At 64.4% G+C, this 54,785-nt stretch carries 60 protein-coding genes and 1 pseudogene (2 of these 61 running past the window's edge); 26 read left to right on the forward strand and 35 right to left on the reverse strand.

The annotated features are described in order from the left end of the window. Together A9D15_RS01405 and A9D15_RS01410 are read right to left on the reverse strand one after the other, a co-directional pair. Positions 1-262, reverse strand: the 5' end (the start) of a protein-coding gene (locus A9D15_RS01405; RefSeq protein ID WP_066761058.1) for a Tle-like phospholipase domain-containing protein. Its footprint begins 635 nt before the window's first position; 262 of the gene's 897 nt are visible here — the first part of the coding sequence; the start codon lies at positions 260-262; the stop codon falls past the left edge of the window. A gap of 20 nt (positions 263-282) precedes the next feature. Beyond that, complete coding sequence (locus tag A9D15_RS01410; RefSeq protein WP_066761059.1) at positions 283-747, reverse strand: peptidylprolyl isomerase; 465 nt, start codon at positions 745-747, stop codon at positions 283-285. A 297-nt stretch (positions 748-1,044) separates the two neighbouring features. Between A9D15_RS01410 and mgtE the strand changes: the two genes are divergently transcribed. Both mgtE and A9D15_RS01420 read left to right on the forward strand, forming a co-directional pair. Then, positions 1,045-2,499, forward strand: coding sequence for a magnesium transporter (gene mgtE, locus A9D15_RS01415; protein WP_066761060.1), 1,455 nt, complete (start codon positions 1,045-1,047; stop codon positions 2,497-2,499). A 24-nt stretch (positions 2,500-2,523) separates the two neighbouring features. After that, positions 2,524-2,925 carry a DUF1489 family protein gene (locus A9D15_RS01420; RefSeq protein WP_066761061.1) on the forward strand — a complete coding sequence of 134 codons (402 nt, stop codon included), beginning with the start codon at positions 2,524-2,526 and terminating at the stop codon, positions 2,923-2,925. Here A9D15_RS01420 and nudC read toward each other — a convergent pair. Together nudC and A9D15_RS01430 are read right to left on the reverse strand one after the other, a co-directional pair. Then, entirely contained in the window at positions 2,922-3,818 is an 897-nt protein-coding gene (nudC, locus tag A9D15_RS01425) for an NAD(+) diphosphatase (RefSeq protein WP_244881962.1), read from the reverse strand. The two genes, A9D15_RS01420 and nudC, sit on opposite strands and share 4 nt — an antisense overlap. 56 nt (positions 3,819-3,874) lie before the next feature. After that, positions 3,875-4,918, reverse strand: coding sequence for an A/G-specific adenine glycosylase (locus A9D15_RS01430; protein WP_066761063.1), 1,044 nt, complete (start codon positions 4,916-4,918; stop codon positions 3,875-3,877). Positions 4,919-4,948: 30 nt separating this feature from the next. On the opposite strand from A9D15_RS01430, the gene A9D15_RS01435 reads away from it, so the two are divergent. The 6 genes from A9D15_RS01435 to A9D15_RS01460 all read left to right on the forward strand — a co-directional run bounded on the left by A9D15_RS01435 (position 4,949) and on the right by A9D15_RS01460 (position 12,492). Continuing rightward, positions 4,949-5,491 (forward strand): DUF721 domain-containing protein, encoded by a 543-nt coding sequence (locus A9D15_RS01435; RefSeq protein WP_066761064.1) that lies wholly within the window; start codon positions 4,949-4,951, stop codon positions 5,489-5,491. A gap of 22 nt (positions 5,492-5,513) precedes the next feature. After that, the gene (locus A9D15_RS01440; RefSeq protein WP_066761065.1) at positions 5,514-6,176 is read left to right on the forward strand and encodes a DsbA family protein; all 663 of its coding nucleotides are present in this window, start codon (positions 5,514-5,516) and stop codon (positions 6,174-6,176) included. Positions 6,177-6,289: 113 nt separating this feature from the next. Next, positions 6,290-7,057 (forward strand): thioredoxin domain-containing protein, encoded by a 768-nt coding sequence (locus tag A9D15_RS01445; RefSeq protein WP_066761068.1) that lies wholly within the window; start codon positions 6,290-6,292, stop codon positions 7,055-7,057. A 40-nt stretch (positions 7,058-7,097) separates the two neighbouring features. Beyond that, positions 7,098-10,523 carry a chromosome segregation protein SMC gene (gene smc, locus A9D15_RS01450; RefSeq protein ID WP_066761069.1) on the forward strand — a complete coding sequence of 1,142 codons (3,426 nt, stop codon included), beginning with the start codon at positions 7,098-7,100 and terminating at the stop codon, positions 10,521-10,523. Continuing rightward, on the forward strand, positions 10,523-10,993 hold the full coding sequence (locus tag A9D15_RS01455) for a PH domain-containing protein (RefSeq protein ID WP_066761070.1): 471 nt from the start codon (positions 10,523-10,525) through the stop codon (positions 10,991-10,993). Before smc ends, A9D15_RS01455 begins: the two co-directional genes overlap by 1 nt. Further along, complete coding sequence (locus tag A9D15_RS01460) at positions 10,990-12,492, forward strand: PH domain-containing protein (protein WP_066761071.1); 1,503 nt, start codon at positions 10,990-10,992, stop codon at positions 12,490-12,492. Before A9D15_RS01455 ends, A9D15_RS01460 begins: the two co-directional genes overlap by 4 nt. Here the strand turns inward: A9D15_RS01460 and soxR are convergent. Then, positions 12,481-12,933 (reverse strand): redox-sensitive transcriptional activator SoxR, encoded by a 453-nt coding sequence (gene soxR, locus A9D15_RS01465; RefSeq protein WP_066761072.1) that lies wholly within the window; start codon positions 12,931-12,933, stop codon positions 12,481-12,483. The two genes, A9D15_RS01460 and soxR, sit on opposite strands and share 12 nt — an antisense overlap. Before the next feature lie 121 nt (positions 12,934-13,054). Here soxR and A9D15_RS01470 point away from each other — a divergent pair, with 121 nt between their 5' ends. Next, positions 13,055-13,432, forward strand: a complete 378-nt coding sequence (locus tag A9D15_RS01470) for a VOC family protein (protein ID WP_066761258.1) — start codon at positions 13,055-13,057, stop codon at positions 13,430-13,432. A gap of 53 nt (positions 13,433-13,485) precedes the next feature. Here A9D15_RS01470 and A9D15_RS01475 read toward each other — a convergent pair whose 3' ends face one another. Together A9D15_RS01475 and ubiA are read right to left on the reverse strand one after the other, a co-directional pair. Then, positions 13,486-14,103: an SOS response-associated peptidase gene (locus tag A9D15_RS01475; RefSeq protein WP_066761073.1), complete on the reverse strand. Its 618-nt coding sequence runs from the start codon at positions 14,101-14,103 to the stop codon at positions 13,486-13,488. 3 nt (positions 14,104-14,106) lie between these two features. Continuing rightward, entirely contained in the window at positions 14,107-15,015 is a 909-nt protein-coding gene (ubiA, locus tag A9D15_RS01480; protein ID WP_066761077.1) for a 4-hydroxybenzoate octaprenyltransferase, read from the reverse strand. Between the two features lie 94 nt (positions 15,016-15,109). On the opposite strand from ubiA, the gene A9D15_RS01485 reads away from it, so the two are divergent. The 3 genes from A9D15_RS01485 to A9D15_RS01495 are packed head-to-tail and all read left to right on the forward strand — an operon-like array spanning position 15,110 to position 18,058. After that, on the forward strand, positions 15,110-15,877 hold the full coding sequence (locus tag A9D15_RS01485) for a class I SAM-dependent methyltransferase (protein ID WP_066761078.1): 768 nt from the start codon (positions 15,110-15,112) through the stop codon (positions 15,875-15,877). Further along, positions 15,877-16,635 (forward strand): 16S rRNA (uracil(1498)-N(3))-methyltransferase, encoded by a 759-nt coding sequence (locus A9D15_RS01490; RefSeq protein WP_066761079.1) that lies wholly within the window; start codon positions 15,877-15,879, stop codon positions 16,633-16,635. Before A9D15_RS01485 ends, A9D15_RS01490 begins: the two co-directional genes overlap by 1 nt. A 49-nt stretch (positions 16,636-16,684) precedes the next feature. After that, complete coding sequence (locus A9D15_RS01495; protein WP_066761080.1) at positions 16,685-18,058, forward strand: glutamate--cysteine ligase; 1,374 nt, start codon at positions 16,685-16,687, stop codon at positions 18,056-18,058. A 43-nt stretch (positions 18,059-18,101) separates the two neighbouring features. Here the strand turns inward: A9D15_RS01495 and A9D15_RS01500 are convergent, their stop codons facing one another. The 4 genes from A9D15_RS01500 to A9D15_RS01515 form a co-directional block, all read right to left on the reverse strand. Continuing rightward, positions 18,102-19,463, reverse strand: coding sequence for an outer membrane protein assembly factor BamB family protein (locus tag A9D15_RS01500; protein ID WP_066761082.1), 1,362 nt, complete (start codon positions 19,461-19,463; stop codon positions 18,102-18,104). Positions 19,464-19,468: 5 nt separating this feature from the next. Then, positions 19,469-20,266: a tetratricopeptide repeat protein gene (locus A9D15_RS01505; RefSeq protein ID WP_066761084.1), complete on the reverse strand. Its 798-nt coding sequence runs from the start codon at positions 20,264-20,266 to the stop codon at positions 19,469-19,471. Positions 20,267-20,413: 147 nt separating this feature from the next. Further along, a complete protein-coding gene (locus A9D15_RS01510; protein ID WP_066761087.1) occupies positions 20,414-21,514 on the reverse strand; it encodes a glycosyltransferase in 1,101 nt (366 codons plus the stop codon). 13 nt (positions 21,515-21,527) lie between these two features. Continuing rightward, positions 21,528-22,451, reverse strand: a complete 924-nt coding sequence (locus A9D15_RS01515; RefSeq protein ID WP_066761089.1) for an alpha/beta fold hydrolase — start codon at positions 22,449-22,451, stop codon at positions 21,528-21,530. 85 nt (positions 22,452-22,536) lie between these two features. Between A9D15_RS01515 and A9D15_RS01520 the strand changes: the two genes are divergently transcribed. Beyond that, entirely contained in the window at positions 22,537-23,946 is a 1,410-nt protein-coding gene (locus A9D15_RS01520) for a protein adenylyltransferase SelO family protein (protein ID WP_066761091.1), read from the forward strand. Between the two features lie 85 nt (positions 23,947-24,031). Further along, complete coding sequence (gene astD, locus A9D15_RS01525; RefSeq protein ID WP_066761094.1) at positions 24,032-25,438, forward strand: succinylglutamate-semialdehyde dehydrogenase; 1,407 nt, start codon at positions 24,032-24,034, stop codon at positions 25,436-25,438. Positions 25,439-25,507: 69 nt separating this feature from the next. Here astD and A9D15_RS01530 read toward each other — a convergent pair whose 3' ends face one another. Further along, positions 25,508-25,963 (reverse strand): glycine zipper 2TM domain-containing protein, encoded by a 456-nt coding sequence (locus tag A9D15_RS01530; RefSeq protein WP_066761262.1) that lies wholly within the window; start codon positions 25,961-25,963, stop codon positions 25,508-25,510. A gap of 150 nt (positions 25,964-26,113) precedes the next feature. Between A9D15_RS01530 and rarD the strand changes: the two genes are divergently transcribed. After that, positions 26,114-27,022 carry an EamA family transporter RarD gene (rarD, locus tag A9D15_RS01535; RefSeq protein WP_066761096.1) on the forward strand — a complete coding sequence of 303 codons (909 nt, stop codon included), beginning with the start codon at positions 26,114-26,116 and terminating at the stop codon, positions 27,020-27,022. 15 nt (positions 27,023-27,037) lie between these two features. Here rarD and A9D15_RS01540 read toward each other — a convergent pair whose 3' ends face one another. Continuing rightward, on the reverse strand, positions 27,038-28,366 hold the full coding sequence (locus A9D15_RS01540) for a dihydroorotase (RefSeq protein ID WP_066761098.1): 1,329 nt from the start codon (positions 28,364-28,366) through the stop codon (positions 27,038-27,040). A gap of 46 nt (positions 28,367-28,412) precedes the next feature. Here A9D15_RS01540 and ygfZ point away from each other — a divergent pair, with 46 nt between their 5' ends. Next, a complete protein-coding gene (gene ygfZ / locus A9D15_RS01545) occupies positions 28,413-29,180 on the forward strand; it encodes a CAF17-like 4Fe-4S cluster assembly/insertion protein YgfZ (protein WP_066761100.1) in 768 nt (255 codons plus the stop codon). On the opposite strand, the gene A9D15_RS01550 is transcribed toward ygfZ, so the two are convergent. The 4 genes and pseudogenes from A9D15_RS01550 to rplU all read right to left on the reverse strand — a co-directional run. Next, positions 29,177-29,791 (reverse strand): TetR family transcriptional regulator, encoded by a 615-nt coding sequence (locus A9D15_RS01550; RefSeq protein ID WP_229660351.1) that lies wholly within the window; start codon positions 29,789-29,791, stop codon positions 29,177-29,179. The two genes, ygfZ and A9D15_RS01550, sit on opposite strands and share 4 nt — an antisense overlap. Before the next feature lie 128 nt (positions 29,792-29,919). Then, on the reverse strand, positions 29,920-30,282 hold the full coding sequence (locus A9D15_RS01555) for a hypothetical protein (RefSeq protein WP_066761104.1): 363 nt from the start codon (positions 30,280-30,282) through the stop codon (positions 29,920-29,922). Positions 30,283-30,489: 207 nt separating this feature from the next. Then, positions 30,490-30,759, reverse strand: coding sequence for a 50S ribosomal protein L27 (gene rpmA, locus A9D15_RS01560; protein ID WP_066761106.1), 270 nt, complete (start codon positions 30,757-30,759; stop codon positions 30,490-30,492). 35 nt (positions 30,760-30,794) lie between these two features. Beyond that, a pseudogene (gene rplU, locus A9D15_RS01565) lies at positions 30,795-31,139 on the reverse strand (50S ribosomal protein L21); the annotation flags it as partial. Positions 31,140-31,399: 260 nt separating this feature from the next. Between rplU and A9D15_RS01570 the strand changes: the two are divergent. Continuing rightward, the gene (locus A9D15_RS01570) at positions 31,400-31,939 is read left to right on the forward strand and encodes a hypothetical protein (protein WP_066761265.1); all 540 of its coding nucleotides are present in this window, start codon (positions 31,400-31,402) and stop codon (positions 31,937-31,939) included. Here A9D15_RS01570 and A9D15_RS01575 read toward each other — a convergent pair whose 3' ends face one another. From A9D15_RS01575 to coxB, 12 genes are all read right to left on the reverse strand, one after another. Further along, entirely contained in the window at positions 31,940-32,254 is a 315-nt protein-coding gene (locus tag A9D15_RS01575; RefSeq protein ID WP_156521601.1) for a Rossmann fold domain-containing protein, read from the reverse strand. A gap of 20 nt (positions 32,255-32,274) precedes the next feature. Continuing rightward, positions 32,275-32,646, reverse strand: a complete 372-nt coding sequence (locus A9D15_RS01580) for a dihydroneopterin aldolase (protein ID WP_066761267.1) — start codon at positions 32,644-32,646, stop codon at positions 32,275-32,277. A gap of 2 nt (positions 32,647-32,648) precedes the next feature. Further along, entirely contained in the window at positions 32,649-33,542 is an 894-nt protein-coding gene (locus A9D15_RS01585) for a class I SAM-dependent methyltransferase (RefSeq protein WP_066761110.1), read from the reverse strand. Further along, positions 33,542-34,945, reverse strand: a complete 1,404-nt coding sequence (gene thrC / locus A9D15_RS01590) for a threonine synthase (RefSeq protein WP_066761113.1) — start codon at positions 34,943-34,945, stop codon at positions 33,542-33,544. The genes A9D15_RS01585 and thrC overlap by 1 nt, the downstream gene beginning before the upstream one ends. Positions 34,946-34,956: 11 nt before the next feature. After that, positions 34,957-35,544: an SURF1 family cytochrome oxidase biogenesis protein gene (locus tag A9D15_RS01595; protein WP_308419915.1), complete on the reverse strand. Its 588-nt coding sequence runs from the start codon at positions 35,542-35,544 to the stop codon at positions 34,957-34,959. After that, a complete protein-coding gene (locus tag A9D15_RS01600; RefSeq protein WP_229660352.1) occupies positions 35,541-35,981 on the reverse strand; it encodes a DUF983 domain-containing protein in 441 nt (146 codons plus the stop codon). Before A9D15_RS01600 ends, A9D15_RS01595 begins: the two co-directional genes overlap by 4 nt. Beyond that, positions 35,981-36,802: a cytochrome c oxidase subunit 3 gene (locus A9D15_RS01605; RefSeq protein WP_066761115.1), complete on the reverse strand. Its 822-nt coding sequence runs from the start codon at positions 36,800-36,802 to the stop codon at positions 35,981-35,983. Before A9D15_RS01605 ends, A9D15_RS01600 begins: the two co-directional genes overlap by 1 nt. A 136-nt stretch (positions 36,803-36,938) precedes the next feature. Continuing rightward, a complete protein-coding gene (locus A9D15_RS01610) occupies positions 36,939-37,517 on the reverse strand; it encodes a cytochrome c oxidase assembly protein (RefSeq protein ID WP_066761117.1) in 579 nt (192 codons plus the stop codon). Then, the gene (locus A9D15_RS16690) at positions 37,514-37,684 is read right to left on the reverse strand and encodes a hypothetical protein (protein ID WP_172807434.1); all 171 of its coding nucleotides are present in this window, start codon (positions 37,682-37,684) and stop codon (positions 37,514-37,516) included. The genes A9D15_RS01610 and A9D15_RS16690 overlap by 4 nt, the downstream gene beginning before the upstream one ends. Next, positions 37,681-38,601, reverse strand: coding sequence for a heme o synthase (locus tag A9D15_RS01615; protein ID WP_066761119.1), 921 nt, complete (start codon positions 38,599-38,601; stop codon positions 37,681-37,683). Before A9D15_RS01615 ends, A9D15_RS16690 begins: the two co-directional genes overlap by 4 nt. A gap of 123 nt (positions 38,602-38,724) precedes the next feature. After that, complete coding sequence (gene ctaD, locus A9D15_RS01620) at positions 38,725-40,422, reverse strand: cytochrome c oxidase subunit I (protein ID WP_066761125.1); 1,698 nt, start codon at positions 40,420-40,422, stop codon at positions 38,725-38,727. Between the two features lie 25 nt (positions 40,423-40,447). Further along, positions 40,448-41,461, reverse strand: a complete 1,014-nt coding sequence (gene coxB / locus A9D15_RS01625; RefSeq protein ID WP_066761127.1) for a cytochrome c oxidase subunit II — start codon at positions 41,459-41,461, stop codon at positions 40,448-40,450. Between the two features lie 269 nt (positions 41,462-41,730). On the opposite strand from coxB, the gene pyrE reads away from it, so the two are divergent. The 7 genes from pyrE to ruvX are packed head-to-tail and all read left to right on the forward strand — an operon-like array spanning position 41,731 to position 47,142. Then, complete coding sequence (pyrE, locus tag A9D15_RS01630; protein WP_066761129.1) at positions 41,731-42,315, forward strand: orotate phosphoribosyltransferase; 585 nt, start codon at positions 41,731-41,733, stop codon at positions 42,313-42,315. A 15-nt stretch (positions 42,316-42,330) separates the two neighbouring features. Then, positions 42,331-43,086 (forward strand): pyridoxine 5'-phosphate synthase, encoded by a 756-nt coding sequence (locus A9D15_RS01635; RefSeq protein WP_066761271.1) that lies wholly within the window; start codon positions 42,331-42,333, stop codon positions 43,084-43,086. Further along, entirely contained in the window at positions 43,083-43,517 is a 435-nt protein-coding gene (acpS, locus tag A9D15_RS01640; protein ID WP_066761131.1) for a holo-ACP synthase, read from the forward strand. The genes A9D15_RS01635 and acpS overlap by 4 nt, the downstream gene beginning before the upstream one ends. Then, complete coding sequence (lepB, locus tag A9D15_RS01645) at positions 43,501-44,430, forward strand: signal peptidase I (RefSeq protein WP_066761133.1); 930 nt, start codon at positions 43,501-43,503, stop codon at positions 44,428-44,430. Before acpS ends, lepB begins: the two co-directional genes overlap by 17 nt. Next, positions 44,430-45,515: an AI-2E family transporter gene (locus A9D15_RS01650; RefSeq protein WP_066761134.1), complete on the forward strand. Its 1,086-nt coding sequence runs from the start codon at positions 44,430-44,432 to the stop codon at positions 45,513-45,515. Before lepB ends, A9D15_RS01650 begins: the two co-directional genes overlap by 1 nt. Continuing rightward, a complete protein-coding gene (locus A9D15_RS01655) occupies positions 45,515-46,672 on the forward strand; it encodes a DUF3089 domain-containing protein (RefSeq protein WP_066761135.1) in 1,158 nt (385 codons plus the stop codon). The genes A9D15_RS01650 and A9D15_RS01655 overlap by 1 nt, the downstream gene beginning before the upstream one ends. Continuing rightward, positions 46,669-47,142 carry a Holliday junction resolvase RuvX gene (gene ruvX / locus A9D15_RS01660; RefSeq protein ID WP_066761136.1) on the forward strand — a complete coding sequence of 158 codons (474 nt, stop codon included), beginning with the start codon at positions 46,669-46,671 and terminating at the stop codon, positions 47,140-47,142. Before A9D15_RS01655 ends, ruvX begins: the two co-directional genes overlap by 4 nt. Positions 47,143-47,402: 260 nt before the next feature. Here ruvX and A9D15_RS01665 read toward each other — a convergent pair whose 3' ends face one another. Genes A9D15_RS01665 through argH form a run of 4 tightly spaced genes read right to left on the reverse strand, consistent with a single transcriptional unit; the run spans position 47,403 to position 51,078 of the window. Next, positions 47,403-48,167, reverse strand: coding sequence for a precorrin-2 dehydrogenase/sirohydrochlorin ferrochelatase family protein (locus A9D15_RS01665; RefSeq protein ID WP_066761137.1), 765 nt, complete (start codon positions 48,165-48,167; stop codon positions 47,403-47,405). A 7-nt stretch (positions 48,168-48,174) separates the two neighbouring features. Next, on the reverse strand, positions 48,175-49,434 hold the full coding sequence (lysA, locus tag A9D15_RS01670; RefSeq protein WP_066761139.1) for a diaminopimelate decarboxylase: 1,260 nt from the start codon (positions 49,432-49,434) through the stop codon (positions 48,175-48,177). Position 49,435: 1 nt separating this feature from the next. Further along, the gene (locus A9D15_RS01675; protein ID WP_066761140.1) at positions 49,436-49,687 is read right to left on the reverse strand and encodes a hypothetical protein; all 252 of its coding nucleotides are present in this window, start codon (positions 49,685-49,687) and stop codon (positions 49,436-49,438) included. Further along, a complete protein-coding gene (gene argH, locus A9D15_RS01680) occupies positions 49,684-51,078 on the reverse strand; it encodes an argininosuccinate lyase (protein ID WP_066761141.1) in 1,395 nt (464 codons plus the stop codon). Before argH ends, A9D15_RS01675 begins: the two co-directional genes overlap by 4 nt. Before the next feature lie 37 nt (positions 51,079-51,115). Between argH and A9D15_RS01685 the strand changes: the two genes are divergently transcribed. Beyond that, the gene (locus tag A9D15_RS01685) at positions 51,116-51,730 is read left to right on the forward strand and encodes a TlpA family protein disulfide reductase (protein WP_229660353.1); all 615 of its coding nucleotides are present in this window, start codon (positions 51,116-51,118) and stop codon (positions 51,728-51,730) included. Between the two features lie 60 nt (positions 51,731-51,790). On the opposite strand, the gene A9D15_RS01690 is transcribed toward A9D15_RS01685, so the two are convergent. Together A9D15_RS01690 and acs are read right to left on the reverse strand one after the other, a co-directional pair. Then, positions 51,791-52,429: a LuxR C-terminal-related transcriptional regulator gene (locus A9D15_RS01690; protein ID WP_082924179.1), complete on the reverse strand. Its 639-nt coding sequence runs from the start codon at positions 52,427-52,429 to the stop codon at positions 51,791-51,793. Between the two features lie 44 nt (positions 52,430-52,473). After that, complete coding sequence (gene acs, locus A9D15_RS01695; RefSeq protein WP_066761143.1) at positions 52,474-54,426, reverse strand: acetate--CoA ligase; 1,953 nt, start codon at positions 54,424-54,426, stop codon at positions 52,474-52,476. A 188-nt stretch (positions 54,427-54,614) separates the two neighbouring features. On the opposite strand from acs, the gene A9D15_RS01700 reads away from it, so the two are divergent. Continuing rightward, positions 54,615-54,785 carry the beginning of a DcaP family trimeric outer membrane transporter gene (locus tag A9D15_RS01700; RefSeq protein WP_066761145.1) on the forward strand. It continues 1,236 nt past the right edge of the window, so only the first 171 of its 1,407 coding nucleotides appear in the window; its start codon is at positions 54,615-54,617; its stop codon lies beyond the right edge, outside the window.

A 54,785-nucleotide genomic window follows, 5' to 3' on the forward strand; every position in this document is an offset into this window, starting at 1 on the left:
TCAGATCTTCGGGAAGGACGTAGAGTTCGTCATCGGGCTTTGTGCTGGTCAGCCCGTTTTCCCAATAGACGTTCTGGGCCAGCTGGGCATAGCGCCAGGTCTTGCCCGCGACTTCGCGCGTCTGCGGGCAGTAACCGCCCGGTCCGGAGCAATCCTGCCCCAGCCGGGTGACGGTATAACTGCACCCGCCCAGCGCAGGCAGGCACAGCAATAGAAACAGAAATGCGAGGCGGCCGCGCAGCCTTTGCGGCAACGCGGCCATGCCCCTTGTCGGCAGTTCGATCAGGCGACGGTCGCCTTGACGATCTTGCCCGGGTTTGCCGGCGGCTCGCCCTTGGGCAGTGCATCGATCACGTCCATGCCGCTCTCGACCTCGCCCCAGACCGTGTACTGACGGTCGAGGAAACGCGCATCGTCAAAGCAGATGAAGAACTGCGAGTTCGCACTGTGCGGTGCGCTGGTGCGCGCCATCGAACACACGCCGCGGGTGTGCGGATGGTCGTTGAATTCGGCCTGAAGGTCGGGCTTGTCCGAACCGCCCATGCCGGTGCCGTTGGGGCAGCCGCCCTGAGCCATGAAGCCGGGGATCACGCGGTGGAACTTCACACCGTCGTAGAAACCTTCGCCGGCCAGTTCCTTGATGCGGGCGACGTGGCCGGGCGCGATGTCGGGAAGCAGCTTGATCACAACGTCCTTGGCAGCGCCGTCGCCGGTGTCGATGGAGAGGGTGAGTTTTTCGTCGGACATGGGTGCTCCCTAAGTCATAAATGTGCGACGGGTATGGCCCGGCGCTTCCTGGCAGTGGCCGGGATATAGGCATTGCCCGCGCAAAGTCATCCCCGCCCTTTGCCGGATCGCTCCCCAGACCTACCCACAGGGTTGTCCACAAACTGTCCCCAGACGCGCCCGATCCGGCCCCGGACCGGCCCCGAACCGGCAGGCGGGGAACAATCGGCCTTCGCAGTTGCTTTTGCAGCGCAGCAACGTAGTTACATCTGCAAGGGGCCGCGCCCCTTCTCCGCATCGCCAACCATAAGGGGCAACATGGACGGCAAGGATCCGACCCTGCTGGAAAAGGACCGCGAGGAGGACATCGTCTCCGCCGCCGGCCCCGACACGGCAGAGACGGAACCCGAGATCGAACACCTCGACGAAGACGACCGCCTGACGCACGAGTTCGTCGAGGCGGTCCGCGATGCGGTCGAAGAAGGCGACGACGGGCGCGTCTATGACCTTGTCGAACCGCTACACCCCGCCGACATCGCCGACTTGTTCGAGCTTGTCCCGGCAGAGGAACGTCCCGACCTCGGCAAGGCGATAGCCGAACTGATGACCGGCGAGGTCATCACCGAGCTTAACGAACACGTCCGCGACGAACTGTTCGAGGCGCTTTCGCCCGATGCCGTCGCGCAGATCGCCGAGCAGCTCGAAACAGACGACGCCGTCGCGCTGATCGAGGATCTGGACGACGAAGAACAGCGCGCCGTCCTTGCCGAGCTCGGCCCCGAAGACCGCGCCGCGATCGAGGATGCGCTCTCCTTCCCGGAAGAATCCGCAGGCCGTCTCATGCAACGCGACCTGGTCGCGGTGCCCGAACACATCACGGTCGGTGACCTGATCGACTACTTGCGCGACAACGGGGACCTGACGACCGAGTTCTGGGAAGTCTTCGTCGTCGACCCCGCACATCGTCCCGTCGGCACCTGCCAGCTTTCGTGGATCCTGCGCACACCGCGCAACATTCCGATTTCGGACGTGATGAAGCGCGACCAGACCCTGATCCCGGCGACGCTGGACCAGGAAGAAGTCGCCCTCCGCTTCCAGAAATACGCGCTTATCTCCGCTGCCGTCGTGGATGCCTCGGGCCGGCTGATCGGTCAAATCACGGCCGACGACATCGTCCACATCATTCAGGAAGAGGCCAGCGAGGACGCCCTGTTGATGAGCGGTGCGGGCGAAGGCGACATCAACCAGCCGATCCGCGAATCCTATCACGAGCGTGTGCGCTGGCTGATCGCAAACCTTGGTACGGCGCTGATCGCCTCGCTGATCATCGCGGCCTTCGGTGCGGCGATCGAAAAACTGGTTGCGCTCGCGGTGCTGATGCCGGTCGTCGCCTCCATCGGCGGCAATGCGGGCACGCAGACGATGGCCGTTTCGGTCCGCGCGCTGGCGATGAACCAGTTGACCCAATCGAACACCGTGCGCGTCCTGTGGCGCGAGATGCGCGTGGCGATGCTCAACGGTGTTACCGTTGCGGCCCTTATCGGCGGGGCGACGGCGCTAATCTTTCAGCCGATGCTGGGCATCGTCATCGCGCTCGCGGTCGTCATCAACATCATCACCGCAGGGCTTGCAGGTGTTGCCGTGCCGGTGCTGTTCGACCGGCTGGACCAGGATCCGGCGGTCGCGTCCTCGGTCTTCGTCACGATGATCACCGATTCGATGGGCTTCTTCGCCTTCCTCGGCCTTGCCGTGGCATCCGGACTGGTCAGCTAGCGATCAGTCCCCATATGGCCTGTCATGACCGATGGGCCGCTTCACCTTACCAAGATCGCTTTCGGCGCGAAAAGCTATGCCGATATCGAAAAGTGGTTCGAGAACCGGCCGCGCCTTGCCGTCAACACGCGCTACTGCCCCAAGCGGGTGGACGAGATGGAAGGCGGATCGCTGTTCTGGATCCACGAACACGCCATCGTCGCGCGCAGCCCGATAATGGGGTTTGAGCAGCAGGACAACGGCCGCTGGTTCATCAACCTCGAACCGCGCCTGATCCGCGTGCAAAGCCGCCCGAAACGCGCGCACCAGGGCTGGCGCTATCTGAAAGATGCGGACGCCCCGCCCGACCTGCCAGAGGGCGAGGACAGCGGCGATGTCCTGCCCAGCCGGCTTTTGGGAAAGCTGTCGAAACTGGGGCTGGTCTAGACCTTTTCCAGCCACATGCGGAGCAGCTTGTGGGCAATGGCATAGCGCGGCGGCGCTTCGAACAGCCCCGGACGGCCCGACATGACCTCGCGCACCTGTTCTTCGCTGAACCAGCGCGCGTCTTCCAGTTCGGTGCGGTCGACAACGATGTGTTCATGGAACGTCACGCCGGTACAGCCGAGCATAAGCTGCGAGGGCATCGGCCAGGCCTGACTGGCAAGGTAACGCACTTGCGCGACCGGAATGCCCGCCTCTTCCATGACTTCGCGCCGCACCGCTTCCTCGATCGTTTCGCCCGGTTCGACGAAGCCCGCCAGCGCGGAGTAGAGATTTCCCGGCCAGCCCAGCCCGCGCCCGAGCAGGAGGCGGCGGCTGCCGTCCTCCTCGCGCCGTTCGATGGTCATGATCGTCACCGGATCGGTACGCGGAAAGTGGCTCGCTCCGCAGTCGGGATTGACGCAGTTGCGTTGCCATCCGCCCTTGCCGATTGTCGTATGCGCGCCGCACTGCGCGCAGAACCGGTGGCGTGCGTGCCAGTCAACCAAGCTGCGTGCGCCGGCATAGATGCCGAACTGCCGGTCATGCAGGCGCGTGATCGTGGCCATGAATTCGCCGCGTTGGACCTGCACCGGACGTTTCGGAACGGCGGCGAAACAGCCGCGGTCGCCGTCGAGCCCGAGGAACACCAGCTCCGCATCGGGATCTGCCTCGGTGAGCGAGCCCCACTTGATACAGCCGTTGTCGTCCAGTTCAGGCGTCAGCCCATGCAGCTTCATCAGCCGTGCCCGCATGCCCATCAATTCGGACAGGGCATCGGGATCGGCGCGCACATGATCGGCGCGATCGAGTTCGAAAAGTGCAGTCGGCTGGCCGGTTTGTGACAAGTTCATCATCTCCCTGATGCGACGGGCTTACGGGTGCAACGGGCGCTACGCAACGCGCGTAACGATCAGGTCCCCAAAACCAGCTTCGCCGCCTTGGCGAACAGCGTCGGCATCCCCGCCTCGCCGATGCGATCGATGGGCCACCACTCTCCTTCCGCCTCGCGCCCGGTCAGTTCGCAGCGCTGGACCGACAGTTCAAGCAGGAAGTGCGTGAAGCCGTGGCCCACCATGCCCTCGACTTCGGTCCAGTCGGCAAACAATGGTGGCGTGCCGTCTCCGCTGGTCTTTGCACTCCACCCGTCGTCGGGCAAAGCGCGCATTCCTGCGAGCATGCCCTTGCCGTCGCGCTTCACCAGCAGGACATGACCGTCGCTCTCTATCCAGAATGCGGTTCCGGTCCGCAGGGGCCGGGCCTTTTTCGGCGTCTTGTGCGGCAACTGCGCCGCGATGCCCGCCTTCCTTGCCGTACACATGTCCGAAAGCGGGCAAAGCAGACACTTTGGATCGCGCGACGTGCAGATCGTTGCGCCAAGGTCCATCATGGCCTGCGCGAAATCGCCTGCGCGCTCGTCGGGCGTGATCGAATCGGCGGCTGCGCGGATCACTTCCTTCGATCCCGGTAGCGGATCGGTGATCGTGAACAGCCGCGCGATAACCCGTTCGACATTGGCATCGACCACCACGGCCCGCCTGCCGAACGCAATCGCGGCGATGGCCGCCGACGTATAGGCGCCCACCCCCGGCAGCTCGCGCAAGCCTTCTTCGCTATCGGGAAAGACCCCGCCCCGCCCCGCGACTTCGCGGGCGCAGGCGATCAGGTTGCGAGCCCGCGCATAATAACCCAGCCCCGCCCATGCCGACAGGACGTCGGCGTCGTCTGCCGCAGCAAGATCGTGCACGGTCGGCCAGATCGCCGTGAACTTCGCGAAATAGTCCTTTACCGCCGCGACGGTCGTCTGCTGCAACATCACTTCGGACAGCCAGACGCGGTAGGGATCGGGCACCTCCCCGCTTCCCGGCGGCACGCGCCACGGCAGGGTCCGGGCGTGTCCGTCATACCACGCGAGCAAGCGCGCACACGCATCGTCGATCTTGTCGCTGGCTTTCACGAGGCAGCCTATGGCATGGCACCGCACAGGATGAAAAGCGACGACGACAAGAAGCCGGCGAAGAAGGGCAAAACGCCCAGGCCGAAGCCTTACGAAAGGCCGCGCGGAGGAGAGGCGAAAGCGATTTCGGACCTCATGCCGCAGGTCGGCCGCACGGCTTTCCGCCGTTTCGGCTTCGTGCAGTCAAGCGTTGTCACCCGCTGGCCCGAAATCGTCGGCCCGCACCACGCCAAGGTCTCCGCCCCCGAATCGATCCGCTTTCCCGCGGGCGAGAAATCGGAAGGCACCTTGAACCTCGTCGTCATGCCCGCCCATGCCCCTCTGATCCAGCACGTGATCCCCGAGATTATCGAACGGGTGAACCGCTTTTTCGGCTATCGCGCGGTGGCCAAAGTGCGGATGCGGCAAGGGCAGGTTAAGCCAGCCCATGCTGAAGAGAAGCCGAAGGCACCCCCTTCGCTGAAACCGATCCCGATGGAGCTTGGCAATTCGCTGCGCGACATTGGCGATCCGGAACTTCGGACGGTGCTGGAATCGCTGGCGCGTTCGATGGGCAACCAGAACGGCAAGTAATCAACGGGGAATTATTCAGGTAATGTCGGCCATAACCCGCCTTGCAGGCGCAATTGCGCTGGTGATTGCGATGATCGCCTCGCCCGTGATGGCGCAGTCCGTTGCCAACCCCGAACCGGGCGTTCACGTCATTGGCAAGGGCGCGACCAAGCTGACCGAATATGTCAGCTATACCTGCCCCCACTGCGCCCATTTCGAGCAGGAGGGCGGCGAAGTCCTGCGCAGCGTCTATGCCTCCACCGACAAGCTGAAGATCGAGGTGCGCCATCTCGTTCGCGATCCGTTCGATCTAACCGCCGCGATGCTGACAAACTGCGGATCGCCCACGAAGTTCAACCGCAACCACTCGTTCTTCATGCGCGAACAGCGCACATGGCTGGGCAAGCTGGTAAAGGCGACGCAGGCCCAGCAGAACCGCTACAACAGCGGCACTTACGTTTCGCGCCGCCGCGCCATCGCGCAGGATGCAGGCTTCTACGACATGATGCGCACGCTCGGATATCAGCGCGCCGAGGTCGACAAGTGCCTTGCGAACGACGCGCTTGCCACGACGCTGGCCGAAAAGACCAAGGGTTATTCGGAACTCGGCGTTCGCGGCACGCCCAGCTTTGCGATCGACGATGTCCTTTTGGCGGGCACAAGTGACTGGCAGAGCCTGAAATTCCAGCTCGACCTCAAGCTGTAACCTGTCTTTGACAGGCGACGAACCGTCATGACTGTGCAAAACACTGTCGCAACTCTCCCGATTTGCCCGTTCGCTGGGCTAGCCTCCCTCTTTACAGGAGCCAATACGTCGTCATGAACCGCCTTTTGCACCGCCTCGCCCTTGCCCTGATGACCGCGCCACTGGCGCTTGCGCTCTCCGCCTGCGGGGCCGAGGATGACACGGCAGCAACCGCGGGCAGCGGCCCGGCGGGCGAGCCGGTGGAAGCCGTCGCCGCTCCCGAAGGGCAGCAGTGGTCCGAAGTCATCACCAAGACCGAACAGGGCGGCTACCTGATGGGCAATCCCGATGCGGCGATCAAACTGGTCGAGTTCGCCTCTCTCACCTGCCCGCACTGCGCCGAATTCTACGAAAGCGCAGAACGTGAGCTGATCGCCGACTACGTCAACACCGGGCGCGTCAGCTTTGAATTCCGCAATTTCGTGCGCGATCCGATCGACATCACTGGCGCCATGCTGTCGCGCTGCTCGGCGCCCGAAAGCTACTTCGCCCTTACGGGACAGGTCTTCGAGAACCAGCAGCAGTTCTTCGACGCGATGCGCGACGCGGGCGAAGGCGCCTATCAGCAGGCCGTCAGCGCACCGTCGGACCAGCGTTTCGTAAACCTTGGGCAAATCACCGGCCTCACCGAATTCTTCGCCGCCCGCGGCGTCAGCATCGACCAGGGCAAAGACTGCCTGTCGAAGGGCGCAGAGGCAGAGGCGCTTGCCAACGCCACTAACGAGGCCAGCACCCAGTACAACATCACGGGTACGCCGACCTTTCTCATCAACAATACCAAGATCGACGGCCTGACCTGGCCGGAGGTCGAAGCCGCCCTGCAGCGGGCCGGCGCGCGGTAATGGCGCGTCTCCGGCTCGGTCAGGGTCCGGGGAGGGCCTGATGCGGTTTCGCAGGCTTCGACTCTCGGGCTTCAAGAGCTTCGTCGAACCTGCCGACCTGCTGATCGAGCCGGGACTCACCGGCGTTGTCGGGCCCAACGGCTGCGGCAAGTCCAATCTTCTCGAAGCAATCCGCTGGGTCATGGGCGAATCAAGCCCGAAATCCATGCGCGGCAGCGGCATGGAAGACGTGATCTTCGCCGGCACCGAAAGCCGTAAGGCCCGCTCTTTCGCCGAAGTCGTCCTGCTGGCCGAAACCGATGCCGGACAGGAAATGGAAGTCACCCGCCGCATAGAACGCGGCGCAGGTTCGGCCTATCGCCTGAACGGACGCGACGTTCGCGCCAAGGACGTCGCGCTGGTTTTCGCCGATGCCGCAACGGGCGCGCACAGCCCTGCCCTCGTCAGCCAGGGCCGCATCGCCGCCGTTATCGCCGCAAAGCCTGCCGAACGCCGCCAAATGCTGGAAGAAGCCGCCGGCATCGCGGGCCTTCACGTGCGCCGCAAGGACGCCGAACAGAAGTTGCGCGCGACCGAGACCAACCTTGCGCGCCTCGACGACATTCTCTCGCAGCTCGACACGCGTATCGGCGCACTGAAGCGGCAGGCCCGCGCGGCGGAAAAATACAAGGAACTTTCCGCACAGATCCGGACTGCCGAAGCGCGGGTTCTCTACGCCAGGTGGCGCGAAGCTGCTGCCGCCGCCGATGCCGCGAAGGGGCAGGCCAAGGCCGCCGAAGAAGCGGTTTTGGCAAATCAGGCCGCGACGAACGAGGCACAGGGCCGCCAACGCGCTGCCGCCGAGGCTTTGGCCAAGGCGCGCGAGGAAATGGCCGACCGGCGCGACGATCTGAACGCACAGGCCAACATGCTCGCGGTACTGACCGGCAAACTGGAAGCGGCCGAGGAAAAGCTCGCCGATCTCGATCGACAGCGCGCCCGGCTCAATACCGACGAGGGCGACGCAAACCGCACGACGAGGGACGCAGCCGAAGCGCTGTCGCGGCTGGAACGCGAAGTCCGCGAGGCGGAAAAGCGCCTTGCCGAAGACGAGCAGCGCCGCCCCTCCCTCGTGAACGAACAGGACAAGGCCGAACGCGCGCAGCGGACCGGCGAACTGGCGCTGGCACAAGCGACGGCGGAACTGGCGCGGGTCGAGGCCGACTGGCGCGTGGCCGAGGCCGCCGTCGGCCAGGCACGCGGGGCGCTTGCCCGGCTCGAACAGGAACTGACCGCGCGCGAAGCGCAGGACGCGGCGCTTGGCGATGCGCGAGAACTCGATCTGGCGCTGCAAGGCGCGCAGGCGCGGTGCGGCAAGGCGGAGAGCGCAGTCGTTACGGCGCGCGAGGCTCTGGACAAGATCCGCGCTGATCGTGAGGCCGTGTCGAACCGCCGCGACGAGGCTGCCAGCGCGCTCGCCGCTGCCAAGGCTGAACTCGCCGGGGTGGAGCGGGAGCACGACGCTCTGGAACGCGACCGCCGCGCCCGCGAAAAGGCCGACAAGGGCAGCAAGGGTCGCAGGCGCGCCATCGACGCGGTGAAGGCCGCGCCGGGCTACGAACGCGCTCTGGCTGCGGCTCTGGGCCGCGATGCGGCCGCGCCACTGGGCAAGCCCGAACAGGGACAGGAGGGGCGTTTCTGGACCGGCGCCGATGCTCCGAAGCCGATTGCCGACAGCCTTGCCGCCCATGTGCGCGATGCACCCGAAGAGCTGACCGCCCGGCTAGCGATGGTGCGCGTCGTCGAGAGCGACGAGGGACAGCCGCTTGCCCCCGGCGAATGGCTGGTGACCAAGGCCGGAGCCCTACGCCGCTGGGACGGTTTCGTCGCGCGCGGCGAAGGCGCTGCAGAAGCGGCGCGGCTGGAGGCGGCGAACAGGCTAGAAGCTCTGGCAGAGCAGCTTCCCGCTCTGCGCGAGGCGGTCGATGCCGCTGCGGCGCAAGTCGAAGCCGCGAACGAAGACCTGTCCACCGCGACCGATGCCCGCATCGCGGCAGAGCGGGCCATGAACACCGCGTCGGAAGAAGAACGCGCCGCCTTGCGCGCCCGCGATCAGGCCGAAAATGCCGTCGAACGCCATGCCCGCGCCCGGGAGGAACTGGCCGAGCGGATGGAGGATCTTCACGCCCGCCTCGCCGCCGCGCAACAGGACGTGATGCAGGCAGAAGAACGCCGCCGCGCCCTGCCCGATCCTTCGGCGCAGCAGGCCGCGCTGGAATCCGCGCGCAGCCGCAACGATGCCGCTCGCGCCGCGCTCCAGTCAGCGATGGCGCAGCTCGCCTCGCTCGACCAGGCGCTTGCCGTCGGGCGGGAGCGGACAAAGGCGTTGCAGGGCGACATGAAGGGCTGGGAAGCACGCGCGGGCGATGCCGCCAAGCGGCTTGCCGATATGACCCGCCGCCGCGAGGAAATCGAGGAAGAGCGCGCCGTCACCGCCGCCCGCCCTGAAGCGCTGATGCGCGAGATCGATTTGGCCGACAAGGCGCGCGACAGGCTGGCCGGCGAACTGACAGAGGCCGAGGCCGCCCATGCCGCCGCCGAAGCCGGGGGGAAAGAAGCCGACGCCGCGTTCACCGCCGCGAACGAAGCGCTGGCCAGTGCCCGCGAAATCCGCGCCGGTGCCGCCGCCCGCGCGGAGAACGAGGAAGCCCGCCGCGCCGAAATGGCACGTCAGTCGGGTGACCGTTTCCAGTGCCCGCCCCCGTTGCTGCCCGAACGCCTGCAGTTCGAATCCGCCAGCGTGCGCGGCGCGGAGGCCGAGGGTGAGGACGCCGAACGCCTCAACGCGCAGCGCGAGCGGCTTGGCCCCGTCAACCTCGTCGCCGCCGACGAACTGGCCGAGGCAGAGGCAGAACACGGGGCAAGCCTCACCGAACAGCAGGAACTGGCCGAGGCCGTCCACCGCCTGCGCGGTTCGATCGGCAGCCTGAACCGCGAAGGCCGCGAACGCCTGCGCGCCGCATTCGAGGCGGTCGACACCCATTTCCAGAGCCTGTTCACCACGCTTTTCGGAGGCGGTCAGGCGCACCTTGCGCTGATCGACAGCGACGATCCGCTCGAAGCGGGGCTCGAAATCTATGCCCAGCCGCCGGGCAAGAAGCTGCAGTCGCTGACCCTGCTTTCGGGCGGCGAGCAGGCGCTGACCGCGGTCGCGCTGATCTTCGCTCTGTTCCTGACGAACCCGGCCCCGATCTGCGTGCTGGACGAAGTCGACGCGCCGCTGGACGATGCCAATATCGAACGTTTTTGCGACCTGCTCGACGCGATGAGCAAGCAGACCGACACCCGCTACCTGATCGTCACGCACAATGCGGTGACGATGAGCCGGATGCACCGTCTTTTCGGTGTCACGATGGTCGAACAGGGTGTCAGCCGCCTCGTCAGCGTCGATCTCGGCGGGGCAGAGGAACTTCTCGCGGCAGAGTGATGAACGATACACCCGAAGACCTGACGCCGCTGGACCCGCGCCACGTGACCGTGCTGCGCATCGAAGCACTGCTTGCCATGGTGCCGATCCTGATCGGGGCGGTGATTGCCGAACTGGCGGCGAACCTGCCGACGGGCGTGGTGATCGTGCCGGCCTTATTGCTCACCGCATTGTTCACATTCCCGCTGCCCAAGCGCCGCTATCGGCGGAAGGGCTATTCGACCGCGATGGACCGGTTGCGCTTCGTAAAGGGCTGGTTGCAGCGATCCGATACTGTCGTCCCGTTCGGCCGCGTCCAGCACATCGACGTGAAGCAGGGTCTGGTCGAACGCTGGTTCGGGCTCGCCACGCTGGTCGTGCATACGGCAGGGACACACAACGCCTCGGTCTCGGTACCGGGCCTGTCGCGGGAAACGGCGGTCGAAGTGCGCGAGGCGATTGCCGCGCGCATCCGCCGCGACACGATGTGAGCGATCCGCTTCCCACGGACGATTTCCGCCGCACCGATTCCATCGGCGTGGTTGTCGGTGCGCTAAGCGACCTTCGCAAGGCGATCATCCCGGGCATCGCGGTACTGGTCGGCCTTGCCACGCGTGACAACGTGCCGATGGTGGCGATACCGCTGCTGATCGTTGCGTTGTTCGTTTTGCCACCGGTCACGGCCTTCGCGAAGTGGTGGTTCCGCCGCTATCGTACCGGGCCAGAGGACATTCGCGTCGAAAGCGGCGTCTTGGCGCGAGAGGCGCGATCCGTCCCTTACGAACGGATCCAGGACGTCAGCCTGTCCGAAACGCTGCTTTCCCGCCTGTTCGGCCTGGTCGAAGTGCGGTTCGAAACCGGCGCAGGCGGAAAGGACGATCTGACGCTGGCCTATCTCACCAAAGAGGAAGGCGCACGCCTGCGCGATCTCGTGCGCGCGCAGCGCGACGATGACGTTGAATTCGCGCCAGTCGCGCAAGGCGAGGTCGAAGTTGAAGGCACCCCGGTCTTCGCGATGGATCTGAAACGCGTTCTGCTGTCGGGCATTTTCAGCTTCAGCCTCGTGATTTTCGCGGTGCTGTTCGCTGTGATCGACCAGATCGACTTTCTCCTGCCGATCAGCATCTGGGACGGCGATTTCTGGAAATCGCTGTTTTCCGAACAGGGCGAGCGTATCCGCACCTTGGGCCGGATCGGCCAGGTCGGCGGTGCGATCGTCGCGGTGATGAGCGTGATCGTCATCGGCATGGTCAGCGGCGTCGCGAAGACGCTTTTGCGTGATTACGGCTTCCGGCTCGACCGGACCGAAAAGGGATTTCGCCGCCGACGCGGGCTGTTCACGCGAACCGACGTCGTCATGCCGCGCCATCGCGTGCAGGCCGTCGCTACCGAGACCGGCGTAATCCGCCGGTTGCTGGGCTGGCATTCGCTGTCATTCATCTCGCTCGCGAGCGATGGCGGCAAGGCGAGCCACGACGTCGCCCCCTTCGCACGCTGGGACGAGATCGCAGGCATCGCGCGGGAAGCGGGCATTCCGCTTCCCGAACAAGTCCAATGGCGCCGGACCAGCCGCGCCTACTGGATCGACCGCGCGATCATCTTGCTGCCCATTGCACTCGCCGCGCTGGCCGTCACGATCTGGATGGAACGGTGGTTGCCCGCACTGATCCCATCGGCGCTAGTCCTGCTGATCGTATTCTCGTCATCGACCGGATATTTGCGCCATCGCCACGCGCTGGAGCCTGACCGCATCCATGCCCGTGCAGGTCTGCTTTCGCCGCGCACGATGACCGCACCGCGTGTTCGGCTTCAGTCTGCCCAGATCGTGCAGGGACCGATCGCGCGCCTGCGCGGCTATGCAACGTTGCACTTCGGGTTGGCGGGAGGTGTCCTGCTGTTCCGCGGCTTGCCGGTCGAGGAAGCGCGCATCCTTCGCGACGCAGTGCTGCAGAGCATCGACGTGGTCGACTACTCCGCCCTACCTCGCTGATCCCAGCACGAAACGCGGGCCCGGGCCTGCCACCCCTGCCCTGTCCTCAGGGTTGTAGAGTTTGCACCGCGTCAACGAGAGGCAGCCGCAGCCGATGCAGCCGTCGAGCTTGTTGCGTGTTTTCGTCAGCAGCTCGATCTTCGCGTCCAGTTGGCTGCGGATCGAGCGGCTGAGCTTCTGCCAGTCCTTCACCGTCGGGGTGCGGCCTTGGGGCAGCGCGGCGAGTTCCTGCTCGATCTCCGTCAGGCCCAGGCCCAGCTTCTGCGCGATCAGGATGAAGCTGATCCGGCGAATGTCGGAGCGTAGAAACCGCCTCTGATTGCCGTTGGTGCGCAGAGACATGAGCAAACCCTTGGTCTCATAGTATCGGATGGCCGATACCGCCACGCCCGTTCGTTTGGCAAGAGTTCCTATCGAAATCAGTTGGTTGCCGTCTGTCATTCCGCACCTTTCTAGGCCCGAACTTGAAAGCTTGACCTAAAGTTAGCTTGAGGTTGCAGGATAAGGCAAGCAGTGATTCGCGATGGATCATGCACGACAGCGCAAACAAGGAGAAAAGCGCATGAATGCAATCGCCCGTATCGAACACGTGAACATCACCACGTCCGACGGACCGCGCATGGCGGGGCTGCTGGAAAAGCTTTGCGGATGGCATCGCCGGTGGGAGGGGCCTGCGCTGAATGGCGGGCACTCGATCCACTTCGGGTCAGACCGGACTTATGTCGCGCTCTACACGCCCAAGGGCGGCATTGCCGGCCACTTTGCCAAGGGAGAACCGCTGAACCACATCGGGCTGGAGGTCGACGACATCGATGCCGCCGAACGCGTTGTCGTCGAGGCAGGGCTGGAGCCGTTCAACCACGGCGACTACGAGCCGGGTCGCCGGTTCTACTTTTTCGACTGGGACGGGATCGAGTGGGAGGTCATCAGCTATGCCTGAGTTCCGCGACCGCCAACCTTTTGCCGCCCCGCCCTACCTGACCGCGGCGCAAGTCACCTGTTGGATGCGGCGGATCTGGTCCAGGCTTCGTCCGTATGCTCCACGCACAGACCGTGCGGCCACGGGCGGCAAAGCGAGAGCGCCTCTTCCCGGCTGGACGTTTCCACCCAGCGCGCCGCTTCCTCTTGCGTAAGGATTACCGGCATCCTGTCATGCAGGTCGCCGATATCGACGCAGGCCTCTGTCATCACCATCGTGTAGCAGGGGCCAAATTCTGCCGAATTGCGCCAGAGCCCGGCCGCCGCGAAAACCGGCTGGTCGGGCACGGAGAACCAGGTACGGGTCTTGGCGCCCTTCACTCCGGCCGCTTCGGCAAAAGCCTCGACCGGGATCAGGCACCGGCCATGTTCGAAGGCATGGCGCCAGAACGGGGAGGCCAGTTTGTCTGTCCGCGCATTGTTGACCGCCTTGGGTTTCAGCGGCTGACCCTGCTTGCCTTTCAGGACCAGCGGGAAACCCCATGTCATGCTGCTCATCCGCCCGTCGGCGACGACCCAGCCGGGGAAGCCGGGATAGACCTCTCCGCCCGCGTTGCCGGGTGCGGGGGCGTCAACGCCGAACATCTTGGCCACCTCGTCCGCAGCCTTCGTCATGCGGTAGAGGTTGCACATCGCTTAGAGCCCTGCGTTACCGACGACGAGGCAGGCCAGCGCGACAAGGAACCCCGCCGTCCGGTTGGACCGGAAACGGGCCAGCGCATTGTCGCCGTCGTCAGGATGCAGCGTCGCGACCTGCCAGAAAAGGTGCGCTGCCGCGGGAAGAAGCGCGAGGAGCGCCAACCAGTCTTCGCGCAGCAGCCAGAATGACAGCATCCAAAACACCACCGCACCGATGTAGAACCCCGCGACGCCCGGCTTTACCTTGCTGCCCAGCGCCCGTGCACTCGACCGTACGCCGACCAGCGCGTCGTCCTCGCGGTCCTGCAGCGCGTAGATCGTGTCGTAACCGATCACCCAGCAGATGGCCCCTGCATAGAGCGCTGCCAGAACCGCAAGGTTCGCGCCCGAAATCTCGACCCAGCCGACCAGTGCGCCCCAGCTGAACACCATGCCAAGCCACGCCTGCGGCCACCACGTGATCCGCTTCATCATCGGATAGGCGGCAACCGGCAGGATACTGGCAAGCGCCACGACTTGCGCCTCCCAGCGCAGTTGCAAAAGCACGACCAGCCCGACGAAGCAGAGCAGCAGCAGCCACGCCCATGCTTTCTTCAACGACACGGCCCCGCTCGCCAGAGGGCGCGCCGCCGTGCGCGCCACCTGCCTGTCGAGATCGCGGTCGAGAATATCGTTATAGACGCAGCCCGCCGCCCGCATCGCGATCGAGCCGAGCAGGAGCCAGAGCACCAGCCCCCAACGATCCGCCCCGCCGGCCAGCCACACGCCCCACGCGCAGGGCCAGAACAGCAGCCACCAGCCGATCGGGCGGTCGAACCGGCCCAACAGGGCATAGGGCCGCAGCGAGGCGGGAAGCCTGCCGACGAGGCCGCGATACTGGGTGTCGGGAGTTGCAGTTGCCGTCATGGACGCCGGTCTAGCGCCGCTTCCCGCGCCGCGCCAGCATCCGTGCGCCCTCACCCGCTTTGCCTCGCGCCGTCACTCGTCTAGGAAGCGGGCCATGAACGTGAACGAACTCAACCGCGAAGGCTGGAATCGCCGCGCCGAGGAAGCGGATATCTGGACCCGCTCCTTCGACAGCGAGACGATCGCGCGGGCGCGAGGGGGCGACTGGGAAGTCGTGCTGACCCCGCTGATCCCCGTGCCGCGCGCATGGTTCGGCGACATCGCGGGCAAAGACGTGCTCGGCCTTGCCTCTGGCGGGGGGCAGCAAGTGCCGATCTTCGCCGCCGCCGGTGCCAACGTAACCAGCTTCGATGCATCCGATGCGCAGCTTGCCGCCGACCGCATGGTGGCAGAGCGCGAGGGGCTGACAATCCGCACGGTGCAAGGATACATGCACGATCTCTCGGCGCTGGAAGACGACAGTTTCGACCTGATCTTCCACCCCTGTTCCAATTGCTACGCGCCCGAAATCCTGCCGGTCTGGAAGGAATGCGCCCGCGTGCTGCGCCCCGGCGGTGTCCTCATGGTCGGCATCACCAAGCCGGAGGTTTTCATCTTCGATCTCGAACCGTGGGAGCGCGGCGAATTGGTGGCAAAGCACAAGCTGCCCTATTCGGATTTCGACCTGCCGAAGGAAGAGCTGGAGCCGCTGCTGGCCCGCGATCACACCGCATCGTTCAGCCATACACTGGAAACGCAGCTTGGCGGGCAGATGGCGGCAGGCTTCATGCTGACCGACCTGTTCGAGGATTTCGAACCCGAAGGCGAAGCGCCGCAGTTGTTCGCGCCCTACATCGCCACTCGTGCGGTGCTGAGGGACTGATGGGCGCCACCCCCGCCTGGCCCCCGCGCAGCGCGCCGCGGCTTTTCGTCGATGGCGCGATTTCCGCAGGCGAACAGCGCGTGCTGGACGGTCCGCAGGCGCATTACCTCGGCCGCGTCATGCGCGTCGGCGAAGGCGACGGCGTGATCCTGTGCGACGATGTGACCGGAGAATGGGCGGCACGTGTCGTCTCTGCCTCCAAGCGCGAGATCGTGCTCGATCCGGTGGAAATGCTTCGCGTGCGCGAGGAAGTGCCCGACTTCACGCTTTGCCCCGCGCTTTTGAAGAAGCCGCGCTTCGACCAGGTGCTGGAGAAAGCGACCGAACTCGGCGTTGCGAAGATTCGTCCGGTCATAACCCGCCGCTGCGTCGCAGATTCGCTCAACATGGAGCGCGCGAGGACCGTTGTCACAGAAGCTGCGGAACAGTGCGCGCGCACGGCTCTTCCCGAACTTTTCGAGCCGGTTGGCCTTGCGCAGCTCCTGCGCGACTGGCCCGAGGATGCCGTCCTGTGGTTCGCGGACGAGATGGGCAATGCTCCGCCGGCCGCGACCGCCTTTTCCGAACGTCTGCCGCCCGCAGGCCTGCTGATCGGCCCAGAAGGCGGTTTTGACGATGCCGAGCGCGAGGAGGTGCGCGGCTTTCTGCAGGCCCGCCCCGTCACGCTCGGCCCGCGTATCCTTCGCGCCGAAACGGCGGCGATTGCCGCAACGGCGGTCTGGATGGGCGCGATGGGCGATTGGGGCGCAGCGGACTGACGCGAAATTTCGCTGGCATCCGCACGCGCGGCCCCCTAATTCGCGCGGCATGTCTACTCGCACCCAGTCCGCCAAGGACGACCCGCTGATCGAGAGCCGCGACCAACTGATCCGGCCGATGGAAAAGGGCGAGAAGCCCGTCGCCGACTACCGCATCGGCACCGAGCACGAAAAGTTCGTCTATTCCAAGGCCGACTATCACGCGCCCAGCTATGACGAACCCGGCGGCATCCACGACATCCTGATGGCGCTGACCGAATACGGCTGGTCGCCGGTGGAAGAGAACGGCAAGGTCATCGCGATGGCCGGTCCCGACGGCACGGTCAGCCTGGAACCTGCGGGACAGCTGGAGCTGTCGGGCGCACCGCTGATCAACATCCACCAGACTTGCGCGGAAACCGGGCGGCACCTCACGCAAGTGAAGGCCATAGGCGAGAAGTTCGGCGTCGGTTTCATCGGCGCGGGCATGTGGCCCGACAAGACCCGCGAAGAACTGCCGATGATGCCCAAGGGCCGCTATGGCATCATGGCGAACTACATGCCCAAAGTCGGCAATCTCGGCCTAGACATGATGCTGCGCACCTGCACGATCCAGGTGAACCTCGACTATTCGAGCGAAGCCGACATGGCACAGAAATTCCGCGTCGGCCTTGCGCTGCAGCCGCTGGCTACCGCGCTGTTCGCCAATTCGCCGTTCACCGAGGGCAGGCCCAACGGCTTCCTTTCGTTTCGTAGCCACATCTGGTCGGACACCGATCCCGACCGCACCGGCATGCTGCCTTTCGTGTTCGAGGACGGCTTCGGCTACGAACGTTATGTCGACTACATGCTCGAGGTGCCGATGTATTTCGTCTTCCGCGACGGCAAGTACATCGACGCGGCAGGCCAGTCGTTCCGCGACTTCATGAAGGGCGAACTGCCCGCGCTCCCCGGTGAACTGCCGACCGAAAGCGACTGGCAGGACCACCTGTCGACCGCCTTCCCCGAAGTGCGCCTGAAAAGCTTCCTCGAAATGCGCGGTGCCGATGGGGGACCGTGGAACCGCATTTGCGCCCTGCCCGCATTCTGGGTCGGCCTGCTCTATGACCAGAGCGCGCTCGACGCGGCGTGGGACGTGGTGAAGGACTGGACGATGGCGGAGCGCGAGACGCTACGCGATTCGGTGCCGAAGCTTGGCCTCAAAGCGCCCATCGCGGGCGGCGGGACGCTGCAGGACATTGCTGGTAAAGTGCTGTCCATCGCGCGTTCTGGCCTTGCAGCACGTGGCCAGCTCAATTCGATCGGCGATGACGAAACCGGCTTCCTGCGCCCGCTGCAGGACATCGTCGACCGCGGCAAGACCCCGGCCGAGGTCTGCCTCGATCACTATTACAACGATTGGGACGAAGACGTGACCGGTCTCTACAAGCTCAAGAGCTTCTGACCGGCCAGGACCTCAGGCATGCCTTGGCAAGACCGCTTGGCGCTTAGCGCCAGGCGGTGATCTTGCCCTTGTCGTCCAGCACGTAGAGCGTGTTGTTCGCGACGACCGGCGCGAGGCTGATCGATTCGTCGAGGTTCGCGAACGGGCTTGCCTGTCCGCTTGCCACGTCGACCGAATAGACGTCGCCGTTGGTGTTGGTCAGCCACAGGCGGTCGCCGGCCAGAACCGGACCAGACCAGTATAGCTCGCCCTTCTCGTCCTTGACGTTCCGGTACTGCGGCAGTTCCGAGATCCAGCGCACCTTGCCCGTCGAACGGGCGATGGCAAGAACCTTGGCATCGTCGGTAAGGACGAAGATCCAGTTGCCGCCGACCGCGGGGGTCGAGATGCCGGCAAGGTTGAGTTCCCAGATACGCTGGCCGGTCACGAGTTCGTAGGCAGCCATGCGGCCGCCCTGACCGAGAGCATAGACCGCGCCGGAATCGATGATCGGGTCGGCGTCGACGTCAGTCAGCGTGCCGACCGAAGTCGAGATGCTGGTGCGCGCAAGGGCATCGGCCCACAGGTTGCGTCCGTTTTCGTAGCGGTAGGCGATCAATTCACCCGAACTGAAGCCCGCGATCACGGTGCCCTGCCCTGCGGCCGGTGCGGCCACGCCGAAGACGCCCGACTGGCCGGTGGAGCCGGCCTCGGTCCACTGCGTCGCGCCGGTGGCGATGTCGAGCGAGATGACCTGATTGTCCTGCGTCATCACATAGAGCGCCCCGAACGCGACCGTCGGCGAACCGCGCAGCGGGCTGGCAAGCTGGATGCGCCAGATTTCCGCGCCGGTCTCGGCGTTCAGCGCCGCGACTTCACCGACGCCGGTCGTGACGTAAACCTTGCCAGCGTCATAGCTGGCGCCGCCGCCATAGACCGACGACGAACCGTCGCCCTTCACTTCGAACGAGCGGGTCCAGACCTTCCCGCCGGTCTGTGCATCGAAGGCGTGCAGGATGCCGTTCGTGTCATAGACGAACATGCGACCGCCGCCGATGACCGGCGCTGCAGCAAGGCGCTGCTTCTCGGTGGAACCGGCGATCGATGCCGTCCACGCGCGTACCGGGCTTCCGGCGAGCGAGAGGTGGCCGTAGCTTTTCGAGGCCGAACCGCCGGCCTGCGCCCAATCGGCGTTCACCTGCTGCGCGGGAAGCGTGACGGGAACGGCGGCCAGCGCCGGATCGACTTTCGCACCGCTTTCGATGCGCGAAAGGATCGGAACCCTTTCACCCAGCGTCGGAGTCTTTTCCGGACCGTCGCCCTTGAAAGCGCCGCACCCGGCCAAAGTGGCGGCAGCGGCAGTGGCAAGCGCGGCAGTGCGCAGGAACTTACCCCGCGAGACCCGATCATGCTTCATCAATTTCATGCTCCCTATTGCCCCGCCTGCTGCTGTGCCGCGGCGCGGGCTGCGCTGTTGCGCTCAATCTGTTCCATGACTTCGTCGACGTCGTCGACCGCATCGGTGCCGACCAGACCGGCGATCTGGCGGGCACGCGCGCGAAGCGCCTGCGGCGCGGTTTCATCGCGCGAGATTTCGGCAAAAAGGGGCCCGGCAAGGTCCGGCTTGCCCTGTTCGATATAGGCCATGCCGACCATTTCGGCGGCGCTGGGAAAGAAAGGTTCGCCCGGAACGGCCAGCGGCTTCAGCTTTGCGACCACGTCGGCGGGCTTCATGTCGTCATACTGCAGCGAGACGAGGCGCAGCGTAGCCAAATCGCGCATCGGCCCGGGCGCTTCGGCATCGGCGCTGACTTCGCCGAACAGTTTGGCGGCCTTGTCCTTCTCGCCGCGCTGCTGGGCGATGCCTGCTTCCAGAAGCTTGGCCTGAACCGCATAGCCCGCGATGTCGCCGTCTTTCAGCGGCGCGACCTTTTCGATCGCGGCATCGGGCTGGTTCGCCTCAAGCCGGTCGATCGCAAGCGTCATGGCAACGGCGGCTTCTTCCGACTTCGCGTGCTGCTGCGATTCCCACCACAGGTATCCTCCCAGCCCTGCAAGGCCGAGCACGACGACGACTGCCAGCGGAATACCGAAGCGCTTGGCGGCGGTTGCCATCTGGTCCTGCCGGACGGCATCATCGACCTCGCGCATGAAGACATCGTTGCGCGCGTCTTCGCGTTCAGCTGCCTTTTCGAGATCGGTTTTCGGAGATTTAGGGCGAAGCGCCAAGTCCAGTGCCTTTCGGGCTTTGATATATTCGAACGCGTGCGGTTTAGGGGCGGGACAGCCCCTTTTCAACGGCAAAGCCAGCCTTAGTGCACCGGCATCCCCCGTCATCAAGCAGGAGACTGGTGAACGGCGGCTGAAACGGGTGGATCAACGGTCCTGCAGCGACTTGAGCCCCAGCACGCCCGCAAGCGCTGCAAGGTGCGGTGCAGGATCGTTGTGCGCCTCGGCAAAGTCGGCATTGGCCTTGCCCGAACGGGTCAGTAGCCCATCGTCGTGCGCCGCCTTTTCAAGCTGCGAGGCAAGGTCCGAGGCGCGGTCGAGCCTGAGCGCCCTGCTCTCTTCCGGCAGAAGCTCCTCCAGCCCTTTCGGCGCCACGGCCATGACCGGAACGCCAGCCGCCATCAGCGCGGGCATGTCGGACGGGATCTGCCCGTCGCTGCCGTCGACGAGCGCAAGGTCGAACAACGCTGCGACCGCACCGGGCCCGTGGAACCGGTCCGTCACGTGCAGCCTGTCGACCATGTCCTTCGCATCGAAGGCTGCCCGCACGTTGCTGGTATCCTCGGCCGAACCGAAGACGACGACGTGCCAGGCATTGTCCATCTCGATCATGGCCGACACGATCTGGTCGAGGAACTGCGCCGCATCGGCGACGCGCAGGCCCAGCCACTTCTCACCATCGCGCTTCATCAGGCGCGGAATGCTTGCCCCGCCCTTGGGCCTCGGGAAGACCGGCGGCAGAATGCGGATGCGCTGTCCCGGCACGTTCCATTCCGCCGTAACCGAACGGGCCGCAGCCTCGGTCGGCACGATCAGCAGCGGGGTGCGCGCAAGGCCCAGCTTGTGACGGAACCGCGTCCACCAGCCCTTCGGCACTTCGCCGACGCGGTGGTAATAATGGACCAGGGGCGGCAGTTTCAGCGCCTCGCCGAACAGGGTATGCCCCATCGCCGCGGGAAAGGCGCGGTCGCCATGCGTGATGACCAGTTCATACTTACGCATGACGCGCGCCATGCGGTTCATCGGCCCCGGCCCGGCGCGTTCGCGCAGCGGTGGAAATTCGGGGCGGTAGAGTTGTAGCACCGAGGCGGTGGAATCGTCGGTGTGCGGCCCGTGGTTCTCGACGTTGATCGGCAAAGCCTGGACGAGCGTACCCGTCCACGGCGCCGTGACGAGGTCGATCCCGACGTGGAGCACCTTGCGAACGCGGTGCACCTTGATCTGTTTCGCAGTCTTCTTCGCAGCCATGTGCGCCGCTTACCTAGCCTTCATCGGAAGAGCCAGCCTTGATCGCAAGTGGAAGCCGTTCGTCGAAAAGGCGGTCGATCGCCTCAACCGCCACAGGCTCCGACAGGATCGGCAGATGCCCCACGCGCGGCACGGTGACGAGTTCCACCCCGTCGAAGCGCGAGACCATGTCGCGTGCCGTGGCTCCGGTCAGGATGTCGGAATGCTCGCCCCTCAATACGAGAACCGGCTTACCCTTCAGCGCGTCGAACCCAGTCCACATATCGGTCTGGGCCGCATCGGCAAGACCCTGCTGGAATATCTCTGCAACCCGCAGATCGTAATCGAAGGTGATGCGCCCGTTATTGCCCAGTTCCATCGCCCGCTTGGCTTCGGCCAGCCAGTCCTCCAGCTTCCAGTCAGGGTAGGTATCCTGATGCACGTCCTGCAGCGCACGGGCGGCGTGCATCCACGTTGGATAGCTGCGCCCCTGCCCGACGTAGCCCGCGATCCGTTCAAGGCCAGCCTGCCCGATAACAGGCCCGATGTCGTTAAGGACGACGCCTGCAAGTCTATGCGGTTCGAGCAGCGCCATGATCATCGTGACCATTCCACCCAGCGAACTGCCCACGAAAACCGCGCGCTCCAATCCGGCCAGCACGAAGAGGCGCTGCAGATCCTGCGCATACTGCAGCGGGGTGTAGGTAGACGCGACCTTGGCATATTCGCTGTCGCCCCGCCCGCGCAGGTCGACCGCGATGACGCGGCGGTCATGCGCAAGATGCAGCGCAAGGTCGTGGAAATCGCGGGCATTGCGGCTGAGGCCCGGGATGCAGAGCGCAGGAATCGCGGTACTGTCCTGTGGTCCCGCATAGTCGCGGTAATGCAGTTCGAGCCCGTCCTCGCTGCGCCAGAAGGAATCGCGCCACCCCTTGGCGGCGGGCTTTTCACCAGTCATTCGTGCAAAGCGCCCTTGCTGCTCGTTTCGCGTGGATGTCCCGACACGCCTTGCAGACCGGTCGGACGGCCCCCACTATCGCGGCATGGCAAGCGAACCGCAAGCATCCCGCTATCGTCCCGACACCCAGATCGCGCGGATTGCCGACTGGATAGCCGACCCGGTGGACGCCGCAGACTTTCCAGAGACCACGCTGCGCTTCCGAAACGACCGCTGGGACAAGGCAGTCGGGCTGGACGGGTTGGGCGAGGAAGACTGGCTGCGTCACTTCGGCCGGTTCGAAGCCCTGCCCGACAACCTGCCCCGTCCGCTGGCGATGCGGTATCACGGACACCAGTTCCGCAACTACAATCCCGACATCGGTGACGGTCGGGGATTCCTGTTCGCCCAGATGCGCGACGGCGCGGATCGCCTGCTCGATCTTGGCACCAAGGGGTCGGGGCAGACGCCCTACAGCCGCTTCGGCGACGGCCGACTGACGCTGCGCGGCGCGGTGCGCGAGATCCTGGCGACCGAGATGCTCGAAGCGCTGGGCGCGAATACGTCCAAAACGTTCTCGGTGATCGAAACCGGCGAGAACCTGCAGCGGCATGACGAACCCTCGCCGACGCGCTCCGCCGTCATGGTCCGCCTCAGCCACGGGCACATCCGCATCGGCAGTTTCCAGCGCCTTTCCGCGCTGGGTGAGAACGAACATCTGGCGGAGCTTGTCGAATATGCGCTCGATCTCTACCCCGGCCCGCCGCCACCGGAGGACGCGCCGGAACGCGATTTGCCGCCCGTCCAGCTCGCGCATCTAGTGGTCGAGCGGATGGCCGACCTTGCCGCCTCCTACGTGACGGCGGGCTTCGTCCACGGCGTGCTCAATACCGACAACATGAACGTGTCCGGCGAAAGCTTCGACTATGGCCCGTGGCGCTGGCTGCCCAAGTGGGATCCGGCCTTCACCGCCGCCTATTTCGATCATTCCGGCCTCTACGCATTCGGCAGGCAGGCCGAGGCGATGCATTGGAACGCGGCGCAATTGTGCATCGCGCTGCGCCCGATCTGCAAAGCCCCGCCGCTTGTCGCCGCGCTTGAGCGTTTCCCCGAACTGTTCACCGCCAACGTTGCGCGCCGCTTCGCATGGCGTCTGGGCGCGCCCGATGCGACGCCGGAACAGGCGGCACTTCTGGTCCAGACAGGCGAGGCCGCGCTGACCAGCAGCGGAATGCAGCCCGATGCCTTCTTCTTTGCCGCACGCACCGATCGCCTGCCCGAAGGAGCGGTGATGGATGCGTTTCGCGCTGCACTCAACGATGCGTCCCGCGTGACCGATGACCACGACTACTGGTCGGACGAAGCACCGCAGTCGCTATTGATAGAAGAAGTCGAAGATATCCTGAACGCGGTCGATCTCGAAAACGACTGGATGGTGCTCGACCGCAAGGTTGCCGCGCTGCGCCGCATGGGCGAAGCGCACGGCGCCGCGCCAAAGCCTGCCGCGCAGCCCTAGAGGTGGTTTCAATTGCAACCACGAAGTCCTAGATGGGGCGCACGATATTCATGCATGGCCGTGCCAAACGGCCAGTGACAGGAGGATGACCCCCGTGACCTTGATTTCAACCGAACCGGCCACCGGCGCCGAACTCTGGCGGGGTGAGCATGGGGACGCCTCAGCCGCCATCGGCCGCGCGAGGGCCGCCTTCCCCGCCTGGGCCGCACGTCCGCTGGCAGAGCGCAAGGCCCTGCTCGAAGCTTTCGCAGAAGAAGTGAAGAAGGACGCCGACGCCTTTGCCGAATTGATCGCGCGCGAAACCGGCAAACCGCTTTGGGAAACGAAGACCGAAGTCGCCGCCGTTGCCGCCAAGGTCGCGATTTCCGTCCGCGCGCACGAAGAACGCACTGGCGAGCGGATCGACGATGCGCCCGGTGGCCGTTCCGCCCTGCGCCACAAGCCGCACGGCGTGATGGCGGTGCTTGGCCCCTACAACTTCCCCGCGCACCTGCCGAACGGGCACATGGTCCCCGCGCTGCTGGCGGGCAATGTCTGTGTGTTCAAGCCGTCGGAAAAGACGCCTGCGGTGGGCGAATACCTTGTGAAGCTTTACCACCGCGCGGGCGTGCCCGAAGATGTGGTCCAGTGCGTCGTCGGCGCCGCCGACGTGGGCCGCACGCTGACCAGCGATACGCGGGTCGACGGCGTGCTCTTCACCGGATCGTCCAACACCGGCATCGCCATCGGCAAGGCGCTGGCAGAGCGCCCCGGCGTGATCTGCGCGCTGGAAATGGGCGGCAACAACCCGCTGGTCGTGTGGGACACCGACAAGCTGGCAGAGGCCGCGACGATCATCGTGCAATCGGCCTACACCACTGCGGGCCAGCGCTGCACCGCCGCGCGCCGCCTGATCGTGAAGGACAGCATGGCAGATAGCCTGCTGGCCGAACTTCTGCCGCTGGTCGACCGCATTCGCGTCGGCGCGCCGTTCGACGATCCGCAGCCCTACATGGGTCCGGTGATCGACAACGATGCGGCAGACGGCCTGCAGCGCGGGTACGATCAACTGATCGAGATGGGTGCGAAAGTCCTGCACCCGCTGGAACGGCCCGATCCGGCCCTGCCGCTGCTTACGCCCGCGGTCCTCGATGTCACCGGCATTGAGGGCCTGCCCGACCGTGAATTGTTCGGCCCGGTACTGCAGATCGTGCGCGTGCCCGATTTCGATGCAGCGATCGAGGCCGCGAACGACACCGCCTACGGTCTTTCGGCCTCGCTCGTCGGCGGAAGCGAAAAGGAATGGCAGCGGTTCTGGCGCGAAAGCCGTGCCGGCATCGTCAACCGCAACAAGCCGACCAACGGCGCCTCGTCCGCCGCTCCGTTCGGCGGAACGGGTCTTTCGGGCAATCACCGACCGGGCGCGTTCTATGCTGCGGACTATTGCTCTTATCCCGTCGCCTCTGCCGAAGGGGATGAGATCGAGGCCAGCATCGGCGTCGGCCTGAAATAAAGCCCGCGCACACAAAACGCCGCGCCGGTCATCCCGGCGCGGCGTTCCTCTATTACTCTTGCGAGTATCTTAGCGGCAGCGCGAATTGCCCTTGTCGATCTCGCGGCCCAGCAGGGCACCGCCCGCCGCACCAAGGATCGCGCCCAGCGTCTTGTCTCGGGCGACTTCGTTACCGATCAGGCCGCCAACCGCGCCGCCGATAAGCAGGCCGGTCGTGCCGTTGTCCTTGCGGCAGTAGTAACGGCCATCGTTGCCGCGCCACACGCGGGTGTTCCGCGTCACGCGGTCGCCGCGATAATAGTCGCGGCTGCCGTAACGCTCGCCCCGCCGGTCGTACCGGTCATAGCGGTCGTACCGGTCATAACGGTCATGCCGATCTCGCTTGTGCGCGGCGCTTTCGACTTCGTAGGTCGATGCAACGGGGTGATCGTAAGCTGCGGCCTGCGCGGTCGGAATGGCACCGACGGCAAGTGCGGGCGCTGCGGCGAGGATCAGGCCGGTGCGGAAAATGGGGGAACGGGACATTGCAGGGTACTCCGAATTCAAATCTGTATCTTGATCGCCCATTCAGGATTAGAACCCCGAACCTGAACGCCATGAAAACAGATCGTCTCGGTCCAACGATTTGCAGACACGCCCTATCGGCACACCGAAATCGCGCCTAGGGGCGCAGTCGTGACTACCGATACCGACTCGCAGACCAAGCGCGGCCTTCCCTATGCGCTTGGCGCATACACGCTGTGGGGCCTGCTCCCGCTCTATCTCGTCTGGCTCAATCCGGTCGATCCGTTCCGGCTGGTGGCATGGCGCGTGCTGTGGACGATCCCGATCTGCTTTGCCGCGCTCGCGCTGTTCCGCAACTTCGCGAAACTGAAGGCAGCTTTCTCCAATCGGCGCGCCATCGGACTTCTGCTGTTAAGTGCGCTGCTGATCACGGTGAACTGGGTCGCCTATATCATCGCGGTGCAGGCAGGGCAGTTCTATGCTGCCAGCCTCGGATATTACATCAACCCGCTCGTCAATGTGCTGCTCGGCACGCTCTTCCTAGGCGAGAAGCTGTCGAAGCTGCAATGGTTGGCCGTCGCGGTGGCGTCGATGGGGATCGGCATTCTCGTCTTCGAAGCGGCTGACACGCTCTACATCAGCCTGACACTGGCGTTCTCGTTCGGGCTCTACGGCCTCGTGCGAAAGCAGGTGAAGGTGGATGCCCTGCCCGGCCTTACGGTGGAAGTCCTGCTCGTCGCCCCGCTCGCGCTCGTCGCGCTGGCGGTCGTGCCGGAAGGGGCGGAGGATTTCGGGACGAGCGTCTCGATGTCACTCCTCCTCATGGGGGCCGGCGTGATGACCGGCGTGCCGCTGCTGCTGTTTGCAACGGCGGCGCGGCGCATGGCCTATTCGGCACTGGGCTTCGTACAGTTCCTGGCGCCGACGATGGTGTTCCTGTCGGGCCTGCTGATCTTCGGTCAGGAACTGGTTACGGCCCAGGCGATCTGCTTCGCCCTGATCTGGACGGCAGTGGCGCTGTTCTGCGCCGATATCGTGATGAAGGGGCGCAGGCGGCGTTTGCCGCCCGACCCAGTTTAACTCAGGACCGTCCGATCAGAGCGAAAAGGCAAAGCGCAACGGTTCGCCCTGCGCGCTTTCGCCAAGCTGGCCATCCCACATTGCGACATTGCCTCGGATGATCGTGCCGACGACGCGGCCCTTCAACTCCATCCCCGTGAACGGCGACCAGCCACAGCGCGAGGCCAGCCATTCATCGGTGATGGTGAAGCTGCCCTTGCGGTCGACGATAGTGAAGTCCGCGTCATAACCGGTGGCAATACGCCCCTTGCCGACCAGACCGAACACGCGCTGTACGCCCGCGCTGGTCATGTCGATCAGCCGTTCCAGCGTCATGCGCCCTTCGAGCACGTGGTTCAGCATCAGCGGCAGAAGCGTCTGCACACCCGGCATGCCGCTGGGGCTGTTGGGATAGGGTTTGGCCTTTTCCTCAAGCGTGTGCGGTGCATGGTCGGACCCGATCACGTCGGGCACGCCCTGCTGCAGCCAGTGCCAGAGGCCGTCGACATGCGCCTTGCTGCGGATCGGCGGGTTCATCTGCGCGTGGCTGCCAAGGCGCGGATAGGCATCTTCGGCATTCAGCGTCAGGTGCTGCGGCGTGACTTCGCATGTCGCCACGTCGCGGTGCTGGGCGATGACTTCCAGTTCGGCAGGCGTCGTCACGTGCAGGATATGGATCGGACGCTTCGCCTCGCGCGCAAGACGCAGGATGCGACGGGTGGCCAGCATCGCCGATTCGTCATCGCGCCAGACCGGGTGGCTCGACGGATCGTTCTCGACGCGGTGGTCCTTGCGCGCGTTCATCCGCTCCTCGTCCTCAGCGTGGATGGCGACGCGGCGGCGGCCCGATGCCAGCACGCGGGCAAGATTTTCGTCCTCTGCCACCAACAGGCTGCCGGTCGACGCGCCCATGAAGATCTTCACGCCCGCGGTGCCGGGAATACGTTCCAGCTCGGCAAGGTTCTCGGCGTTTTCGGCCGTCGCGCCCACATAGAAGGCATGATCGCACCACATCCGGTGATGGGCGCGCTTCAACTTGTCGTGGATGCGTTCTTCTGTGTCGGTATTGGGGTTGGTGTTCGGCATTTCGAAAACGGCGGTAATGCCGCCCAGAACCGCCGCGCGGCTGCCGCTTTCAAGATCTTCCTTCTGCTCCAGCCCCGGTTCGCGGAAGTGGACCTGGCTGTCGATGACGCCGGGAAGAATGTCGAGGCCGGCACAATCGACCTTGCGAACGCCGGGATAATGCCCAACTCCCACGATGCGGCCACCGGCAACGGCGACCTCGGCTTCGACCGGTCCGGACGGCGTATGCACGGTGCCGCCGCTCAGGACCCACTCGGGGGTTTGGTGCGTATCAGTCATGGTCCTTCATCTAGGAGGGCGCAGGCCATTTGGCAAAGGGACTTGCATGAGCGACGGCTTCACCTCGACACGTCTGTGCGACAGGGCGATCATCCGGCTGACCGGAGAGGAAGGGGCAGGCGGCAGTGATGTCGCCGAATTCCTGCAAGGCCTCGTCACCAACGACGTAAAAGGCGCGCTTCCCGTCTGGGCCGCATTGTTGAGCGCACAGGGCAAGGCGCTGTTCGATTTTTTCGTATGGCCCGCGAAAGATGCATTGCTGATCGATTGCGAGGCCGCCCATGCCGAGGAACTGGCAAAGCGACTCACGCTCTATCGCCTGCGCCGCAAGATCGACATCGCGATCGACCCCAAGGTCGCCGTCCACTGGACCGCGCATCGCGGCGACGGCGGCGGCGACGATCCGCGCATGGCCGCACTCGGCCAGCGTTGGCTGGAACCTGTGGAGGACGATCCCACTGACTGCGCGGACGAGGCCTATCGCAAGCATCGCCTGTCGCTGGGCGTTGCCGAAGGACGCGAGGAACTGGGCCATGACCAGACGCTCTGGCTTGAATGCAACGCGGTCGAACTGCACGGCGTCAGCTTTTCAAAGGGCTGCTACGTGGGCCAGGAGAACACAGCCCGGATGAACTGGCGGCAGAAGGTAAACCGCCGACTTGTCGTCGTGCCGCTGGAAAAGTCGGAAGAGAAGCGCCGCCGTGTCGCCTATGACCAATACGATCTTGCCATCGATCACTTGCGCGTGGCCGATGCCGATCCGTCGCTGTTCCCGAAATGGCTGCAAGGCGCGCTGACGAGCGCCGAGGACTAGTCCGCCAGCGCCTCTTTCGCGCCGCCGGTATCTTCGCCGCGCGGCAGGATGGCGACCAGTTGTCGCGTAGCCAGATCGCGGGCATAGCCGTGCGGCAGGTCAAGCGAATCCGCCAGCGTATTGCCGATCATCGATTCGCCCAGCGCCTGGAGGACGAGCGTCATTGTCGCCTCGCGCACCTTCTTCCAGTCTTCGCCCGCAGGACCGATCTGATCGAGCAGCCCGTGGATCGCGTCGAAAATCGGGTCCAGCGCATCGCGATTGCCCGTCACCGCCATCCAGTTGGCGAGAGCGCCAGCGCCCTGAACGCCAAACGCGTCAAAGACGAGATCAACGATCTCGCGCGCGCTTCCCTGCCCTGCCCGGCGGGCCTGCACCGCCTTGCCGATCGTTTCACAGACCGCACTGGCCAGGTGGCCGGCCAGCGCCTTCTGCAATCCATCGGCGCTGCCGAAGTGGTGGAGGAGGTTCGAATGGGTACGCCCGACCTTACCCGCCACAGCCTTCAGCGTGACAGCCTGCGGGCCGCTTTCGATCAAAATTTGCAAAGCCGCGTCGAGCGCCATGCGGCGACTGTCAGCCGGGCTGAATCGCTTGCGTATCGTCGTCAAACTGCAACTTCCCCGTTCCCTGCACGGCGTTTACTAACACATCACCGGGCAGCCTGCCATCGACATGGCAGGGCAGAGGCGCACGATTACTGGAAACCGCGCCCTTTCAACGACATGTCACAAAGCCGTCACGCAGCGATGGCGGCCAGTTCCTCTAAACCAGCTTCGCCGGAAGGGGGCGGAAGCTGCCGAGCAAGCTGGGCCAGCGAATCTTCGGCCTCATCGAACAGGCCGACGTTGCGCCACGCAGGCGCGAGCCAGAGAACCGGCTGCCATTTGCGGCGCATGACGCGAAAAACCGCCGTGCCAATCAGGCGCGCACCGGCAAGATCCTGTCCCTCGGGCCCTTGCCCGCCGGGGAAGGTAACGACCAGGCCCTGACCTTCGAACTTCAAAGGGTCGTGGCGTGCAGGAACGTCGAGCCCGGACAACCGGACACGGTCTTCCGGCCAGGCCGGGCGGACGAACAGGTTTTCACTGCGAATGAACATCGCAAAATCACTCCCCGAGAACGCAAGGCGCCGATAGCAGCGATGCGTTGCAATATGGTGGCACCGAACCGAGGCATGGGACCGGATGCGCGTTCAGGGAGAGCAGAACGAAAAAAGGGAGCGGGGGTGGCCCCTCTCCCTTTTCAGGCCGACATCAGGTGTCGGCGAGGCCATCCCGCGAAGGACGGCCCTTTATCGACCATCCGATTACTCGGCGGCTTCCGCCAGCGCGTCGACCGACACGAACTTGCGGCCGAGCTTGCCTTCATGGAAGCGTACCTGACCTTCGGTCAGCGCGAACAGGGTGTGATCGCGGCCGATGCCGACGTTGTCGCCGGGGTAGAACTTCGTACCGCGCTGACGCACGAGAATGTTGCCACCGACGACGGCTTCGCCACCGAACTTCTTCACGCCAAGGCGGCGGCCGACCGAATCGCGACCGTTACGCGACGAACCGCCTGCTTTTTTATGTGCCATGGTTTAGTGCTCCGAATTCGTTGGGCGGCGACTTAGGCCGCGTCTTCCTGCTTCTCGGTCTTCTTCGCGGGCGCCTTCTTGGCAGCGCCGACCGAAGTGATGCGCAGCAGGGTCATCTGCTGGCGGTGACCGTTTTTCCGGCGATAGTTGTGACGGCGACGCTTCTTGAAGACGATCACCTTCTCCGACTTTGCCTGAGCGATGATTTCGGCCGAAACCGTAACCTTCGAGGCGTCTTCGAGCTTGTCACCTTCGCCAGCGAGAAGCACGTCACCCAGAGTGATCGTGTCGCCGGCTTCACCTGCCAGCTTCTCGACTGCGATCTTGTCACCTTCGGCAACGCGATACTGCTTGCCGCCTGTACGCACGATTGCGAACATTGTTCACCTGTCTGTTCTGCCGCGAAGCCACGACCCGACGTCAATGCGCCGATGTTGTATCCGTGCCGATCTGCGGGCGTTTATTTCCCGCAAAGGCGCAAAAAACGAAGCCGATGCCGGATTGAGCGGTGCCCGTTACTGGAGAAGCCGTCCGCTGTCAACGCGCGATTGGCGGTTGTCGGCCACTCGAGGCCATCTTTACCCGGTGCCATGCAAGGTGGTGGCTGGCACCGCCAAATCAAGCTGCTATGAGAGAGGCGATGTCGCATCTTCGCAACCACGCCGCCCGCCTGCTCGTCCTCGCCTGCGCGACCGCTACCCTGTCGGCCTGTGCCGGCACCTCTTCCAAGTATCCCTCGCTTGCCGTGCGCGATGCCGAGCGGATGACCGGCAGCGCCGAGCCGGCAGAACCGGACGTGACCGCGCCGGTCACGCCCCCTGCCCCGCCCGCGGACCTTCCCGGCCGCCTTGCCGCGATCGAGAAGGTGGCCTACGCCTCGCATGAAACATTCCTTGCCCGAGAGGCGACTGCCCGGGCCAAGGCGCGCTCCGCCTCGGGCGCGGCGCCTGGCACGCTGGCATGGTCGGATGCCGAAGTCGCTCTCTCCAGCCTCGAATCCGCGCGCAGCGATACGATGTTCGCGCTTGCCGATCTCGATTCGCTTTTGGCCGTGGGCGCGGTAGACGAAGCGGACAGCGACAACCCTGCCGGTCTGCCGCAAATCGTGGCCCTGCGCGAAAAGGTTGAAGGCCTGATCGCGGCCGAGGACGCGGTGCTGGAAAGCCTGCGCGGCCGTTGATCAGCCTGCGATCACGAGCTGGCCGGTCACGCCCTCGTTACCCGACAGGAAATCGATCGCGGCCTGAAGAGCCGCATTATCCCCGCCGGAAAGCGGTGAAACGCCGTTCACCCGAAGCGGCGCATATTTGCGCGCGAGCGCGGCCAACGCTTCCTTGCGCCAGCGGTGCGGCTTTTCCTCGGCAGCGCCGAATTGCAGGATCACGCCCGAACCACCGGCGAGAACATCCTCGATTTCCGGCAGGTACTCGGCAAAAAATCTGGCAGCGGCGGCCAGCGGCTCCGCATCGCCCAACGGCACGGGGATGACCCGCACGGGGATCACCTGCTCCGGTATCAACGCCGGTTCCGCACCAGCGTCATGCCGATCTTCTCGTCCGCCTCGGCAATAGCGAGCTTCACGATCTTCACCTTCACCTGGTTCACGCGGTCGTCCTGAAGGAACAGCGTTTCGCAGATATGCTCGGCCACAGCCTCGATCAGCTTGAAGTGGACGCCTTCGGGCAGAGCGCCGCTCGCCGCGAATTTCAGGTCCATGTAGTTCTTGCTGGCCGACAGCGGGGTATCGGGGTCGAACCGTTCGGGCATGGCCAGATCGACCGCGATCGAAATTCGCAGCGGCTGCGGCTTGCCGGTTTCTTCCGAATAGATCCCGGTCAGGACGTCGACGACGAAATCCTCGACCTCGAGTGTCAGGCTGTCGCTCATCATCAGTTCCCGTCGTTGACCCAGCGCGCGAAAATCGCGGTCGGCAGGATACGGCCGCCCTCGCCCGCTTCACGCACGGCAAGCTCGCCATGTTCGATCCGCCCCGGCAGGCCAGCGAACTTTTCAGCCAAGAGCCCTGCCAGCGCGAGCGAGCTCATCCGCACGGCATAGGCGGTGAGGAAAAGAAAACGCGAATCGGCATCGAGCAGGCTGCGGCAATCGGTGACGAGGCCGGGCAACCCGTCCTCGATGCGCCATACCTCGCCGCCCGGACCGCGCCCGAATTTCGGCGGATCGAGAATGATGCCGTCATAGCGGCGTTCGCGGCGAACTTCGCGCGCGGCGAACTTCGCGGCATCGTCGACAAGCCAGCGGATCGGCGCGTCTTCCATGCCCGACGCGGCGGCATTGTCGCGCGCCTGCGCCACCGACTTCTTGCTGGCATCTACATGGGCGACACGGCCACGGCGGGCAAGGCTGAGCGAACCGACACCAGTATAGCCGAACAGGTTGAGGGTCTGCGGATCGTCCAGCCCTTCGAGCTGCGCGTCCATCCAGTCCCACACCGGTGCCATGTCGGGGAAGAAGCCCAGATGTCGGAAGGGCGTGCACTGCGCGGTGAAGTTAACCTCGCGCCATGACAGCGGCCAGCCATCCTTGGGCACGCGCGTATTGAAATGCCAGCGACCGCCGCCATCCTCGTCACTTGCGGGGATGAACTCGCCATCGGCCTGCCAGTCCTTCGTGCGGGGCGTCCACATCGCCTGCGGTTCGGGCCGGATGAACCGGAACGGGCCGTAGCTTTCCAGCTTGCGACCGTTCCCGCTGTCGATCAGGCGATAGCTATCCCAGCCCTCGCCAGAGAGCAGAATCGGGTTTTCGACCAGTTCCGCCATTACAGCGGGCTCGGCGTAGCCCGTTCGGCGACGAATTCGGCCACGGCCTCGTAAGTGCCGGGAAGTTCGCTGAAGGCTTCCTCACGCTCGTACAAGTCACCCACGCGCGGGGGCAGGACGGGCTTCTCGCCGATCGCCTTCTCGACCGCGGGGCCGAACTTGGCCGGATGCGCCGTGGCGAGCGTCACCATCGGCACGCCTGCGGGAAGCTTGGTTTCAAGCGCGGCATGAAGGCCGATCGCGGTGTGCGGGTCGATGACTTCGCGGCAATTATCCCATGCCCAACGCATGGCATCCACCGTCTGTCCGGCATCGGCGCGCGCGCTGGTGAACAGGGCGGCGGCGCCGTCGCGCTGCGTATTGGTAAGCTGCATCGCCTTCGACGCTTCGAAGCTCTTCATCTGATCCGCCATGGCAAGACCATCGCGCCCGCCTGCATCAAACAGCAGCCGTTCGAAGTTCGAAGATACCTGGATGTCCATCGAGGGCGCATCGGTGGGCGTGACGCCGTGGGCCGAATAGTCGCCGGTGGAAATCGCGCGGTGCAGGATGTCGTTGACGTTGGTGGCCACGACAAGGCGCTCGACCGGAAGGCCCATCTTCGCCGCGACATAGCCTGCGAAGACATCGCCGAAATTGCCCGTCGGAACCGAGAACGCGACCTTGCGGTGCGGCGCGCCAAGCTGGACCCCGGCGGCGAAGTAATAGACGACCTGCGCCATCAGGCGGGCCCAGTTGATCGAGTTCACCGCGCTGATGCGGAAACGATCCGTCATCGCGGTATCGGCGAACATCCGCTTCACCATCGCCTGCGCATCGTCGAAGCTGCCTTCGATGGCGATGTTGTGGACATTGGGCGCGATCACGCTCGTCATCTGGCGGCGCTGCACTTCGGACACGCGGCCCTTGGGGTGCAGCATGAAGATGTCGATCTTGTCACGCCCCGCCACCGCATCGATCGCGGCCGAACCGGTATCGCCGCTGGTCGCGCCGACGATCGTGAGATGCTGGTCGCTGTTCTTGAGGAACTCCTCGAACAGCAAGCCGAGCAGCTGAAGCGCGACGTCCTTGAAGGCCAACGTCGGGCCGTGGAACAGTTCCAGGAGCCACTGCGTTTCGTCGAATTGCTTGAGCGGGGTCACCGCCTTGTGCGCGAACCGGCCATAGGCCTGATTCGTCAGTTCGAGCAAACGGTCGGGCGCAATGCATTCGCCGATGAACGGCTGCATGACCTTGGCGGCGAGTTCGGCATAGGGCAGCCCGGCCAGCGCGGCGATCTCGTCTTTCGAAAAGCTCGGCCATGCGCGCGGCACATAAAGGCCACCGTCGCTGGCAAGCCCTGCCAGCGTGACCCCGCGGAAATCGAGCGCCGGTGCGCTGCCCCTCGTCGAAACGTATTCCATGGGGCGCGCGCCTAGCCCCGCTGGCCCTTGCGCGCAAGACGCCGTTTGAGCGCGAGCGCATAGATCACGAGCGCGGTGGCCGCGAAGAAGAACCACTGAATGGCATAGGCCCAGTGATTGTTCGGGAGTTCCGCCGGGTTGGGCTTTGCCAAAGGCTCCAGCCCGGCCTGCGGTTCACTGACCACGAGACGAACGCTTTCGCCAAGCGGGGCGATGGTGCCGGTGACCGTTCCGCCGCTCCATTCGGGCGGGGCGGGATTGCGGCTCCACCCTATGGCGATATCCGCCTCGCCGCCGTCGACGGCGCAATGCGCGGTCATCGCCCAGCCTGCCTCGTCCGAGGCGTTGCGCCCGCTCATCGCACCTTGTGAAAGCACATCACGGCAATCGAGCGCGGACTGGCGATAGAGCCAGCGGTGCGGATCGGGATCGCCCAGCGGGAATACGACCGGATCGGGATTGCCCATCGCGGCATCATAGTGGGCGAGAAGCGCTTCCTTCTCGGCCTTGCGATCGAGCTGCCAGAGGCCAAGCCCGATCATCGTCGCCACGGCGGCCAGCACGATGATCGTAGGGATCAGGGGGAGCTTGCGGATCACTGGTCTTCGCCGGGCGACAAGCGCGTCCCGCCAGTCTCGAGGCTGCCCGCCTCTCGCGCGCTGCGCTGATATTCGACGATGAGCAGCATGCCCTTCGCGATGCGGAGGCCATATAGCACCATGCCGATCGTCAGAGGTACCCAAAGGATCACGTGCACCCAGAATGGCGGGTGAAACCACTGGTCGACCACGATGGCGAGGATCGCTAGCACAGTACCGATGGCGAGCGTCAGGAACGCGGCAGGACCGTCACCGACGTTGAAGCGCGAATAATCGAGGTCGCACGACGAACACCGGTCGGCAAAACTCACAACGCTCTTGAACAATGCACGAGAGCCGCAGCGCGGGCATTCGCCCATCGCCGCGGCTTTCATGAGATTGGCGGAAGCGGGGAGTTCGAACTTGCGATCTTCCCCGTCTGCCATGTCGTCGCTCATCAGTGGTATTCGGCGCCCGCGCCACCCCAGATGTAGATCGCGACGAAGAGGAACAGCCACACGACGTCGACGAAGTGCCAGTACCACGCAGCGGCTTCGAAGCCGAAGTGCTGCTTGGGCGTAAAGTGGCCCTTGTAGGCGCGCACGAGGCACACGATCAGCATGATCGTACCGACGATGACGTGGAAACCGTGGAAGCCGGTCGCCATGTAGAACGCCGAGCCGTAGGTGTTCTCACCGAACGGGAACGGCGCGTGCATGTATTCGTAGGCCTGGATGAACGAGAACACGACGCCGAGGATGACGGTAGCCCACAGACCCTTCTTCAGGCCGTCACGGTCGCCGTTGATCAGCGAGTGATGCGCCCAGGTAACGGTCGTGCCCGAGCAGAGCAGGATAAGCGTGTTGAGCAGCGGGAGGTCCCACGGGTTCATCACCGCTTCGATCGCCTTGGGCGGCCACTGGCCGTCAACCACCTCGGTCAGGGCCGAGGGAAAGAGCGAGAAATCGAAAAAGGCCCAGAACCAGCCGACGAAAAACATCACTTCCGAAGCGATGAACAGGATCATGCCGTAACGCTGGTGAAGCTGCACAACCGGCGTGTGATCGCCAGCGTGTGCTTCCTTGATGATGTTGCCGAACCAGCTGAACATCGAGATGATGAGGCCGAGGAAGCCGGCGATCAGCAGGTAGGTGCCGAACGGGTAGTCATGCATGAAAAAGGCAAGACCCGTCGTCATCACGAAGGCGCTGACCGAAGTGATGAGCGGCCAGGGATCTGCCGGCAGAATGTGGTAATCGTGGTTCTTAGCGCCGGCCATTATACGGTCCCCTGAGTTTCCAGCCTTTGAGCACTGCGGATCCGGTGACGGGTCCGCCCAATCGGTTTGACGGGGCCTTTAACCCCGCCTGCGCGCCCGGTCCAGAGCCTTTGCGCGCCTTTTCGCCGGTTAGCGGTTAGCTATCCGCGCTTTCGTAGAAGGTATAGCTGAGCGTGACCGCCCCGACATCCTTCGTATCCGGGTCGTTGAGGTATTCCGGATCGATGTAGAAAAGCACCGGCATCCGCATTTCCTGCCCGGGTTTCAGCGTCTGCTCGGTGAAGCAGAAACACTGGATCTTGTTGAAATAGACCCCCGCCTGCGTCGGCGTGACGTTGAAAGTCGCGGTCCCGGTGATCGGCTTGTCTGAATCGTTGCGCGCCACGAAAGTCGCCATGTCACGCTGGCCGATCGTCACTTTCTGCTTGGGACGCTCGGGCCGGAATTCCCAAGGAAGGCCCGGATCGGTGTTGGCGTCGAATCGCACCGTGATCGTCTTGCCGGCAGCCACCTCGATGCTGGCAGCCTGTGCTTCGTCCACCCGCTGTGTCGTGCCGCCAAGGCCGGTGACCTGGCAGAACATGCGGTAAAGCGGAACAGAGGCGTAACCCAGGCCCAGCATGGCGACCGCGATACCGAGCGCGAACATGCCAACGCGGAGGTTGCTCTTCGGCTGATCGGTATCGCTGGCCGCCGTCGCGTCTGCCGCGCTCATCGCGACGCCTCCAGCTCTGCCTCGTAGGCAGCGCGATCTTCTTCATCGGGGAAGCGCACGATGGTGAGCGCGAAGAACAGGATCACGAGGCCGACGAGAACGAGGCCAAGCGCCTTGTTCCGGCTCTTGCGGCGAGCTTCGAGTTGTTTCTGATCTTCAGGCGTCATGCGATCAGTCCTGCGTTGTAGATGAGCCTGTCGGCAACGAGCGCGCCAAACAGGACAAAAAGATACAGTATCGAGAAGGCGAAGAGGCGCTTTTCAGGCTTCATCGCGTCTTCCTCGGCGCTGGTGCGAAGACCGACCGGCACCGATAGGGCGACGAAGGCGATCGACAGCAGTGCGGCGCTGACCGCGTAGATCAGGCCTGCCGAGCCCAGATACCACGGCGCAAGCGCGACGGGCACGAGCAGGACCGCGTAGATCAGGATCTGCCGGCGGGTCGACTTTTCGCCCGCGACGACCGGCATCATCGGAATTCCGACCTTGGCGTAATCGGTCTTCACGAAAAGCGCGAGCGCCCAGAAGTGCGGCGGGGTCCACATGAAGATGATCGCGAAGAGCACGATCGGCATCAACGTGACATCGCCCGTCACCGCGACCCAGCCGATCAGCGGCGGGAAGGCCCCTGCCCCGCCCCCAACGACGATGTTCTGCGGCGTGCGCGGCTTCAGCCAGATTGTGTAGACGACGGCGTAGTAGACGATGGAGACGGCAAGCAGCGCCGCCGTCAGCCATCCTGCGGCCAGCCCCATGACGATGACAGAGCCTGCCGAAAGCGCGATGCCGAAGTCGCGCGCGTCGGTGCGCGCCATGCGGCCTGCGGGAATTGGCCGCTTTGCCGTGCGCTTCATCTGCGCGTCGATCTCGGCCTCGTACCACTGGTTCAGCGCCGCTGCGCCGCCTGCGCCGACCGCGATGCACAGGATCACGATTGCGCCGATAACGGGATGGATGCTGCCCGGTGCCGCCAAAAGGCCGCACAAGCCGGTGAAGACGACCAGCGTCATCACGCGCGGCTTCGTCAGCGCGAGAAAATCGCGCCAGTCGCTGGGGATCAGTACGGAATGATCGGTGGTGATCATCGGTGCCCTATGAACCATGCGGTCCGGTGTTGGAAGCCCGCCATTGGGCGAACGTGTTACCTCAAACAGAACGCCCCGGGATCAGATCCCGGGGCGCCTTGGTGATCGCGGTGTCCCGGTGCCTCAGTGGGCGCCGGCCTTGTCGTCGATGACCGGCAGGGTCTCGAACTGGTGGAACGGCGGCGGGCTGGACAGCGTCCATTCCAGCGTCGTGGCACCTTCACCCCAGTAGTTCGGGGCAGCCTTCTTGCCGGCGATCAGCGAGTAGAAGACGTTGATGAAGAAGATGGCGACCGAGATCGACATGATCATGTAGCCGTCGGTCGCGACCTTGTTCCACAGCTCGAAAGCCGGGGCATAGTCGGGATAGCGACGGGGCATACCCTGCATGCCGAGGAAGTGCATCGGGAAGAACAGCGTGTTCACGCCCACGAAGAAGACGATGAACTGCAGCTTCGCGAGGAACTCGGAGTGCATCTTGCCGAACATCTTCGGGAACCAGTACCACCAGCCAGCGAAGAGAGCGGTAACCGCGCCCAGCGACAGAACGTAGTGGAAGTGCGCGACGACATAGTACGTGTCGTGCAGGTTGTCGTCGATGCCGCCGTTGGCCAGCACGACGCCCGTGACGCCACCGACGGTGAACAGGAAGATGAAGCCAAGGGCCCACCACATGGGCGACTTGAATTCAAGGCTGCCGCCCCACATCGTCGCGATCCACGAAAAGATCTTGATGCCGGTCGGAACCGCGATGACCATCGTGGCGGCCGTGAAGTACATCTTCTCGTTAACCGACAGGCCGACCGTGTACATGTGGTGCGCCCACACGATGAAGCCGACCACGCCGATCGCGACCATGGCATAGGCCATGCCGAGGTAACCGAAGACCGGCTTGCGGCTGAAGGTCGAGATGATCTGCGAGATGATGCCGAAGCCCGGCAGGATCATGATGTACACTTCGGGGTGACCGAAGAACCAGAAAAGGTGCTGGTACAGGATCGGGTCACCGCCACCGGCCGGATCGAAGAACGTCGTACCGAAGTTACGATCGGTCAGCAGCATGGTGATCGCGGCGGCCAGGACCGGAAGGGCCAGCAGCAGCAGGAAGGCGGTAACCAGCACCGACCAAACGAACAGCGGCATCTTGTGCAGGGTCATGCCCGGCGCACGCATGTTGAAGATGGTGGTGATGAAGTTGATCGCGCCCATGATCGAGCTGGCACCGGCAAGGTGCAGCGAGAAGATCGCGAAGTCGACGGCAGGTCCGGGCGAACCGGAAGTCGACAGCGGGGCATAGACCGTCCAGCCGGTGCCCGCGCCATTGCCCGTTCCGCCGGGCACAAAGGCCGACATCATCAACGAGCAGAAGGCGACGAACGTCAACCAGAACGAGATGTTGTTCATGCGCGGGAACGCCATGTCGGGCGCGCCGATCATGATGGGCACGAACCAGTTGCCGAAACCGCCGATGACGGCCGGCATGACCATGAAGAAGACCATGATCAGGCCGTGGGCCGAGATCAGGACGTTCCACAGGTGGAGCGTTTCGTCGAAGTTCGCACCGTCGCCGCCGAGGAACGAGGTCCACCAGCCGAGGTACTGGATGCCCGGGGCCGCGAGTTCGGCACGCATGATGCCGGAAATCGCACCACCGACGACGCCCGCGAAGATCGCGAAGATCAGGTAGAGGGTGCCGATGTCCTTGTGGTTGGTGGACATGAACCAGCGCTGGAAGAACGGCGGCTTGTGATCTGCGTGGCTGTGCAGGTCGTGCGCGTCGTCGTGTGCCGGCAGCGTTTCAGGGGTTGCTGTGGTAGCCATGATGTTACCCTATGCGAATATCTGGTCAGGCCGTCGTGACGTCGGCGGCGGCGGGCTCGTCGCCCTCGGTGGTGACTTCGGCCTCGCCCTCGTCGGCAGCGGCGGGAGCAGCTGCTTCTTCCTTGGCGCCGGCGAGTTCACCGCCCTGTTCGAGAACCCATGCTTCGAATTCTTCCTTGGGAAGAGCTTCGACCGCGATCGGCATGTAGCCATGGCGCACGCCGCACAGTTCCGAGCACTGACCGTAATAGACGCCGGGTTCCTTGATGAAGAGCGCCTTCTCGTTCAGGCGACCCGGAACCGCGTCCAGTTTGAACCAGAGCGAGGGGACGGCGAACGAGTGGATCACGTCCATGCCCATCGTCTGGATGCGGATCGGAACGCCGGCGGGGACGACCATGCGATTGTCGACGGCGAGCTGGTGCGGCTCACCGCGGGCCAGCGCCTCTTCCTCGTCCAGCATGTTCGAGATGACTTCGAAGCCGCCGTTGTCGGGATATTCGTAGCCCCAGTACCACTGGTAACCGTTGACCTTGACGGTCAGCGCGTCTTCCGGCGGCGATTCGTACTGCTTGGCGAGCAGGTCGATCGACGGGACGGCAATACCGAGAAGGATGAGAACCGGAACACCGGTCCAGATGACTTCGATCAGCGTGTTGTGGCTGGTCTTTGACGGTGTCGGGTTCTTGCCGCGGCGATAGCGCACCATGACCCAGAGCAGCAGGAGAAGAACGAACAGCGAGATGACCGTGATGAGCGGCATGAGCAGCGCATCGTGCATCCACGAACCGTAGTCGCCGATCGGCGAATACTGGTCCTGGAACCAGATGCCGCCGTCAACCGGCATGCCCTTGCCCGGCGTCGGAGCCATCGGGACGTAACCGCCCGCTGCTGCGGCCGCGGCCTCGGTTGCTTCGGCAACGGGTGCCTCGCCAACAGGTGCCTCGGTGGTCGCTACTGCGGCGAGAGCCGCCTGCGGCAGGAGGGCGAGCGTCGTCGCGGCCCCTGCAATATACTGAACTGTGCGGCGGATTCCCATCACCAGTCTGTCGCCTTCCTGCGTCGTTCCAACTGTATTCCAGCCCCCTTCGCCTGTGCTGCACCGCGCCCGAACGCGATACAAAACACCCCTTGAAGGTCCGCTTGCGAGGGGGCCTATACGCGCGCTTGCGGCCTGTCTCAAGCACCTCTAGGGGATATTTTTGCACTGCGGCGCGGCAGTCGGTCCATCGCACCATTGGCCCAGACCGTCGCAGCGGCATTAGAAAGGCCCAGATCAGCGGCCCAAAGGCCCCGGGAAAGAAACGCATGACCGACGAAGAAGTCCTCTCCGAATTCCGCGCAGCAGGCGCATTGCTCGAAGGGCATTTCCTGCTCTCCTCGGGCCGTCACAGCGCACATTACCTACAGTGCGCGCGCGTTCTGATGAGCCCTGATCGCGCGGGCCGGCTGGCCGTGGCGCTGGCTGCAAAGCTGCCCCGTGACCTTCGGGGAAAAATCGACAAGGTCGTCTCGCCCGCGATGGGCGGCCTCATCATCGGGCATGAAATGGGCCGCGCGCTGAATGTCGATGCCATTTTCGTCGAACGCCCCACCGGCACCTTCGAACTGCGCCGCGGATTCTCGATCGAGCCGGGCGAGAAGGTCCTGATGGTCGAAGACGTCGTAACCACCGGCCTTTCCAGCCGCGAGGCGATCAAGGCGATCGAGGACGAGGGCGGCAAGGTCATCGCGCTTGCCTGTCTCGTCGACCGCACCGGCGGCGAGATCGAGTTCGACGTGCCGTTCCAGCCGCTCGTCTCGCTGACTTTCCCGACTTACGCCGAGGACGAGCTGCCCGAGGAACTGGCCGCGACGCCCGCCGTTAAGCCCGGAAGCCGCAAGGCCGCATAAGGATAAAGAGCAGTGGTGAGCGAAGGCCCCCGACCCGATAGGCTGCGCCTAGGGGTAAACATCGATCACGTCGCCACCATCCGCAATGCGCGCGGCGGCGACCATCCCGATCCCGTGCGCGCGGCGGAAATCGTCGCGGCCGTGGGCGGTGACGGCATTACCGCGCACTTGCGCGAGGATCGCCGCCACATCCGCGACGGCGACCTCGCCCGCATCCAGTCGGCTACCGGCCTGCCGCTGAATCTCGAGATGGCGGCGACGGACGAGATGCTGGAAATAGCTCTCGCCCACGCGCCGCACGCGGCCTGCATCGTCCCCGAAAAGCGCGAGGAGCGCACGACCGAAGGCGGGCTCGACGCAGCAGGCCAGCACAATCGCCTCGCGCCGATATGTGCGCGTCTGGCCGATGCGGGCATTCGCGTGTCGCTGTTCATCGAAGCCGAGGAACGCCAGATCGAAGCCGCGATGAAGCTCGGCGCGCCGGTGGTCGAGTTTCACACCGGCGAATATGCCCACGCGCATCTTGACGGCGACAGCGAACGCACCGCACGCGAGTTGAAGCGCATTACCGACATGGCGGCGCTGGCAGCCAAGAACGGGATCGAACCCCATGCCGGCCACGGTCTGACTTATGAAAACGTCACCCCCATCGCGGCCATCCCGCAACTGGCGGAGCTGAACATCGGGCACTACCTGATCGGTGAGGCTGTTTTCGTCGGGCTGGAGAACGCTGTGCGCCGGATGCGCGAACTGATGGACGAAGCCCGATGATCATCGGCATGGGCTCAGACCTCTGCAATATCGAGCGGATCCAGAACTCGCTGGACCGGTTCGGCGAGCGTTTCGAACTGCGCGTTTTTACCGAGGTCGAACGTGGCAAGGCTGCGCGTCGCCCGCACACCCGCGCAGGTACTTACGCCAAGCGGTTCGCCGCCAAGGAGGCTTTCTCCAAGGCGGTCGGCACCGGGTTCAAGCACGGGGTCTTTATGAAGGACATCGGCGTCGTCAATGCGCCGTCGGGTGCGCCGACGCTGGCGCTTGAAGGCGGCGCGGCGGCGCGGCTGGCCGAGCTCACGCCCCACGGCCACGAAGTCCTCGTCCACCTGACGCTGACCGACGATCACCCCTGGGCCCAAGCCTTCGTAGTGATCGAGGCGCGGCCCCTCTTGCAGGCAGGTTTGAACGATGCCGTTGTTCGGTAAAGGCGAGCCGGTCCGCAAAGCGCCGCAGACGCTGCCTAAGGACAAGGAAGGCCACTCCTGGTTACAGGAGATCATCGGCCTCCTTGTCATGTTGCTGGCCGTGATCGCGTTCCACAGCCTGGTGGCAAAACCGTTCTACATCCCCTCGATCTCGATGATGCCCAACCTGCTGGTCGGCGACCGGCTGATCGTGTCGAAATATCCGTACGGCTATTCGTGGGTCTCGGCGAGCTTTCATGTCCTTCCGCGTGACGATTGGCGCGTGTTCCCCGGAACGCCCGAATATGGCGACATCGTCATCGTTGTGCCGCCTTATGCGACCGATGACTGGATCAAGCGCGTCGTTGCCCTGCCCGGTGACAGGATCGCGGTCGAAAAGGGGCGTATCGTCCTGAACGGTGTTGCCGTCCCGCAGGAAGTCGAACCGCCGGTCGACCTTCCCGTCGATCTCAACGCGCCGTGCGAACCCTACACTTTCCCCTACCTGCGCAAACGGCTGCCTTCGGGTGGCGAAGTCTGCGAACTGCCGCTACGCCGAGAAACGCTGCCCAACGGGGCCAGCTATGTGATCATCGACCACATGGAGAACCAGCCGCTCGACGACATGGCGGAGATCGAGGTTCCCGACGGCCACGTCTTCCTGATGGGCGACAACCGCGATCACAGCGCAGACAGCCGCGAAATGAACCCCGGCAAGGGATTGAACGGTCCCGTCCCCCTCGCCAATATCGGCGGGCGGGCAGAGTTCATCACCTTTTCGCTCGACGGAACAGAGAGTTGGAACCCGCTGACATGGTGGGGAGCCTTGCGCGAAGGGCGCGCGTGGCGCAGTCTGCGGCCCGAGATAAGGGAACGCGGCCCGGCGATCGCGTCCACGCCCGCAAGCGGCGACACTGGGGAGCATGACAGCTGATGGACGTCGACGATCCGCACCCGCAGTCGCACAGCCCGACAACCATTTCCGATCCACAACTGCGCTTCGAGGCGCGAAAGGCGCTGGTCTGGTCGCTGGTCGTCGTACTTGTCGGCACCGCGATTTACATGGCGCAGGCTCTGCTGGTCGTGTTCGGCGGCATGGTCTTTGCCGCGATCATCGACGGCGGCGCGCGCCTTCTGGGCAAGGTCGTCCCGCTAAGCCGCGGGGCGCGCATTTCGATCGTGCTGTTCGTCGGCCTGCTGTTCGCCGCGTGGGTCGCGTTCTTTGCCGGCACCCAGCTTGCCGAACAGGCCGCGCAGTTCCCCTCGATCATCGAGGAACAGGGCGTTCGCGTAATCAACTGGCTCGAGAAACAGGGCTTTGCCATCAACGCCGATTCGATGTCGGGCATCGTGCAGCAGGCGGCAGGCGGCGTCGGGCAGCTGACCCGCGCGGTCGGGGGGCTGATCGGCGGCGTCACCACGCTGCTGCTGATCCTGATTCTCGGCATCTACATTGCGCTGGAACCACGGCTCTACGAACGCGGCGTCGCATGGATGCTGCCCGACAACAGCCGCGAAAGCTTCCTCGAAATGGCGGGCAAGATGGCCCACGCGCTGCGCCGCCTTATGTTCGGCCGGCTTGTCGGCATGGTGTTCGAAGGCCTGCTGACGTGGGCTGCGCTCGCGCTTTACGGGGTGCCTCTGGCGGCCTTGCTGGGCTTGCTGACGGGCCTCTTGGCCTTCATCCCCAACATCGGTGCGGTCATTTCAGGCCTGCTGATGGTTCTGGTCGGCTTTTCTGGCGGGACGGACATGGCGCTCTACTGCCTTGGCGTCTATCTCGTGGTGCAGACCTTCGATGGTTATGTCGTGATACCGATGATCGCGAAGAAGACGGTCGATCTCGCCCCTGCCCTCGTTCTTGCCATGCAGTTGATCCTTGGCATCCTGTTCGGGATCATCGGCCTTGCCCTCGCAGATCCGCTGGTCGCGATGTTCAAGGTCATGCTCGAACACCGCAGTGAACGTGCCGGCAAGGGCACGCCCGATGGCTTCCCCGACGCGGAGACACCCGCCTGATGGTTCGCAAGTTTCTCTATTTCATCGCCTTCTGCATCGTCCTCGTCATCATCGCCGGTTTCATCCTGACGATCTGGTCGAAGGAATTGACTGAACTGGCCTTCACGCCCAAGGGCGACTTCGTGGCGCAGGACCCGCTGACAGGTAACGCCTACGAAGATCCGGCGATGTGGATCAGCCGCCCGGGCAACAGCTCGTCAGACCCTGCGCGCTGGCGGCCCGACAGCCTGCCCAGAACCGAAACACCTGCGCGTTCGGCAGTCTTCTTCGTCCATCCGACCAGCTACCTCGCCCGCGATGCGTGGAACGCGCCACTGGACGACGAGACGGCGAATTCGGGCGCGGAACTGTTCGTGCGCGGGCTTGCCAGCCCGTTCAACCGCTCGGTCGAAATCTGGGCCCCGCGCTATCGCCAGGCTGCGGTCGGAGCATTTCTAGCTTCAGGCGAGAATACGACCAAGGCCTTCGACCTGGCCTACAACGACTTGGCGCAGGCTTTCGATTATTTCGTCGCGACGACGGGGAAGGACGTGCCGATCGTGCTGGCCGGGCACAGTCAGGGCGCGCTGCACCTGAAGCGGATTCTGGCGGAGAAGGTGGCGGGCACCCCGCTCGCCGACCGGGTCGTCGCCGCGTATATTGCCGGCTGGCCGGTATCGATGGAGCGGGATCTGCCTGCCATGGGCCTGCCCGCTTGCGCCACCGACAGCCAGTCGGGCTGTGTGCTGAGCTGGCAGAGCTATGCCGAGCCTGCCGATGCCGAACTGCTGTTCGACGCTTACGAACGCGGGCCGACGCTGGACGGCAAGCCGCTCACGAAGGCCGACACGCTCTGCACCAATCCGATCCTTGGCACCGTGGGCGGTGATGCCCCGGCAAGCGACAACCTTGGCACGCTGGTGCCCAACGGCAACTTCACGGGCGGCGAAATCGTGGTGGGCGCGGTTCCTGCGCGCTGTAGCGAGGACAACCTCCTGCTGATCGGCGACCCGCCGGAAATGGGCAACGCAGTCCTCCCGGGGAACAACTATCACGTTTATGACATCCCGCTGTTCTGGATGAACGTGCGGCAGGACTTCGCCAGGCGCGAGGCCGGCTGGCTGAAGACACATGGCGGCGGGGCGCCTGGCGCTCCGGCCACCGCAGCGGCGCAATGATCCTCGAAAACGCGCGCGAATTCGCCGACCTTCTGCCCGAAGGCGGCGTGCTATTGGGGCTCGACCCCGGCACGAAGACCGTGGGCGTTGCCACGTGCGATGCGGGCTGGCGCTTCGCCACGGCGGGAAAGACGCTGCCGCGCGGCAAGTTCGGGCCGCTGAAGGCTGCGCTGGAAACGCTGGTCGGCGAACGCGACGTGAAGGGCGTGGTGATCGGGCTGCCCAGAAACATGGACGGCACCGAAGGCCCGCGTGCGCAGGCGACACGGGCGCTTGCCCGCAATCTCGATGCAGCTTTCGCGCTGCCGATCCTGTTATGGGATGAACGCCTGTCCACGGTCGGCGCAGAGCGCGCGATGATCGAACAGGACATGAGCCGCGCCAAACGGGCCGAACGCATCGACTCTCACGCGGCAGCCGTCATCCTGCAGGGCGCGCTCGACGCGCTGGTTCAGGACGGGCTGGGATAAAGGTGCGATCCCCCTGCCCGACACTGCGGGCAGGGATCACGCGAGAGAGATTAAGCCTTGGCTTCGTCCTGGGCAGCAATCTGCTTGGTTGCCCAAACCGAAGCTGCAAAGCTGATGCCGACGCCTGCGGCTGCCATTGCTACGATCATGACTGGTCTCCTGGTTGGTCTCTTACTTGCAAGTAACGAGATATGTCAGGAACCTTGCAAAGCCGTTAACGCTGATGAGGGCCAAAACCCCTGCGCCCGCACGGCAATTTCTCAAGACAGTCTAAGAACGACGACCAACCCGTCATGCGCGGTATCTTCAGGTCCCGTGCGGACGGCATCGGCGCGGGCGCGAACCAGTAATGCTTCGGACACGGCAGGATCGTGCGCGACGACATCCGCGCTGCCCAAAAGCCGCGCCTCGCGCAGCGTCAGATCGTCTGGATCGGTGGAGCGCAGAACGATCTCGTGAAGCCCGCTCGGCGCGCTGTCCGCGCTGCTGGCGATCCAACCCGCGACCGCGTCAGGCCCCTGCGCCGCCATGATGTCGAGCGCCCCGCCCTCGTCCAGCGCGGCGTCGAGCGCGCGGCGGCATTCGGCAGGTTTTGCCCAACGCGCCTTCATGGCATCTCTCGCATCGCGCAGAGCCTCGGCCAGTCGGCCCAACCCTTGCGGCAGCAGGCGCTCGATCCTCAGGCGCAGGATCTTGGCCAGCCCCGCCGAAGCCCCGCCCGTGCCCACGGCAATCAGCACGGGATCGCGGTCCACGATCGAAGGCACGGTAAAATCGCAAAGCGCGGGCTTGTCGGTGACGTTGACGAGCAATCCCTTGCATCGCAACCGGATGGCCGCAGCCTCGGCATCACGGTCGTCCTCAATCACGACGAAGCCCAGAACCGCGTGGTGCGCCTCGGGCTCTCCCACGCATTCGCCGCCTGCGCGTTCAACAAGGCGGCGTTTGGCATCGGCAGCCTCGCCCTGCCCCAGCACGACGACCTTACGGCCAGCAATGCGGAAGAAAAGCGGGAGCGACTGCATCAGGCGATCACTTCAGCCAGTCCGGCACCTGCTCGGCCGCGAGGATCGTGGCCGGTTCGATGCGGTTGGCAACGACGGCATACCTGTCGCCGCTCACCAGCACTTCGGGCACAAGCGGGCGCGAGTTGTAGGTGTTCGCCATCGTCGCGCCATAGGCTCCCGCCGTGCGGAACGCGACAAGATCGCCGGTCGTGACGGCATCCATCTCGCGGTTCCTGGCAAAGGTGTCGGAGCTTTCGCAGATCGGTCCGACGACATTCGCGGTCATCGTCTCGCCACTTGGGCGCACAGCGACGCAATCGTGCCAGGCATCGTACATGGCCGGGCGAGCGAGATCGTTCATCGCCGCATCGACGACGACGAAAGGATTGTTCGCCCCGCGCTTCACCCGCACGACCTTGCTGACCAACACGCCCGAATTGCCGGTGATGACGCGGCCCGGTTCGAACATGACGGTAACGTCCCAGTCCTTCGTCACCTCCGCAACCATCGCGGCATAATCGTCAGGGCCGGGAAGCTGCTCTCCCACGCGATAGGGCACGCCAAGCCCGCCGCCCAGATCGAGGTGCGTGATCGTGTGGCCCGCTGCCCGAAGGTCGGCCAGCAGCACGCCCATCTTGGCAAAGGCGGCGCGGCTGGGGTCGAGGTTGGTGATCTGGCTGCCGATGTGTACGGCCAGACCGCGCAGGTTCATGCCCGGCAATGCGGACAGGCGCGCGAAGATGTCCTTGGCGGAGAAATAGGGCACGCCGAACTTGTTGTCGGCCTTGCCAGTACTGATCTTGTCGTGCGTTCCCGCGTCGACGTCGGGGTTTACGCGCAGCGCGGCGGTCGCGGTCAGGCCCTTTTCATGCGCGATGCGGGCAAGTTCGACGCCTTCTTCCTCGCTTTCGAGGTTGAACTGGCCGATGCCGGATTCCAGCGCTTCTGCCATTTCCTCGTCGGTCTTGCCGACACCGGAAAAGACGATGTCCGCGCCCGGAATGCCTGCCGCCAATGCGCGGCGCGCCTCGCCGATGGAGACGACGTCGGCGCCAAAGCCTTCTTCCTTCAGCACGCGCAGCACGGCGAGGTTCGGGTTCGACTTCACCGCGAAAGCGAAGTGCGTTTTGGGCAGAATCGAAAGCGCCTCGCGGAACACGCGGGCGTGTCGGCGCAGGGTCGCCTCGGAATAGACATAGACGGGCGTGCCCACGGCCTCGGCGATCGCCGGCAAGGCCACGTCCTCGGCGTGGAGAACGCCGTTCTTCACCTGGAAATGGTCCATCTCAGCCCTCCGGCGGCAAGTCGAAGGGGTCCTGCTCCCGCTCTTCCGAACGGGTGCGCAGTTCCACGCTGCGTTCGGGCGCGGCCTGTGCCGGACGTTCCAGCAGATCGTCGGCATCGGGCTGCGTATCCGCGCCATAGGGCGTGGGCGGCAGCGAGGCGCCTTCCACGGGGCGCAGATCGGTTTCGCGCGCGCAGCCCGAAAGGGCCAGAACTGCCAGCGCGCTGCCGATCACGGCGTTACGGATGTTCATGAGCCCTGCTCCCCAAGTTCGTTCAGGCCCAGAACCTGCTTTGCCTCGACCACGCGCTTCGTCACTTCGGACGGCGCGGTTCCGCCATGGCTACACCGCGCGGCGACCGATGCCTCTACCGAGAGCGCATCGTACACGTGCTCGTCGATCCGCGCATCGATGGCTTTCAATTCGGCAAGCGAAAGCTGGTCCAGTGCCACGCCCTTGCTTTCCGCAAGCTTGACCGCAGCGCCGGTGATGTGATGCGCCTCGCGGAAAGGAATGTCCGCCTGACGCACCAGCCAGTCGGCAAGGTCGGTCGCGGTGGCATAGCCGAGTTCGGCGGCCTGACGCATCCGGTCCGTCCTGAACGTCGCGTCGGCGACCATGCCCGTCATCGCCGCGATCGACAGGGCCAGCAGCGAGGCGGCTTCGAACACCGGCGGTTTGTCGTCCTGCATGTCCTTCGAATAGGCGAGCGGCAGACCCTTCATCGTGACCATCAGGCTGGTCAGGCAACCGACGATCCGCCCTGCATGTCCTCGCACCAGTTCGGCAGCGTCGGGGTTCTTCTTCTGCGGCATGATCGAGCTGCCGGTCGACAGCGTGTCGGGCATCCGCACGAAGCCGAAGGGCTGGCTGGCCCAGATGATCATTTCCTCGGCGAGACGCGACAGGTGGAGCGAGCACTGCGCAGCCGCCTGCAGGTAATCGAGTGCAAAATCGCGGTCCGACACGGCATCGAGGCTGTTGTCGGTCGGCTTGTCGAAACCCAGCGCATCCGCGGTGCTGTCACGGTCCAGCGGGAAGCCGGTTCCGGCCAGCGCAGCGCTGCCAAGCGGGCATTCGTTCATGCGCGCGCGGGCATCGGCAAAACGGGACCGATCCCGGCGGAACATCTCGTAATAGGCCATCAGGTGGTGGCCCAGCGTCACCGGCTGCGCGGTCTGAAGGTGCGTAAAGCCGGGCATGATGCTGTCGGCATTTTCGCCCGCCCGCGTCACCAGCGCCATCTGGAGTTGCAGCAGCCCCGCCTCGGCCTGGTCCATCGCATCGCGCACCCACAGGCGGAAGTCGGTCGCCACCTGGTCGTTGCGACTGCGCGCCGTATGGAGCCGTCCGGCAGCCGCGCCGATCAGCTGGGTCAGGCGGTCCTCGGTCACCATGTGGATGTCTTCGAGGTCCCAGTTTTCCGGCACGCCGTTCGCTTCGTATTCGGCCGCAACCTGATCCAGGCCGCCCGAAATAAGCTTCATGTCGTCTGCCGACACGATCCCCTGCTTGCCCAGCATCGAGACGTGCGCCTTGCTGGCGGCGATGTCCTGTCGCCACATGGCCTTGTCGAAGGGGATGGACGCGTTTATCTCGCGCATGATCGCGGACGGCCCCTCGGCGAAGCGTCCGCCCCACATCTGGTTTGCCTGACCGCCGCCTTCACCGGAGCCCGAATTGCCCGTCATCGAAATAAGCCCGCCCTTCAAGTTTCTCGCCGGAATCGCGCTGGCTTGCGCCGTACCGGCAATCGCCGCGTGCGATAGGCAAACCGACGCTCCGGAGCAACCTGAAGCATCGGCCAGCAGTGACGCCAACGCTACGGAAAGTGGCGATGACGAGTTCAACGGCACGCTGGACATTTCCACCCGCGGTCAGGAAATGCCGGATTTCGTCATCACCTTGCCTAATGGAACGTCGAAGAAATTGAGCGATTTCAAGGGCAAACCGCTGCTCGTCAACCTCTGGGCAACGTGGTGCGGGCCTTGCGTACTGGAAATGCCGATGCTGGACGAACTGGCTGGCCGCTATCCGGAAAAGTTGAAAGTCATCGTCGTGTCGCAGGACATGGGCGGGGCCGAAACGGTCGAACCGTGGTTCGCGGAGAAGGATTTCGCCAATCTGGAGCCGTGGATGGACCCGAACAACGACCTCGGCTTTTCGTATAATACCGGCATGTTGCCCATGACCGTGCTTTACGATGCCGACGGCAAGGAAGTCTGGCGCATGATCGGCGGCCACGACTGGTCCGGCGCGCGGACCGAGGCGATGCTGGCCGATACGATCTCCTAAGGGGAATCGAGCTCGTAAGAGGAATCGAGCTCGTAAAGGAAATCGGGTCCGTAAAGGGGATCAGGCCCCGGCGGGCGGCAGGGCTGCGTCTAGTTGCTTGGCGATCAGCACGGCTTGGGTACGATTGACCACGCCCAGCCGGCGGAAGATCGCTGTCATGTGCGCTTTCACCGTCGCTTCGGAAATGTCCATTTCGTGGGCGATCTGCTTGTTGAGCTTGCCTTCGGACACCAGCGTCAGGATGCGCCGCTGTGCCGGGGTCAGACGGGCCAGCTTCTCGAGGTTGCTGGCATCCTGCTTGGTCACCTCGCCTTCTTCGGGGAACCAGTAGTCCCCTTCGGCAACGGCGGTCAGCGCCTCTCGCATCAAGGGAAGCGGCGCGCTTTTCGGGATGAACGCGGCCGCGCCCAGTTCGCGGGCACCGCGCCTGACCTTGGCGTCCTCGCTCGCCGACACGACGACGACGGGGATCGCGGGAAAGTCCTGCCTGAACGCCATCAGCGTCTGCAGTCCGGCGCTGTCCGCCATGTGCAGGTCCAGCGTCAGAAGCTCGACCCCACCCTTCCCGGCCTCGACACGGGCAGAGGCGGCGTCGGCCACCTCCACCACGTCGCGGCCCGGCCACGATTGTTCGACACATCCACGCACTGCTGCGCGCAGCAGCGGATGGTCATCGGCGATTACTATGCGCCCGGTCATCGGCATCCCCACCCTTGTCACGGCCCTCCCACTGGGCCGGGACCTTAGCGGTTCAGACGGCCTTCGATAAGCCCGTCAACCAACGAAGGGTCGGCAAGCGTCGAAGTATCGCCCAGCGAGCCGAAATCGTTCTCGGCGATCTTTCGCAGGATGCGGCGCATGATCTTGCCCGAACGCGTCTTGGGCAGGCCCGGCGTGAACTGGATATGGTCGGGCGATGCGATCGGGCCGATCTCGGTACGGACCCAGTTGCGCAGCGCCTTGGCCAGTTCGTCATCAGGTTCAACGCCCGCATTCAGGGTAACATAACAGTAGATGCCCTGCCCCTTGATGTCGTGGGGAAAACCGACGACCGCCGATTCGGCGACGAGTTCGTGGAGGACGAGCGCGGATTCCACTTCGGCCGTACCCATGCGGTGGCCCGACACGTTGATGACGTCGTCGACGCGGCCCGTGATCCAGTAATAGTCGTCCTCGTCGCGGCGGCAGCCGTCGCCGGTGAAATACTTGCCCCTGTAATTGGCGAAATAAGTCTGAACGAACCGGTCGTGATCGCCATAGACGGTGCGCGCCTGGCCGGGCCAGCTGCGCGTGATGCACAGGTTGCCCTCGGTCGCGCCTTCCAGCACGGCACCGTCATTGTCGACCAGCTGCGGGCAGACGCCGAAGAACGGCTTGCCCGCGCTGCCCGGCTTCATCGCGTGCGCGCCGGGAAGCGTGGTGATCATGTGGCCGCCGGTTTCGGTCTGCCACCATGTATCGACGATCGGGCAATTATTGTGGCCCACGTGCTCGTAATACCAGCGCCATGCCTCGGGGTTGATCGGCTCGCCCACCGTGCCAAGCAAGCGCAGCGAGGACAGGTCGTGCTTCTTCACGTGGGCATCGCCTTCGCGCATCAGGGCGCGGATCGCGGTGGGCGCTGTGTAGAAGATGTTGACCTTGTGCTTGTCGCAAACCGCCCAGAACCGGTCATGGTCGGGATAGTTGGGCACGCCTTCGAACATCAAAGCGGTCGCGCCGGCCTGAAGTGGGCCATAGACGATGTAGCTATGGCCCGTGACCCAGCCGATGTCGGCGGTGCACCAGTAAACCTCGCCGGGGCGATAGTCGAAGGTGTAGCGGAAGGTGGTTTCGGTCCACACGGCATAGCCGCCAGTGGTGTGGACGACGCCCTTGGGACTGCCGGTCGAACCCGAGGTGTAGAGGATGAACAGCGGATCTTCCGCGTTCATCGCTTCGGGCGCGCATTCGGTGTCCACGCCTTCTGAGTATTCGTGATACCAGTGATCGCGGCCTTCGGTCATGTTCACGTTGCCACCGGTGTGCTGGACGACCAGCACCGACTTGACCGAAACTTTCTTCAGCGCCTCGTCGACGTTGCCTTTCAGCGGCACGCGCTTCGATCCGCGCAGACCTTCATCGGCGCAGATCACGTAGTCGGACTTGCAGTCCTCGATACGGCCCGCGATGGCATCGGGCGAGAAGCCGCCGAAGACGACCGAATGGACCGCGCCGATACGCGCACAGGCCAGCATGGCGACCGCGCCTTCGGGGATCATCGGCATGTAGATCGTGACGCGGTCACCCTTCTTCACGCCCATCTTCTTGAGCGTGTTGGCCATCTTGATGACGTCGGCCAGAAGCGCAGCATAAGTGATCTTGCGATCGGGGGTGTCGGGGCTGTCGGGTTCGAAGATCAGCGCGACCGTATCACCCTTGCCCGCGGCGACATGGCGGTCGAGCGCATTGGCGCATATATTCAGCTTGCCGTCGGTGAACCACTTGATGTTCACCGGATCGAACGACCAGTCGGTGACCTTGGTGGGCTTTTCGATCCAGTCGAGACGCTCTGCCTGCTCCATCCAGAAACCGTCGGGATCGTCGACGGAACGCGCGTACATCTCGTTGTACTGCTCAAGCGTGCACGAAGTCCCTTCCTTCGCACTTGCCGGAACGGGCACGATGTCGCCCTGGCGTTCGATGGTTTCCTGCATGGCACTCCCCCGAGGTCTGGTGTTGTCCGCATTTCGCTGCAACCGCGAAAAGTCACGCATTTCCTAGCGTCTTGCAGCCTGTTTTGCTTCTCGACCTTAGTCTTATAGACGTATTGCCGATAGAGGCACGCACCCGAAACTGCGACTTTGCGCCCCACATCCACGACAGATGGGGAGGGGAGTACCTGATGTACAAGAATACGTCCGGCAAAGTATTGCGTCGTTCCATTGCAGCGGGCCTTCTGGCCGCCACCGCGATGGCCCCGGCAGCAGCCCATGCACAAAGCTCGGTAGAGGATCGTCTCGACAAGCTAGAGGCCATGATCATGGCGCTTGAGGCGCGGATGGACGCACAGCAG

Origin of the sequence: Croceicoccus pelagius (assembly GCF_001661915.1) — a bacterium.
GTDB classification, from domain to species: domain Bacteria; phylum Pseudomonadota; class Alphaproteobacteria; order Sphingomonadales; family Sphingomonadaceae; genus Croceicoccus; species Croceicoccus pelagius.

What these genes read in the sequence shown, in the direction of transcription:
- A9D15_RS01410 (WP_066761059.1), bottom strand. Translation starts at nt 747, where the DNA reads ATGTCCGACGAAAAACTCACCCTCTCCATCGACACCGGCGACGGCGCT.
- mgtE (WP_066761060.1), top strand. Translation starts at nt 1,045, where the DNA reads ATGGACGGCAAGGATCCGACCCTGCTGGAAAAGGACCGCGAGGAGGAC.
- A9D15_RS01420 (WP_066761061.1), top strand. Translation starts at nt 2,524, where the DNA reads ATGACCGATGGGCCGCTTCACCTTACCAAGATCGCTTTCGGCGCGAAA.
- nudC (WP_244881962.1), bottom strand. Translation starts at nt 3,818, where the DNA reads ATGATGAACTTGTCACAAACCGGCCAGCCGACTGCACTTTTCGAACTC.
- A9D15_RS01435 (WP_066761064.1), top strand. Translation starts at nt 4,949, where the DNA reads ATGAAAAGCGACGACGACAAGAAGCCGGCGAAGAAGGGCAAAACGCCC.
- A9D15_RS01440 (WP_066761065.1), top strand. Translation starts at nt 5,514, where the DNA reads ATGTCGGCCATAACCCGCCTTGCAGGCGCAATTGCGCTGGTGATTGCG.
- A9D15_RS01445 (WP_066761068.1), top strand. Translation starts at nt 6,290, where the DNA reads ATGAACCGCCTTTTGCACCGCCTCGCCCTTGCCCTGATGACCGCGCCA.
- smc (WP_066761069.1), top strand. Translation starts at nt 7,098, where the DNA reads ATGCGGTTTCGCAGGCTTCGACTCTCGGGCTTCAAGAGCTTCGTCGAA.
- A9D15_RS01455 (WP_066761070.1), top strand. Translation starts at nt 10,523, where the DNA reads ATGAACGATACACCCGAAGACCTGACGCCGCTGGACCCGCGCCACGTG.
- soxR (WP_066761072.1), bottom strand. Translation starts at nt 12,933, where the DNA reads ATGACAGACGGCAACCAACTGATTTCGATAGGAACTCTTGCCAAACGA.
- A9D15_RS01470 (WP_066761258.1), top strand. Translation starts at nt 13,055, where the DNA reads ATGAATGCAATCGCCCGTATCGAACACGTGAACATCACCACGTCCGAC.
- A9D15_RS01475 (WP_066761073.1), bottom strand. Translation starts at nt 14,103, where the DNA reads ATGTGCAACCTCTACCGCATGACGAAGGCTGCGGACGAGGTGGCCAAG.
- ubiA (WP_066761077.1), bottom strand. Translation starts at nt 15,015, where the DNA reads ATGACGGCAACTGCAACTCCCGACACCCAGTATCGCGGCCTCGTCGGC.
- A9D15_RS01485 (WP_066761078.1), top strand. Translation starts at nt 15,110, where the DNA reads ATGAACGTGAACGAACTCAACCGCGAAGGCTGGAATCGCCGCGCCGAG.
- A9D15_RS01490 (WP_066761079.1), top strand. Translation starts at nt 15,877, where the DNA reads ATGGGCGCCACCCCCGCCTGGCCCCCGCGCAGCGCGCCGCGGCTTTTC.
- A9D15_RS01495 (WP_066761080.1), top strand. Translation starts at nt 16,685, where the DNA reads ATGTCTACTCGCACCCAGTCCGCCAAGGACGACCCGCTGATCGAGAGC.
- A9D15_RS01500 (WP_066761082.1), bottom strand. Translation starts at nt 19,463, where the DNA reads ATGAAATTGATGAAGCATGATCGGGTCTCGCGGGGTAAGTTCCTGCGC.
- A9D15_RS01510 (WP_066761087.1), bottom strand. Translation starts at nt 21,514, where the DNA reads ATGGCTGCGAAGAAGACTGCGAAACAGATCAAGGTGCACCGCGTTCGC.
- A9D15_RS01515 (WP_066761089.1), bottom strand. Translation starts at nt 22,451, where the DNA reads ATGACTGGTGAAAAGCCCGCCGCCAAGGGGTGGCGCGATTCCTTCTGG.
- A9D15_RS01520 (WP_066761091.1), top strand. Translation starts at nt 22,537, where the DNA reads ATGGCAAGCGAACCGCAAGCATCCCGCTATCGTCCCGACACCCAGATC.
- astD (WP_066761094.1), top strand. Translation starts at nt 24,032, where the DNA reads ATGACCCCCGTGACCTTGATTTCAACCGAACCGGCCACCGGCGCCGAA.
- A9D15_RS01530 (WP_066761262.1), bottom strand. Translation starts at nt 25,963, where the DNA reads ATGTCCCGTTCCCCCATTTTCCGCACCGGCCTGATCCTCGCCGCAGCG.
- A9D15_RS01540 (WP_066761098.1), bottom strand. Translation starts at nt 28,366, where the DNA reads ATGACTGATACGCACCAAACCCCCGAGTGGGTCCTGAGCGGCGGCACC.
- ygfZ (WP_066761100.1), top strand. Translation starts at nt 28,413, where the DNA reads ATGAGCGACGGCTTCACCTCGACACGTCTGTGCGACAGGGCGATCATC.
- A9D15_RS01555 (WP_066761104.1), bottom strand. Translation starts at nt 30,282, where the DNA reads ATGTTCATTCGCAGTGAAAACCTGTTCGTCCGCCCGGCCTGGCCGGAA.
- rpmA (WP_066761106.1), bottom strand. Translation starts at nt 30,759, where the DNA reads ATGGCACATAAAAAAGCAGGCGGTTCGTCGCGTAACGGTCGCGATTCG.
- A9D15_RS01570 (WP_066761265.1), top strand. Translation starts at nt 31,400, where the DNA reads ATGTCGCATCTTCGCAACCACGCCGCCCGCCTGCTCGTCCTCGCCTGC.
- A9D15_RS01580 (WP_066761267.1), bottom strand. Translation starts at nt 32,646, where the DNA reads ATGAGCGACAGCCTGACACTCGAGGTCGAGGATTTCGTCGTCGACGTC.
- A9D15_RS01585 (WP_066761110.1), bottom strand. Translation starts at nt 33,542, where the DNA reads ATGGCGGAACTGGTCGAAAACCCGATTCTGCTCTCTGGCGAGGGCTGG.
- thrC (WP_066761113.1), bottom strand. Translation starts at nt 34,945, where the DNA reads ATGGAATACGTTTCGACGAGGGGCAGCGCACCGGCGCTCGATTTCCGC.
- A9D15_RS01600 (WP_229660352.1), bottom strand. Translation starts at nt 35,981, where the DNA reads ATGAGCGACGACATGGCAGACGGGGAAGATCGCAAGTTCGAACTCCCC.
- A9D15_RS01605 (WP_066761115.1), bottom strand. Translation starts at nt 36,802, where the DNA reads ATGGCCGGCGCTAAGAACCACGATTACCACATTCTGCCGGCAGATCCC.
- A9D15_RS01610 (WP_066761117.1), bottom strand. Translation starts at nt 37,517, where the DNA reads ATGAGCGCGGCAGACGCGACGGCGGCCAGCGATACCGATCAGCCGAAG.
- A9D15_RS16690 (WP_172807434.1), bottom strand. Translation starts at nt 37,684, where the DNA reads ATGACGCCTGAAGATCAGAAACAACTCGAAGCTCGCCGCAAGAGCCGG.
- A9D15_RS01615 (WP_066761119.1), bottom strand. Translation starts at nt 38,601, where the DNA reads ATGATCACCACCGATCATTCCGTACTGATCCCCAGCGACTGGCGCGAT.
- ctaD (WP_066761125.1), bottom strand. Translation starts at nt 40,422, where the DNA reads ATGGCTACCACAGCAACCCCTGAAACGCTGCCGGCACACGACGACGCG.
- coxB (WP_066761127.1), bottom strand. Translation starts at nt 41,461, where the DNA reads ATGGGAATCCGCCGCACAGTTCAGTATATTGCAGGGGCCGCGACGACG.
- pyrE (WP_066761129.1), top strand. Translation starts at nt 41,731, where the DNA reads ATGACCGACGAAGAAGTCCTCTCCGAATTCCGCGCAGCAGGCGCATTG.
- acpS (WP_066761131.1), top strand. Translation starts at nt 43,083, where the DNA reads ATGATCATCGGCATGGGCTCAGACCTCTGCAATATCGAGCGGATCCAG.
- lepB (WP_066761133.1), top strand. Translation starts at nt 43,501, where the DNA reads ATGCCGTTGTTCGGTAAAGGCGAGCCGGTCCGCAAAGCGCCGCAGACG.
- A9D15_RS01650 (WP_066761134.1), top strand. Translation starts at nt 44,430, where the DNA reads ATGGACGTCGACGATCCGCACCCGCAGTCGCACAGCCCGACAACCATT.
- A9D15_RS01655 (WP_066761135.1), top strand. Translation starts at nt 45,515, where the DNA reads ATGGTTCGCAAGTTTCTCTATTTCATCGCCTTCTGCATCGTCCTCGTC.
- ruvX (WP_066761136.1), top strand. Translation starts at nt 46,669, where the DNA reads ATGATCCTCGAAAACGCGCGCGAATTCGCCGACCTTCTGCCCGAAGGC.
- A9D15_RS01665 (WP_066761137.1), bottom strand. Translation starts at nt 48,167, where the DNA reads ATGCAGTCGCTCCCGCTTTTCTTCCGCATTGCTGGCCGTAAGGTCGTC.
- lysA (WP_066761139.1), bottom strand. Translation starts at nt 49,434, where the DNA reads ATGGACCATTTCCAGGTGAAGAACGGCGTTCTCCACGCCGAGGACGTG.
- A9D15_RS01675 (WP_066761140.1), bottom strand. Translation starts at nt 49,687, where the DNA reads ATGAACATCCGTAACGCCGTGATCGGCAGCGCGCTGGCAGTTCTGGCC.
- argH (WP_066761141.1), bottom strand. Translation starts at nt 51,078, where the DNA reads ATGTGGGGCGGACGCTTCGCCGAGGGGCCGTCCGCGATCATGCGCGAG.
- A9D15_RS01690 (WP_082924179.1), bottom strand. Translation starts at nt 52,429, where the DNA reads ATGACCGGGCGCATAGTAATCGCCGATGACCATCCGCTGCTGCGCGCA.
- acs (WP_066761143.1), bottom strand. Translation starts at nt 54,426, where the DNA reads ATGCAGGAAACCATCGAACGCCAGGGCGACATCGTGCCCGTTCCGGCA.